We start from the raw sequence: 55,844 nt of genomic DNA, 5'->3' as shown, positions 1-55,844 counted from the left end.
CGTGGTGTCGGAGGGCTCGCTGACGGCAGCCACATCGGGCGTGACCGCATTCATGGCGACGAGCAGGATGCGGGCCACCTCGGCCGCCGGCGGCCGGTCGGCGGGATCGCGGGCCACGCACCAGCGGTAAAGCCGGCGAATCTCGGGCGACACGCCGTCGATCTCCGGCAGCGGGTCCGGCTCGACGTGCGTCTCCCCCCGGAGCATCCCGGCCTGCGCCCCGGCCGGCCACGGCAGCCGGCCGGTGAGCACCCGGTGCAGCAGAAGACCCAGGGCGTACACGTCGCAGGCCGGCAACACCTCGCCGGCCGCCAGTCGCTCCGGGGCGAGGTAGGCGGGCGTGCCCAGCAGCCGTCCCTCGAAGTCGATCTCGGACGCACCGGCGACGGCCGCGATGCCGAAGTCGAGCACCTTCGCGCCGGTCGGGGTGAGCATCACGTTGCTCGGTTTGATGTCGCGATGCACCAACTCCTGAGCGTGCGCGGCCGCCAGCGCGGAGGCCACCTCGGCGCAGACCCGCAGGCCGGCACGCGGCGGCAACGGCCCGGCCGCCAACCGTTGTTCGAGGGTGGCACCGCTCAGCAACTCCATCACCACGAACGGGACCGGCGAACCGTCAACCGGCGACTCGCCGTAGTCGTACACGTTTGTGACGTGCGGGTGCGACAGCCGGGCCGCCGCCTTGGCCTCGGCCCGGATCCGCTGTCGAGCGTTGGCCTCCGAGGCGACGAGCACCTTCACCGCGACGTCCCGTTCGAGCACCTCGTCATACGCCCGGTGCACCGCCGACATGCCGCCACTGCCGAGACGCTCAAGGAGCCGGTAGCGGCCCGCAAGCAACTGATCACGCTGCACAACGGACAGCCTGCCGTACCGGCCGGCAGCAGGCCACCCCGGATCGAGGTGTCGCGATGAGTGGGACCGAGCTACGGCTCAGTCGTCGGTACGCGGCCGCCAGGCGAAGCGGGGCAGCCGGCGCTCGGTGACCGCCGCCACCCCCTCCCTGGCCTCGCCGGTGGTCTGCACCTTCCGATGCCACCAGGCGATCCGGGCCGGTCCGGCCCGGTCGTCGATGATCTCCTTCGCGGCGGCGGTGCTCAGCGCCGACCGTGTGGCGATCGTCGCCGTCAGCTCGTCCACCCGCGCGGCGAGCCGGTCCGACGGCAGCACCTCGTCGACCAGGCCGACCCGCAGCGCCCGCTCGGCGTCGATCAATTCGGCGGTGAACAGCAGATGCTTGGCCGCGGACGGGCCGACCAGCCGGGCCAGGCGGCGGGTCGCCGGTGCCGGATAGACCAGTCCCAGCCGGGCCGGCGGCACCCCGAAACGGGCGTCCTGCGCCGCGATCCGCAGGTCGCAGGCGACCACGAGCTGGGCGCCACCGCCGACGCAGGCACCCCGGATGGCAGCGATGGTCGGCTTGGCGAAGCGGGCCAGCCGCTCCTCGGCGGCCACCGCGATGCTGGCGTCACCGGCGTCCAGCAGCTCGCTCAGATCACCCAGGTCCGCACCAGCGCAGAAGGCGTCGCCCGCGCCGGTGAGCACCAACGCCCGTACGTCGGGGTCGGGCTCCAGCCGGTCGAGCAGTTCGGGGAGCTGACGCCACATGACGGCGGTCATCGCGTTGCGCCGGGCCGGGTTGTGGATCACCATCGTCGCGACCGGTCCGGTCACCTCGACTGTCAACTCGGCATCCGACATACGGCGACCATAACGGCGCGGGCCCAGCGGCCACCCCGAGGGGCGGTCGCTGGGCCCGCGCTCAGGTCAGGAGACGGTCAGCGCGGTGTCGTCGACCACGAAGGACGTCTGCAACGAGGAGTCCTCGGTGCCGGTGAACTTCAGGCTGACGGTCTGGCCGGCGTACGCCGCCAGGGAGAAGGACTTCTGGCTGTAGCCGGTGGCCTTGTTCAGGTTCGAGTAGGTCGCCAGCGTGGCCAGAACGCTTCCGCTCGAGTTCAGCACCTGCACGGTGAGCTTGTCGTACGCGACGCTGGTGGTGGTCTCGGCCGAGTCGATGTGCAGCCAGAAACTGACCGTGTACGACGAGCAGCCCGTCGGGAGGGCCACCGACTGGGCGAGCGTGTCGGTGTGGCTGCTGCCGTAGCCGTTCAGCCACGCCTTGTACGACCCGGTGCGGGCGGCCTGGCCGCTGGAGCTGGTGATGACGCCGGAGCTGGCCGTCCAGCCGGTCGCGCCGGACTCGAAGCCCGGGTTGGCCAGCTTCTGCCCCGACGAGGTGCAGCCGCCCCCGGTGCCGTTCACGGTAAGCGTGTAGGTGGCGCTGCGGGTGACCGACCCCGCGCCGTTCACGGTGACCGAGTAGGTGCCGGGCGGGGTGCTCGCCGAGGTGCTGATGGTGAGGGTGGACGAGCCGCCCGAGGTCACCGAGGCGGGGCTGAACGCGGCGTTCGCCCCGCTGGGCAGGCCGGACGCGGAGAACGTCACGGTCTGCGCCGTACCGCTGGTGGTGGCGGTCGACACGGTGGTGGAGGCCGCGCTGCCCGGGTTCACCGAGCCGGCGGTCGGCGACAGCGACACGGAGAAGTCGTTGCCGGTGGAGCAGGGTGTGTCGTTACCGGCCACGTTCACGGCCGTCCAGGCGGCCTGCACGGCCTTGTACTCGGTGGAGCAGCTGCCGTACAGGTCGGTGGCGGCCCGCAGGCTGTAGGCGCGGGCGGTGTTCGCCGGGTTGCTGGTGTTGACGTACGACGTGTTGGAGGTGAAGTAGACGTCCAGGGCTCGGTACCAGATCTTCTCGGCCTTGGCGCGGCCGATGCCGGTGACCGCCGGAGCGGAACCGCAGACCGGTGAGGTGCCGTACGAGGTGGCGCCGGTGCCCTCGGCGAGGTTGAAGAAGAAGTGGTTGCCGACGCCGGAGGAGTAGTGCACGTCCTTGTTCTTGGTGCTGGTGGACCAGCAACTGTCGGACGAGCCGTCCAGCGACGGGTTGTACATGTAGCGCAGCGGAGTGCCGTTGCCGTTGATGTTGATCTTCTCGCCGACCTGGTAGTCGCCCGGGTCGCTCGGCGCGGCGGCGTAGAACTCCATCATGTTGCCGAAGATGTCACTGGTGGACTCGTTGAGGCCACCGGCCTCACCGGAGTAGACCAGGCCGGACAGCGCCTCGGTGACGCCGTGGCTCATCTCGTGCCCGGCCACGTCCAGCGAGACGAGGGGGCGGGAGTTGCTGGAGCCGTCACCGTAGGTCATCTGGGCGCCGTCCCAGAACGCGTTGACGTAGTTGTTGCCGTAGTGCACGCGGCTGGGTACACCGCTGCCGTTACCGAAGATGCCGTTGCGGCCGTGCACGTTCTTGAAGTAGTCGAAAGTCTTCGCTGCGCCGAAGTGCGCGTCCACCGCTGCCGACTGCCGGTTGGAGTTGGCGCCGGTGCCCCACGCGTTGTCGGCGTCGGTGAAGGTGGTGCAGGTGGAGGTGCCGTTGTTCATGTCGCAGGTGCGGCCGTTGCCGCGCACCGGGTCGATCATCTGGTACGCGCTGCCGGAGAGCGTCGTGTCGATGCTCACCGAGCCGGTGTAGATGCCCTGGCCGCTGCCGGTGACCGACTCGATCTCGTCGAACGACCCGACTGTCGCGCCGGAGGTGGCGTCGGTGATCACGTGCAGCCGCGACGGCGTCTGCCCGTCCGGCTGCCATCCGCTGACCACCGTCTCCCAGGCCAGCCGGCCCTTGCCGGAGCTGGCGTCGACGAACAGTTCCGGAGCGCCCACGGTCTCGGCCTTGCCACTGAACCCGGCGCGGGCCGTCTTCTTCGCCGCGTCCGCGGTGATCCGGGCCGTGGTGGGGAGGGTCAGTGGCGCGGCGAGTGCTACCGAACTGCCGGCGTAGGTGCCGTTCGGCGCGGTGTGGATGACGAAGTCACCGCCGTACACCCGAAGCCCCTGGTAGGTCCTGGTATAGCGGGTGTGGGCCGCGCCGCTGGGGTCTACCTTGGTGCTGCGCACCTGGTAGGACTCGGCGCTCGAACCCTGGACGGCTCCGGGGTTCGTCCGCAGGACGGTGGCCGCTCGGGCCGCGGCGGAGGCGTCCGGCGCGGGAGAGGTGGGCGGAGCCGCGTGCGCCGCGGTGACGACGCAGGTCAGCAGGCCGCTGGTGAGCAGCACTGCGCTGACGGCGGCAAGGGGTCGTTTCACGTGCCCTCCTGGAAGGAGAAGAGTGTGGCGGGGGTAGCCACGCATGTACATATAGCGATGTCTGCACCAGAGGGGAAGACCCGATCGCCTCCCAGACATCGACAATGGCCGTTCGGATGAGGCCCTTGACAAGGGAACCAATGCTTCGAATCACGCGTCTCACGTGGATGAGACGCGCCTCGACAACCGGCGTCACCGCCGCGCTACTGGTCGGCCTGCTGGCCGGCTGCACCAGCACCGACCTGCCCGGCACCGCCGGAGATCCTCCTCCGAACACCCCCGCCCCGACGGCCACCGTCCCGACCGCCGGCACCTCAACGCCCGGCTCCACCCCCACGGCCGCGAGTGCCGCAGCCTCCCAGGTGACGCTGCGGAGTTCGGGCGGCTTCGCGGGCCGTGGCGACGTCGTGACCGTCGAGCCGGACGGTCGGTGGAGCGCTGTGGACCGGGCAGGCAGCCGGCGTACCGGTCGGCTCAGCCCCGCCGATCTGGGCAGCCTGACGGCTCTGGCCGCCGACCCCCGGCTCGCCGCCGAGGCACGGCAGACGAGCAGCCCGACCGGCTGTGCGGACGTGTTCCACTACCGGGTCACCGTCGGCGCGATCGAATCCGGCTACGTCGACTGTCCCACCGAGTCGCCCCCGCCGCCGGCCACGCAGGCCCTGGTCAAGCTGCTGCTGCGGGCAACCGGCGCCTAGACCAGGTAGTCCGGGGGCAGGCCGGTGCCCCGCAACTCCGCCGGGAGGTGGGCGACGTCGTTGACGGCGATCAGGTTCGGCGGGCCGGAGGGGCTGTAGCGGATCACGGTCAAGCCCGCGTTGTGCGAGTTCAAGCCCAGCCACCGCTGCTCCGGCGCGTCGAGGGCGTGCCGCACCAGCCAGCCGATCAGGAAGGTGTGCGTCACGACCAGCTCGCGGACCGGCTCGTCACCGGCTGTCGCCTCGGTGGCCGGACCGGCGAAGCGCCGCACGGCCGCCGCTGTCACCTGCGGCCCGTCGACCCGCTGGGCCGCCGAGAACCGGGCCAGGAATTTCGCGTACGCGGGCGGCAGATCGGTCGGGTCGGTGTCGTGTGGAAGGTGGTCTCCCGCCAGCTCCGTCTCGTACACCGGAACCTCGGGCAGCGACTTGGCGATCAGCTCGGCGGTCTGCGCGGCCCGGCGCAGCGGCCCGTGATGCACGGCGGCGAAACGGCGGCCGCGCAGGCGCTCACCGAGCAGGATGGCCTGCTGCCGGCCGCGCTCGGACAGGCCGGTGTCGGGCTCCTCGGCGGTTGAGCCGTTCAGCTCGCTCAGGTCCTGCTCGGCGTGTCGGGTCAGATACAGCAGTCGGGTCACCATGGCAGACACCTCAACACGCCGGGAGGCATGGTCGCGACCCCCTGCCTCCCGGTCCCGTACACGTCAGCTCAGTCGACCCCGCCGATCAGCGGTGCCCGGTCCCGGCCGACAGCCGCCGCCCGGACCAGGGGAATAGACACAGCCTGGGTCATCGCCCGCCCCCTACGCCCGCGGGAACATCTGGCCGATGCGGATCTTGTTGCCGAACGGGTCCCGGATGCCGAAGTCGATGCCGTACGGGCGCTCGGTCGGCTCGTCGGTGATCTCGACGCCCTTCGCCACCAACTCCTCGTGCGTCTTGTGGGCGTCGTCGGTCGTCATGAAGAGGTAGCCACCCAGGGCGCCCTTGGTGAGCAGCTCACGGACCTGCTCGGCGGTGGCCGGGTCGAGCGCCGGTGCGCCCGGCTTCTCCAGCAGGATCTCCCGCTCCGGGTCGCCGGGCAGGTTGACCGTCAGCCACCGCATGAAGCCGAGATCCTGGTCGGTGTTGACCTCCATGCCGAGCTTGTTCACGTAGAAATCGAGCGCCTCGTCCTGGTCGAGGACGTAGATCTGGGAGCGGCTGATCGCGTTCATCGTCATACCGACAACCGTAGAGGTGGACTGTGACCTGCTGCTTATCCAAAACTGCTGGGTCGGGTCCAGGCCTTGGTGAAGCACGACGGCACGTTCACCGGCGCGACGCGCTGCCGCCGGAAATCCGAGGGCGACTCGCCGACGATCTGGCGGAACGTCCGACTGAACGTACCCAGGCTGCTGAAGCCGACGGCGTAGCAGATGTCCGTCACGTCCCGCCCGGTCTCCACCAGCAGGGTCATCGCCCGCTCCACCCGACGGCGTTGCAGGTAACGGTGCGGGGTCTCCCCGAACGTGGCCCGGAAGGTGCGGATGAAGTGCGCCTCGGAGACGAGCGCGATCCGGGCCAGCGCGGGGATGTCAAGCGGCTCGGCGTACGCCCGGTCCATCGCGTCCCGGGCACGCAGCATCGCCCGGTTCGACTCCTCCACCGCGCGGCTCATCGGCCCCCGTCCCGTTCCGTTTCCGCTGCCAGGGCCCCAGGCTATCCGTCGCGCCGGCGGGCGACACGTCGCTCAGCTTCGGCCGGCTGCGCCACCGGTTCAGTTCCAGGGCTCGGCGTTCGGATCCTCGCCGAGCAGCCGCGCACTCTCCAGGCACAGGTCCTGCCCGAAAAGTTGGTTGCCGCGCGAGTCGGTGCCCCACGCGTCGTCGGCGCCCGCAGCGATGGCACGCCAGGTGTAACCTTCGGCCCGCCAATGCCTTACCTGCCGCGCGATGTCCGTGGTAAGAGTCAGCCCCCATGCATCGAGCACGCGCCGAGACTACGCGGAGTGTGTTGCGTCACCGCCGGCGCGTCCTCTGCCGCTGACCACCTTGCTTGTGGTGCAGGCTCACGCCAACCTCGACGCGAGGTGTCGGGCACTCGGCGGGAAGTCCTCGCGAGTGCCGTTGCTGTCAACGGTCGACTCGTCGCCGAGTCGGTGGAAACGCCTTGTGCAATTGGAGCCCCCGGCCGGGATCGAACCGGCGACATCTCGCTTACAAGGCGAGTGCTCTGGCCAGCTGAGCTACAGGGGCGCGTGCGTCGAGGTCAGCATAGCGAGTGACATCCGGATATCCCTCTCGCGAGGCCCCCCGAGCTTTGGAAACGTCAACAACCCGACGCGTACGGGTTGCTGACGGCGTCGATTGATGGCTGACCGTGCCCGAGTGCCCGGAATGTGTAGGCCGTGGGTCAGGTCAGGCGCTGCCTCGCCTTGGCAGCAGGAGCAAACCCGTTTACGGTTCACTGACACGGACGACAGCCGGGCGCCCTCGCGCCCACGCCGCCGTCCGCTGACCGGCACGGATACGCGCCGGTTGCTCCTTCACTCGGATCGTCCGGCACGTTCCTGCCGGTGAAAGGAAGCGCTTCACCATGGCTACGGTCACCTACTCCAAGGCGTCCCGGGTATACCCGGGCCAGGAGCGTCCCGCCGTCAACGAGCTCAACCTCGAGATCGGCGACGGCGAGTTCCTCGTCCTGGTCGGCCCCTCCGGTTGCGGCAAGTCCACGAGCCTGCGGATGCTCGCCGGCCTGGAGGACGTGGACGCGGGCTCGATCTACATCGACCAGCGCGACGTCACCCACCTCCCCCCGAAGGCCCGCGACATCGCGATGGTCTTCCAGAACTACGCCCTCTACCCGCACATGACGGTGTACGAGAACATGGCGTTCGCCCTCAAGCTGCGTAAGACCTCCAAGTCGGAGATCGACCGGCGGGTCAAGGAAGCGGCCGGGCTGCTCCAGCTGGAGGAGTACCTCAGCCGTAAGCCGAAGGCGCTCTCCGGTGGTCAGCGTCAGCGGGTCGCGATGGGCCGGGCGATCGTCCGCGAGCCGCAGGTCTTCCTCATGGACGAGCCGCTGTCGAACCTCGACGCCAAGCTGCGGGTGCAGACCCGTACCCAGATCGCGTCGCTGCAGGCCAAGCTGGGCGTCACCACCGTCTACGTCACGCACGACCAGGTCGAGGCCATGACCATGGGTCACCGCGTCGCCGTGCTGCTCGATGGTGTCCTCCAGCAGGTCGACACCCCCCGCGCGCTCTACGACACCCCGGCGAACGTGTTCGTCGCCGGCTTCATGGGGTCCCCGGCCATGAACATCAAGACTGTCTCGCTCAACGAGCAGGGCGCCGAGTTCGCCGAGCTGAACATCCCGCTGACCCGGGAGCAGGTCGCGGCGGCCCGCGCCGAGGGTGGCAACGGCAAGGTGACTGTGGGCTTCCGCCCGGAGGACTGCGACCTGGTCAGCCCGACCGAGGGTGGCATGCCGGTCGTGGTCGAGCTGGTCGAGGACCTCGGCTCGGACGCCAACGTCTACGGCCACGCCGCGCTCGGTGGCAGCTCGGAGCGCTTCGTCGTCCGCACCGACCGGCGCAGCATGCCGAACATGGGTGACACCGTCTTCGTCAAGCCGCGTACCGGCCGCAGCCACGTCTTCCACGCCGCCACCGGCAGCCGGATCTGACGTAACGCCACAACGACAGGGGCGGTCCGCTTCGGCGGGCCGCCCCTGTCGTCGTACCGGCGGTGGCTGCTCCCCCCACGGAGCCAGCGCGGATGTGGCTCCCTGGGGTGAGTCGGCAGGGCGGGCCGCGCCCATAGCCTCGCGGCACACCCACCCGAGGAGGCACCGTGGCCGCCACCGCGCACCTGACAAACCGTTCCCGGTCGTACCAGCTGGTGCGGTTGGCCGGCCGCAGCCTCGCGTACTGCGCGACGCTGGTGCCGGTCGCCCTGCTCGCGTTGGCGACCGTGCCGTGGGGTAAGGCCGGTGCCGCCGCCGCGCGGTGGCGGGCTCTGCGTACCGGGCTGCTCGGCGCGCCCCCGACCGCCGCGCCCGACCGGCGACCCGGCCCGGTCGCGGTGCTCGGTCACGGTCTGCTCAGCCTGCTGCTCGGCTTCGTGGCACTGTTGCCGCTCGGCGTCGAACTGCTGATGGTGCTGCGCGGTGTGCTGTACGGCATCGTCGACAGCGGCCCGTACGACAATTCCTGGGGTGGCCCGAGCCGGGCCGGCGCGTGGCTTGCGCACTTCCTCGTCGGCCTGCCGCTGTCTGCCGCCGGGCTGGCCGCGTTGATGGGGATCGCCGCCGTGCACCAGCGGCTGACCCGCCGTCTCGACGGGGAGCGGAGCCCGCTCTGGCTGCTCCCGACCACCCTGCTGATGGCGCTGGCCGGTGCGCTGCTCTTCGTCGCCTGGACCCACCAGATCTGACGACGAGGCCCCCTCCCGCACCGGCGGGAAGGGGCCTCGTGTTACGTCGTTACAGCTCGACCGAGCGCCGGCGGGCGACCTCGGCCAGGGCGACCGCGGCGGCCACACTGGCGTTCAGCGACTCCACCTCGGAGATCATCGGAATGCTGACGGTCAGGTCGCAGGTCTCCCCGACGAGCCGGGACAGGCCACGTCCCTCGGACCCCACCACGACCACGAGGGGACCAACGGCGGCCTCCAGGTCGTACAGGTCGGTGTCACCGTCGGCGTCCAGGCCGACCACCATGAAGCCGGCGTCCCGGCACGCCTTCAGCGACCGGGTCAGGTTGGTCACCTGCGCCACGGGGACCCGCGCGGCCGCGCCGGCACTGGTCCGCCAGGCGGTCGCGGTGATTCCGGCGGCCCGCCGCTCGGGTACGAAGACACCCTGCGCGCCGAACGCGGCAGCCGACCGGATCACGGCACCCAGGTTGCGCGGGTCGGTGACACCGTCCAGCGCGACAAGCAGCGGAGCCTGCTGCTCCAGCGCTGCGGCGACCATGTCCTCGAACGGCTGGTACGCGAAGGGCGGCACCTGCAACCCGACGCCCTGGTGCAGCACACCACCGGTCATCCGGTCCAGCTCGGCCCGGCTGATCTCCAGGTTGGCGATGCCCCGGTCGGCGGCGGTCCGGATGATCTCGTTGATCCGGTCGTCCATGTCGATGCCCTGGGCGGTGTAGAGCGCCGTCGCCGGCACCTGGGCGCGCAGCGCCTCAAGCACCGGGTTGCGCCCGACCAGCAGCTCCGGCGTGTCCTTGCTCGGGTTGGACTTGCGCCCCGGCGCGACCCGCGGACCGGACCGCGTGGTGGGCTTGCCGCCCCGCCCGCCGGCAGCACCCCGGCCGCCGGTGGCAGCACCCCGACCCCCCGGTACGCCCCGACCGCCGCCCCGACCCCAGGTGGTGTCCTTGCTGCCCGGCTGACCGATCTTGGGGGCGCGCCCCTCCTCGGCCGCCGCGCGGCGCTCCTTGTCCTGCTTCCAGGCGGTGCGCTGGGGCAGCTTCTCGGTGCCCGAGTAGCCCTTGTGCCACGGCCGCTCGTCGGCGGGCAGGGTGCGCCCCCGCCCGGCCAGCGAGTCCTTGTTCTTGCCGCCGGTGCCCTTGGGGGCGCCTGCCTTCGACGTCAGTCGCCGGCCACGGCGCTGCGAGTTGCCGGCCATCAGTCCTGCTCTCCAATAGTCCAACGGGGGCCCTGGGGGGTGTCCTCGACCACCACACCGGCCAGCTTGAGCTGGTCCCGTACCGCGTCGGCGGCGGCCCAGTCCTTGCGGCCCCGGGCCTGCGCGCGCTGCTCCAGGGCCAACGCGATCAGGGAGTCCACCACGGCACGTAGATCGTCCGTGCGGCCACCGCCGGTCCAGGCCGGGCTGAGGGGGTCGACCCCGAGGATATCCAGCATCGCCCGCACCGCGGCCAGGGTGGTGCGGACGGTCACATCGTCGCCGACGCTCAGCGCGGTGTTGCCGTCCCGAATGTGCTGTTGCAACACGGCCAGCGCTGCGGACGTGTTGAGATCGTCGTTCATCGCCGCGACGAAGCCGTCGGGCAGCTCACCGGGCTGCTCGATGCCGACCCGCTCGGCCGCCCGCTGCACGAAACCCTCGATCCGGCGGTACGCGGTAGCGGCGTCGCGGAGCGAGTCCTCCGAGTAGTCGATCACCGAGCGGTAGTGCGCGGCGGCGTAGTAGTACCGCAACTCGACCGGCCGCACCCCGAGTGAGGCCACGTACGCCAGGTCGAGCGCGTTGCCGGCGGACTTGCCCATCTTGGCCCCGCCGATGCTCAGCAGCCCGTGGTGCACCCAGTAGCGGGCGAACGGCAGACCGGCGGCCCTGGACTGGGCGATCTCGTTCTCGTGGTGCGGGAACGTCAGATCGAGCCCACCGCCGTGGATGTCGAACTCGGGGCCGAGATAGCGCCAGCACATCGCCGAGCACTCGATGTGCCAACCCGGGCGGCCGAGCCCCCACGGCGACGGCCAGTAGGCGTCCGCCGGCTCGTCCGGTTTGGCGCCCTTCCAGAGCGCGAAGTCGCGCGGGTCCCGCTTGCCGCGGTCGGGGGCGTCCCCGGCCGACTGCATCGCGGCCGGCGACTGACCCGACAGCGCCCCGTACGTCGGCCACGACGCCACGTCGAAGTAGACATCGCCGGAACCGTCGGTGGCCGGGTACGCGTGCCCGTCGGCGATCAACTTGGTGATCAGCTCGTGCATCTCCGGGATGTGCCCGGTGGCCCGCGGCTCATAGGTGGGCGGCAGCACGTTCAACGCCCGGTACGACTCGGCGAGGAGCACCTCGTTGGCGTACGCGATCGACCAGAACGGCCGACCCTGCTCGCCCGCCTTGACCAGGAGCTTGTCGTCGATGTCGGTCAGATTGCGAATGAAGGTGACCTGGTAGCCGGCGGCCAACAGCCAGCGACGCAGCACGTCATAGTTGACGCCGGAGCGAAGGTGACCGATGTGCGGCGGGGCCTGGAGGGTGAGACCACACAGGTAGACCCCCACCTTGCCGGCTTCCCGCGGGACGAAGTCCCGCACCGATCGGGTGGCGGTGTCGTACAGGCGTAGCGTCACCGTACCAGGGTAGCTGTCCGTGCCTGTCCGGATCTGCCGGTGCCGGGTCGTACGCTGCCAGGCGTGGACGCGACAGCACGTTCCGGTGACACTCCGGCCCACCCCGACGCCCCCATCGTCCCCGCGCCGGGACCTACCGACGCCGCCGGACCGGCGGGCGCGGTCGGGCAGGCTGACGCGGCCGGGCTTGTCGATGCCGTCGCGGGACGTGTCGGGGAGATGTCGCAGACCCTCGACCGGGGGTTGCGGCTGCTGCACCTGGTTGCCGACGCCTCGGGCGGCCTGACCGTCACCGAGGCCGCCAACCGGCTCGGCATCGGCCGGGCCGCCGTCTACCGGCTGGTCGGTCCGCTCACCGGGCACGGCATGCTCCGCCGCGACGGCGACGGCCGGCTCCGCCTCGGTGCCGGACTGCTGCACCTGGCCCGACGCGCCCAGCCGCTGCTCGCCGAGGGTGCCCTGCCCGCGCTACGCCGTCTCGCCGAGCAGGCCGGCGCCACCGCACATCTGACCGTCGTCGAGGCTGGCGAGGGCGTCGCCCTGGCCGTGGTCGAGCCAACCTGGACGTCGTTCCACGTCGCCTACCGGGCCGGGGCACGACACCCGCTGGACCGGGGTGCGGCGGGCCGAGCCATCCTGGCCGGCCGGGCCGGGGTGGCGGCACCAGTGAGCAGCAGCGGGGAGCTGCAGGCCGGCGCGTACGGGGTGGCCGCGCCGGTGCTCGGTGTGCCCGGCCTGGAGGCCAGCGTCGGCGTGGTCGCACTCGCCCCGCTGGACGTCGACACGATCGGCACCCAGGTGCAGGCCGCCGCCACAGCCATCGCCACCGCCCTCAGTTGACCCAGGGACCAGCCCTCCTGCCCCGCTCGCCCGCCTTGATCAACTCGGGTTCACTGATATCGCGGCATCGCAGCGCCGATGATGGCCCGACTTTCAAAAACGCGAGTGGATCGCCGTCCAGGCGCGTCCGCTGACCGGCCTCGGACGGCGGCGATGGGGGGACGGGCCATACCACGATCCACGTGCCGAATCCCGGTCGTCCACAGGGTCGTACGGGCGTGCCGGGTCGAGTTGTCCACAGGGGTTTCGGCGGTTGGTCGGCGGTCGGCAGGCTGCTTCGCATGCCGCCATGTCCGCACCGCCCTGATGCCCTGACCTGGCAGATCTTCCGCGGCTCCGACGCTGTCCGGGAAGGCCTGCTCACCGAGCACCAACTGCGCAGCGCAGCCTGGGTGCGGCTGCGCCACGACATCTACGCCGACGCACGGCTCGACCGGGACCACGCTCTGGCCTGCCGCGCAGCGCTCCTCCGACTTCCGCCCGACGTGACGGTCGGAGGTCCGTCAGCCGCGTACCTGCTCGGTGTCGAACACGCCGCCACCTTCACCGACGACGTGCACGTCCTCGTGCCCCGGTCGCTTCGAATCGGCCCGCAACGCGGCCTGCGGGTGCACGTCAACGCCATCACTCCGCTGCTCGGCACCGCACCGCCGGAACAAGCCGGAGCCTCGCCGGCCTCCCGCCGTCCACCCACCCCACGGGGTACGACAGGCCCGGGGCGTCCACCTGCCGCAGGCCGACCACCGAACGGCATGATGACCAGGCCCGGCGGCCTGGCGTCGAGCCGATCGGGCGACCTGACAACCGGTTCAGGCGGCACGATGACCAGATCTGGTGACATGACGACCCTCGTCCCAGGGCTCAGCTGTGACTCTGGTGGCGCGATCCCCCGTTCGACCCCCGAGCGGGCGGCCTGGGAAACGGCCGTCTGGGTCGACCCGCTCCGCGCTGTCGCCATCGTCGACTCGCTGCTCGGTCAGGGGTTGACCGATCGCAACACGCTGGCTGCCATTGCCGATCGTAATGCCGACCGACCGGGTGGGCAGCGAGCGAAATGGCTCTTCGACCTGACCGACGGCGCAGCCCAGTCCCCGCCTGAATCACATCTGCGCCTGCGTCTCGTACTCGGCGGGCTCCCGCGCCCCATCGCCCAACATCCGGTACGCCTGCCCAACGGCGTGGTCCTGCACCCCGACCTGGCGTGGCCGCGATACCGGGTGGCGGTCGAGTACGACGGACAGTGGCACTCCGACGCAGATCAGCTGCACCGCGACCGCCGCAGGCTGAACCTGCTGGTCGGCGCGGGCTGGTTGGTGCTGCACGTGACGAGTCGACGGCTGCACGGCGAGTTTCCGGCAGTGCTCCACGAGGTACGTGCCGCGCTGGCCGGCCGAGGTTGGCGACGGTGACCACCGAGCCCGCACCGCACCGGACCGGGCCCGAGCACACGCGGCCCAAGCCCACACCGCACCGGACCTGGCCGGGATGCGGGCAGGGCCCGGTCGACAGGTGTCGACCGGGCCCTGACGGTGGTGCGTTACGGGCGGGCGTTCGGCTTGAGCGGGGTGTTCACCGCCGCGTAGGCGTCGACGATCCCGTAGCCGTAGAAGCCGTTGAAGTTGACCCCACCGGCGCAGTACGCGTCGTAGGTCTCGTCGCGGCCCTCGTTGCGGTACTGCTGCAACCGCGGCTCCGGGCAGGCGTGCTCGGCGGCCGTGCGGTACAGGTGCTGCTCGACCAGGTCCGGCGACATGCCGAAGCCGGACCGGCCCTGGGCCTTGCCGTACCGGCTGACGATCAGCGCGGCGACACCGGCGGCGTGCGGGGACGCCATCGAGGTGCCCTGGAGGTAGGTGTAGTAGCCGCACTCGCCGTTGGCCTTGCACTGCTTGAAGACCGACTCCTCGAAACCGGCGACGATGTTGCCGTCGGCGTCGACCGAGCCCTCCTCCTGAAGCATGTGCTTCGGGTACGTGGAGAGGATCATGTTGGCGTCGGTCCGGAACGTGTCGGTGCCGAAGCCGTCGCGGAACCAGCCGCCGGGGGCGGCCACCGAGATCTGCTCGGTGCCGTAGTTGGAGAAGTCCGACTTCTTGCCGGACGGCCCGACCGACGACACCGCTATGACGTTCGGGCCTTCGGTGGGCAGGTTCCAGCAGCTCTCGTTGTCGATCGGCCGGGGGTACGGGTCGGCGCCGTAGTCCGGGCTGGTGACGTCGGTGCGGGGTGCGCCCAGGTCGTCGTTCTCGTTGCCGAGCGCGGCGACGAGGGTGACGCCCTTGTTGTGGGCGAAGGTCAACGCCCGCTTCATCGCCGTGATGATGGCGCGCTGCTCCGCCTGGTCCTCGGGCGAGTCGGCGGGGTTGGCGGTGCAGTTGTAGAGCCACGGGTCGACGTAGAACGACATGTTGACCACGTCGATCCCGGACCGGCCGGCGTGCAGCAGGGCGTTGACCACCGGCTCGAGGAAGAAGTAGCCGGAGTCCTGGCCACCCTTGAGTTCGACGAGCGAGACGTTCGGGGCGACACCGGAGAGGCCGAACCCGTTGGCTGCGGCTCCGATGGTGCCGGCCACGTGGGTTCCGTGTCCGCCGTCGTCGGTGCCCACCGGGTCGAGGCAGCTGGGCACCTCGCAGGGGCCGTCCACGTCGATCAGGTCGGGTGCGAAGTTACGCGACAGCGCCCAGTTGAAGTTCGGCGCGATGTCCGGGTTGCTGGCGTCGACGCCGGTGTCGAGCACGCCGACGGTCACCCGACGGTCGCCGGGCTCGATCTTGCGGGCCTTGTCGGCCCGGAGCATCTCCAGACCCCAGAGCTTGTCGTCGAGCGGGTCGAGCTTGGCGCCCTTGCGAGCGGCCGCACCAGCAGCGCCCTTGGCTGCCGTCAGGTGCTCCTGCTCGACCCGGTCCAGCTTGGGCTTGCGGCCGATGGCCTTCTGTTCGGCGGCGCCGATCAGCGTCGGAGCGGCTGTCGCCTTGGCCGCGAAGTCGGCCCGGTCGCTGGTGACCTGGTACATGCCGACCTCGTCGGACCGGGACACGACAGTGCCGCCGGCCGCCCGGATCGCGGCTACCGCCGTGTCGGCGGCGACACCGTCCTCGGCGACGACGGTGAAGGTGCGGGAGGTGCTCGGTGCGGCGCTGGCCGGCACACCCAGCCCCGCAGCCGTCAATGCCAACACTGCCGCGCCAGCGACAGCACCGGCGGTGAAGCGCTTGCTCACCACATCGGATCCTCTCGTTGAGGGACGTGGCAGCCATCACACAACACCCGGCAGCTTTACGCCAGCTGAACGCCCGTTATGGCGGCGAATCTCTGCTTCATCCGCCCGAATCCGCGCGCGGCAGAAGATCTGCCAGCACCGATGGCAGATCCGCCACGGTGGACACCTCGGCGTCGGGTACGACTCCGCGTGGGCGGGGCAGGCCGGCCCGGTTCAGCCACACCGATCGCAGACCGGCTCGCCGGGGTGCCACCACGTCGTGCTCCCAGGAGTCACCGACGTACACGATCTGCCCGGGCGGCACCCCCGCCGCCGCGACCACCGCGGCGAAGAACTCCGGGTCGGGCTTCTTGGGCAGGCCGTTCTCGTGCGCGTACACCTCGAAGGCGAACTCGCCGGGAAGCCCGCACCGTTCGGCCCGGCTGTTGCCGTTGGTGGCGAAGCCCAGCGTGTAGCTGTCGCGAAGCACGGCGAGCGTCGGCGGCACGTCCGGAAACGGCCGGGTGAGGGCGAACCGGCGGGCGAAGAAGAGGGCCGCGAACTCGTCCAGGTGGTCGCCCAACCCGGCGCGGGCCAGCGACCGGGCCAGTGCGGCGCGCCGGATCTCCGTCACCGGGGCGGCCGCCAGCTCACCGAAGACCGCACCCCAGTCCGATTCCAGTTCGGCGAGGGTCACCTCGGCCGCCGCCGGGGTGCGTCGGCGCATCTCGTCGAGTACGGCCATCAGCCCGCCGGTCACCGCCGGGCGCAGGTCCAGCAGGGTTTCGTCGGCGTCGAACACCACGGCGGTCAGCACGACGCCAACTGTCTCACCGGCAACCGGCAGCACCACATCGGGCGCGATCATCCCGCACGCCTAGCGAGCGTCGAGCGTGAGCTCGGGCTCGGGTGCGGCGGTCGCGGGCGCCGACGGGGTCCCGCGCAGTTCGTCGAGTCGGACCATCATGACCCCGGCGACGATCAACGTGCCGCCGAAGAGCTGCCAACCCGTGGGCAACTCGTTCAGGAAGAGCCAGGCGATCAGCACCGCGAAGAGCACCTCGGTCAGCCCGACGAACGACGACAGCCGGGGGCCGAGGATCCGGGTGGCGGCGATGCCGGCCAGGTACGCGATGACGGCGGCCACCAGCGAGAGCCCGGCGATCGGCAGCAGCCAACTGGTGGGCTGTCCGGCGAAGGTGACCTTGCCGAAGGTGGCGTGCAGCGGCAACAGACCGGTGAGTCCAACGAGGAGCAGCACGATGGCACCGACGGCCATTCCGCCGCTGGCCATGGCGACCGAGGGCAGCCGAGGGTCGACCCGGCCGGCGAGCACGAAGTACCCGGCCAGCCCGAATGCCGCGCCCAGACCCCAGAGCACACCCACCGGATGGAAGTCGGCGGTGCCGGCGAGGTCGAGCACGAACACCAGCCCGGCCAGGGCGGCTACCGACCCGGCCACGGTGAGCCGTTGGGGCCGCTGGCCGTGCCGCAGCCACATCCACCCGACGACCAGGATGATGCCCAGGTATTCGAGCAGCAGCGCGACACCGACCGGCAGGTAGCGCACGGCGTTGAAGAAGCAGACCTGGGCCAGCGCCACCCCGAGCAGCCCGAACAGCCCGATGGCGGTGGCGTTGCTCCGCAGCACGGTCCACCTGCCCCGCAGCGACAGCAGGGCGGGGATCGCCAGCACCAGCGCGGCGATGCCGACCCGGGCGATCACTGCCGACTCGGCGGACCAGCCGGCCTCGATCAGTGATCGCGCGAAGGTGCCGGAGGTCGCGAAGGTGACGGCGGAGAGCAACGCCAGCGCGGCGCCGGCGGCAGGTCGTGAGTGCATTGCGCTCCTCGGGTCGGCACCATGTCATGAGCAAACTATTCTGATGCTGATGACGCTACGCGGAAGCCATGACAGGAATCAAGATGCTGTTTGCTCATGACACCGAGTGTTCCCTGGTCGCTGCCGCCGCAGTTGTCAACACGGCAGGCCGGGACGGCGAACTGCTGCCGGACGTTGCCGCGCTTGACGCGTTCTTCGTCCGCCACTCCTACAGCGGGCGGCACGACCGCACCGACGCGGAGCTCCGCGCCGTCCAGCGGCTACGGCCCGGGCTGCGCCGCATCTGGCACGCCGAGCCACCCGAGGTCGTCGCCATCGTGAACGGCCTGCTGCAGGAACACCGGGCGCTGCCGCAGCTCATCGAGCACGACGACGAGCCGTACCACCTGCACGCCGTGCCCCGCGACGCGCCGCTGGCCACCCGGATAGCGGTGGAGGCGGCGATGGCGGTCGCGGACCTGGTCCGGATGGGTGAGCTGCGCCGACTGCGGATCTGCGAGTACCCGGACTGCGACAACGTCGTCGTCGACCTGTCCCGCAACCGGTCGCGGCGGTTCTGCGAGGCCGGCTGCGGCAACCGCGCCGCGGTGACCGCCTACCGCGCCCGCCGGGCCGCCGGCCGCTCCTGAGCAGCGGCCACCCGATCCTCGGCCCGCAACTCGTACTCCACCTCGCCATGCTCGGTGCCCGGAATCGGGTCGTCCCACTGCAGGTGGACGGTCCGCACATGACGCAGACCCGCCTTGACCATCACCCGCCGCGAGCGTTCGTTGACCGCCATCGTCTCGGCCCAGACCCGCCGCACCCCGACGGTGTCGAAGGCGTACCGGACCAACGCCAACGACCCCTCGGTGGCCAGCCCTCGCCCCCAGGTCGAACGCCGCAGCCGATAGCCCAACTCAGCCTCGGTGCCGTCCGCCGACGGGTCGAGCGCGAACCAACCCAGGAAGTCACCGCTCTCCCGGTCGAGCGCCGCCCACCGACCCAGCCCGGGATGCCGCTGGTACTGGCCGAGGAGCCTCGGCAACTGCTCGTCGCGGACCGTGGCGCGCGGGGTGGCGACGCCACCGGTCAGGAACCGCATCACCTCGGGATCGCTGTCCAGCTCGACAAGCGCATCCACGTCAGCCATGGTCAGCCGGCGCAACCGCAGCCGCTCGGTCGACGGCACGTCAGTCATGACGGGATCATCCCGCCGCCCCACCCCCCTGTCGAACCGTTTACCGGCGCCATCCGCCCCCAAGGTCCGCAACGTCGGTGAAGCCGCCGGCAGGAACCCGCGACCACCGTCGCGGGCGAGCCGGTCGCCGCAGCGCGGGGTCGCCACCACGAAGAGCCGCCGGGAGTACGCGTCGACAACTCACACGGGGACACTTCAAGTCCATGCCGTCACTCCCCCGCCCACGCCTCCACACCGACGGACCGCGCAAGGTCGTGCTCGATCTCGGATGTAGTGGTGTCCCTGCGTGCGGAAGCCACTACTTCGGGGATGGAGCACGACCTTGGTGCGGTCCGCCCGGTGCGGTCCGCCCGGGGGTCAGCTGAGCGGCCCCAGGTCAGGGGTGGGTCATCCGGAGCAGATCCAGCGTCTCGTCGAGTTGGGTCTCGGTGAGCTTGCCGGAGTCGACGTGACCTCGGGAGATCACCACCTCGCGGATGGAGGTCTGCTTGGCCAGCGCCTCCTTGGCGATCGAGGCGGCCTCGTCGTACCCCAGGTAGCGGTTGAGCGGGGTGACGATCGACGGTGAACCTTCGGCGTACGCCAGGCAGACCTCGGCGTCCGCGACCAGGCCGACCACCAGCCGGTCGGCGAACAACCGGCTCGCCGCGGAGAGCAGCCGGATCGACTCCAGCAGGTTGCGGCCCATCACGGGGAGCATCACGTTCAGCTCGAAGTCGCCCTGGGAGCCGGCGAAGCCGACAGTCGCGTCGTTGCCGATCACCTGTGCGCAGACCTGCCGCATCGCCTCGGCAACCACCGGGTTGACCTTGCCAGGCATGATCGACGATCCGGGCTGGAGGTCGGGGATGCGGAGTTCACGGAGGCCGGCACGCGGACCGGACCCCATCCACCGGACATCGTTAGCGATCTTGTAGAGGCCGACCGCGATGGTACGCAGCTGCCCCGACGTCTCCACCAGGGCGTCCCGGGCGCCCTGCGCCTCGAAGTGGTTGCGCGCCTCGGACAACGGCAGCCCGGTCGACTCGCGTAGCTTGCCGATCACGGCGGCGGCGAACCCGAGCGGGGTGTTGATCCCGGTGCCGACGGCGGTGCCACCAAGTGGCAGCTCAGCCAGGCGGGGCAACGCGCCTTCCAGCCGGTCCATGCCGTAGCGAACCTGGGCGGCGTACCCACCGAACTCCTGGCCCAGGGTGACCGGGGTGGCGTCCATCAGGTGGGTGCGTCCGGCCTTGACCACCGTCTCGAACTCCGCCGCCTTGGCCTCCAACGCCGCCGCCAGGTGGCCCAGCGACGGCAGCAGGTCCTCCACGATGAACTGCGTGGCGGCCAGGTGGATCGAGGACGGGAAGACATCGTTGCTGGACTGGGAGGCGTTGACGTGGTCGTTCGGGTGCACCGGTGCGCCCAGCTCCCGGCCTGCCAGGGTGGCGATCACCTCGTTGGCGTTCATGTTCGACGAGGTGCCCGAGCCGGTCTGGAACACGTCCACCGGGAACTGGTCGTCGTAGCCGCCGTCGGCCACGTGCGCCGCGGCGGCGGCGATGGCGGCGGCCACGTTCGCGTCGATCACGCCCAGCTCGCCGTTGACCTCGGCCGCCGCGCCCTTGATCTGGGCGAGCGCCTTGATCTGGGCCGGTTCGATGCCCCGGCCGGAGATCGGGAAATTCTGCACCGCGCGCTGGGTCTGTGCCCGCCACAGCGCCTCGGCGGGCACCTCCACCTCGCCCATCGAGTCGCGTTCGATCCGGTAACCGGTCGCCTCTGGAGTCGTCACACGTACCATCCTGCCGCGCCCGCCGCCGACTCGCAGATGATCCGTCAGTCCAACTTGGCGAGCAGGCAGGCCACCTCGTGCTGGTCCGGCGACTCGATTTGCCGGAACAGGAACAGCGCCCGGGTCAGGTGTACGCGCGCCGCCGCCGGGTCGGTCGGAAGCAGGCACCGGGCGATGCCCTCCAGCGCGCGGCCCTGCTCGTAGCGGGAATTCAAGCTGGCGGCATCGGCGAGCACCCGACGATGCAGGTCGAGCGCGCTGGCCACATCGCCCTGGTCCAGGATGGCTCGGGCCAACAGGTTGCGCGAGCCGCACTGGGCGATGCGGTCACCCGCCTCGGTCATCGCGACGAGCGCCGCACGGTGCAGGTCGGCGGCCTGTTCCGGGCGCCCAGCCTCCCGTTCCATCATCCCGATCTCGTTCAACACCTCCCCCTCACCGTAGCGGTTGCCCATCTTGCGCTTGGCACGCAGAGCCACCCGCAGCAACCGGCTGGCCGGTCCCACGTCACCCATCCGATGCCGGATCATCCCGAGATGCCCGAGGGCGTTGCCGATCCGGCGCGGGTCGCCGACCTCGCGGGCGGCGCTCAGATGCAGTCGGGCGACGCGCAGCGCCTCGTCGTGCCGTCCCCACAGCAGCAGGGTCATCGAAAAGTTGTTGAGTTCGTTGGTCAGTGCCTCCTTGTCGCGCATCCTCGTGGCCACTGCGCGAGCCTCGTCGAAGCACTCCCGGGCGCGGCGAAACTGGAAGGCGGCGGCGTACGAACTGCCCAGGTTGCTGAGCGAGTTGCGGAACCCGCTGCGCAGACCCAGCGCACGGAAGATGTCGACTGACCTTTCCATGACCCGGATCGACTCGGAAAAATCACCCAGCCGGTAGTGGGCCGAGGCCAGATAGTTGAGCATCGTTGCCACTGCCCGGTCGTCGCCCAACGCCTCGGCGGCACGCAGGCCGATGGTGTGTGTCTCGATCAGCTCGTCCAGCCGACCGCCCTCGAACTGGGCGTGCCAGCAGGCCCTCGCCATCTGCCAGCAGTACTGAGGGAAATCCTCGGTCTCGGCCAGCCGGACCAGTGCGGTCCACAAGCCCAGGTTCTCGTCGAGCCAGGCCTGGCCCTGCTCGGCGACGAGCGCGACCAGGTCGGGGCGGAGCGGCCCCGCCACCACGATCAGCGAGTGCAGCGAGGAAAGCTCCGTCTTGCGCGCGAGAGCCGCGGCGACGTGCAGGTGGTGGTCGAGCAGACGCTCGACGCCGTCCCGCCGCTCGACTTCTCGGCCCGGCTCGGACACCAGGGTCCGCGCGTACTCCCGGACCAGATCGTGCAACCGGTACCGACCCGGCTCGGCCTCCTCGACCAGATTCGCGTCGACCAACTCGTCAAGCAGATCCTGGACGTCGGGCAGGGGCAGCTCGGCGAGGACGGCGGCGACCGAGTTGTCGAACCGTACCCCCGGATGCAGGCCGAGCAGCCGGAACGCACGCTGCGCCGCCGGCGACACCTGGGCGTACGACAGGGAGAAGGCCCGGCCGACGGACCGGTCGCCCGCTTCGAACTCGGCCAACGGATCGGGTCGGCTCGTCAGCCGCTCGGCAAGGTCGGCGATGCGCCAGCGGGGCCGGTGCGCCAGCCGGGCACCGGCCAGCCGGATGGCGAGTGGCAGGTGGCCGCAGCGGCGGACGACCTCGGTGGCAGCGTTCTGCTCGGCAGCCACCCGGTCGATGCCGACCACGTGGCCGAGCAGCTCGATCGCCTCGTCCGTGTCGAGCACGGGCAGTGACGTCGGTCGCCCCTCGTCCACTCCGACCAGCCGGCGACGGCTGGTGATCAGAACCAGGCAACGTGAGCCGTTGGGCAGCAAGGGTGTCACCTGGTCGGCGGTGGACGCGTTGTCAAGCACCAGCAGGGCCCGCCGGCCGGCCAGCTCGGTGCGCCACTGCGCCAACCGGTCGTCCTGGTTCGTCGGCACCCGGTCGGCCGGCACGCCGAGTTGCCGCAGCAGCGTGGCCACCGCCGCGGCCGGTGTCAGCGGGGTGCGTTCACTGTGCCCGTGCAGGTCGATGTAGAGCTGGGCGTCCGGGTAGTCGTCGGCCAGGGCGGTGGCGACGTGCACCGCGAGGGTGGTCTTACCGCTGCCTGCCATTCCGTCGATGAGTTGGATTCGCGCGCCGGCCTCCACGTCCTTCAGCAGGCGCGCCAGCGTCTGCTGCCGACCGGTGAAGTCGCCGATCGCCCGGGGCAGTGAGCGGACCGGCTGGATCGGTGACGACGCCCGACCGGCCAGGACGAGATCGCCAGCGAGTACGCGCTGATGCAGCTTCTGGAGTTCGGTGCCCGGCTCGATGCCCAGCTCGTCGGCGTAGATCCGCCGACCCTCCCGGTAGACCGCGAGCGCGTCGGCCTGTCGACCGACCGAGGAGAGGGCGAGCATCAGTTGGCCGCGTAGGCGCTCTCGCAGCGGATGCTGGTCGATGCTCTCGGCGAGTTCGTCGATCAACTCGGCGCCCCGGCCGAGACGCAGCTCGACGTCGACGCACTCCTCCAACGCGGTCAGACGCTGTTCGTCCAGGGCCTGGGCGCGGCGACGGATGCTTTGGCTCGGGATACCGCCGAGCGCCGGCCCTCGCCAGAGCGCCAGGGCGACGCGGTATGCCGTCCGCGCGTCGTCCAGCCGACCGGCCTCCACTGCGACACGGGCCGTCTCCACACCCCGCGCGAAGACCTCGACGTCCAGGTCGTCGGGCGCGGTGCGGACGCCGTACCCCGCCGGGTCGGTGACGATGACCTCCGGTGCCAGCCCGAGTTCGGCGAACCGGCGGCGTAACCGCGACACGCAGGTCTGCAGCTGGGCCCGGGCGGTGGCCGGGGGGTGTTCCTCCCACACGGCGTCGACAAGCTCCTCCACCGGCACGAGCCGCCCGGCCCGTAACAGCAGCATGGCGAGCACGATCCGGTCTCTACCAGCGGTGACGGTGGCCTCGCCACCGCCGACCCGCAGAGGTCCCAGGATCCCGAACCGCATCTGCTCCCCCGCCTCGATGGCCCGACGTTCAGCAGCGTAGTCCGACGGTGACAGATCAGCTCAGTCAGGCGATAGCGATGTGAGAGTGGATCGGCAGCGGTCCATCGGACACTCACTCCGAGTTGTCGGTGACGACATCCGACGGGGGCGGTGCGCACGCCCCAACCGCCCCCGGCCAGGCGTGCGCACCGATGTCGGTTCAGCACGGACGACAGAGGGGCGTCGAGCGAATTCGTTCGACGCCCCTCCCCATCTGGACCGGGTCAGCGGCGGCCGACGGTGAGCACCGGCTTGGTGACCTCGGCGAAGAAGTCATTGCCCTTGTCGTCGACCACGATGAAGGCGGGAAAGTCCTCAACCTCGATCTTCCACACCGCCTCCATGCCCAGCTCCGCGTATTCGAGCACCTCGACGTGCTTGATGCAGTCCTGGGCGAGGCGGGCCGCCGGGCCGCCGATCGAGCCGAGGTAGAAGCCGCCGTGCTGCTGGCAGGAGCGGGTCACCTGGCCGGAGCGGTTGCCCTTGGCCAGCATCACCTGGGAGCCACCGGCGGCCTGGAACTTCTCCACGTACGCGTCCATCCGGCCGGCGGTGGTCGGGCCGAACGAGCCGGAGGCGTAGCCCTCGGGGGTCTTCGCCGGGCCGGCGTAGTAGACCGCGTGGTCGCGCAGGTACTGCGGCATCGGCTCACCGGCGTCCAGCCGCTCGGCGATCTTCGCGTGCGCGATGTCCCGGGCCACCACGAGCGGCCCGGAGAGCGAGAGGCGCGTCTTCACCGGGTACTTGGACAGCTCCGCGCGGATCTCGTCCATCGGCCGGTTCAGGTCGACGCGGACGACCAGCTCGGCGTCGAGCGAGTCGTCGGTGACGTCGGGCAGGAACCGCGCCGGGTCGGTTTCGAGGCGCTCCAGCCACACACCCGACGGGGTGATCTTGGCGACGGCCTGGCGGTCCGCCGAACACGAGACGGCGATCGCCACCGGGCAGGACGCGCCGTGCCGGGGCAGCCGGACCACCCGTACGTCGTGGCAGAAGTACCGGCCACCGAACTGGGCGCCGATGCCGAAGTTGCGGGTCAGCTCCAGCACCTCGGCCTCCAGCTCCAGGTCGCGGAAGCCGTGCGCGCTCATCGAACCCGAGGTGGGCAGCGCGTCGAGATACTTCGCGCTGGCGTACTTCGCGGTCTTCAGCGCGTACTCGGCGGAGGTGCCGCCGATGACGATGGCCAGGTGGTACGGCGGGCAGGCGGCGGTGCCGATCAGCCGCAGCTTCTCCTCCAGGAACTGCATCATCCGCGTCGGGTTGAGCAGCGCCTTGGTCTCCTGGTAGAGGTACGACTTGTTGGCCGAGCCACCACCCTTGGCCATGAACAGGAACTTGTACGCGTCGGGGTGCCCGTCCGGGTCCTCGGCGTACAGCTCCACCTGGGCCGGCAGGTTGCTGCCGGTGTTCCGCTCGTCCCACATGGTCAGCGGGGCGAGTTGGGAGTACCGCAGGTTGAGCTTCGTGTACGCCTGGTACACGCCCCGGGAGATGGCCTCGGCGTCCGCGCCGTCGGTGAGCACGTGCCGGCCACGCTTGCCCATCACGATCGCGGTGCCGGTGTCCTGGCACATCGGCAGCACCCCACCGGCGGCGATGTTGGCGTTGCGCAGCAGGTCCAACGCGACGAACCTGTCGTTCGGCGAGGCGGCCGGGTCGTCGATGATCGCCCGGAGTTGGGCCAGGTGCGCGGGGCGCAGGAAGTGCGCGATGTCGTGCATCGCCTCGGCGGTCAGCGCGGTGAGCGCGGCCGGCTCCACGGTGAGGAACCGGCGGCCTCCCGGGCCGTGTACGACGTCGACGCCCTCGTCGGTGACCAGGCGATAGTCCGTCTGGTCGGGGCCGGTCGGCAGCAGGGGGGCGTACGAGAATGCGGCGGCACTGCTCATGAGCGGCAAGCCTAGGGCAGACCGGTCGATCACTCCCACCCGCCGGGCGGGTCCTGGGACGCCGCTCTCATCCCGCGCCCCCGCCGCCCGCCCAGCCACCGGGTTACCAGGCTCTCAGCCGTCCTTGCCGCCGTCCGGTTCGGCGCAGAGTTCACCCTTCGGCCCGCAGTCGCGGTTGTCCGGCCCACCGGGGCCGGTGCCGCCCGGACCGGTGGTCCCTCCGTCGCCGGGCGGGCGGGCCGGTGTGCCTGCGCCACCGCCGAAGCGGACATAGCCGATCTCGCGCCCCTCACCAATGATCATGCCCTGTGACCCGACCGCGAGGGCGTTGGCCGAGGTCCGCAGCACTGTCAACTCCCGGCCGGTGCGCGGGTCCAGCGCAGCCAGGCGGGACGGCTTCTCGTCCGCGACCACCGCCGCGTACGGGGTCAGCGCGGCGGTGGCCTTGCCGCTGGCGGGTCGCGTCCACAGCACCCGGTCGGTGCCGAGTTGCCGGGCGACCACCGAACGTTTGTCGGCGGCGCGGAACACCGCGTAGCGGTCGTCCACAGCGATCAGCTTGGTGCCGGATTCGCCGACCCAGAGCAGCCGGCCGTCGTACCCGTCGACGACCGCCTCGCGGCCGTCCGGGCCGACACCGATCAGCACGTTCCGCGCACCCTGCGGGTCTTCGCGCTGTACGCAGCCGGCACTGTCGGCGGTCCGCAGGTTGACCCCGGCCCGCTGCCAGGCCTCCTGCCCGGTCGCCGGGTCGCGGGCGGAGATGGCGAAGTAGCAGGTGCCGTCCTGGGATCGGGCGGCGATCCGCAGCATCCGGCCGCCCACCACGGACAGCCGCTCGTCCCGTCCGGGTTCGACGTTCTGCAACACCCGACCGGTGGCGGTGTCGACGACGTGCACCCGCCCGTCCACCGGGAAGCCGAGCAGCGGTGGCGCGGGTTCCGCCCCGGCCACCCCGTCGTCGATCCGGGTGGCGGTGAGCCGGCGGGTGCCGCGCAGGCCCGGGTTGTCGGCGAGCAGGCCGCTGTGCACCCCGGGCAGGAAGGCCGTCCAGAGTGGCGCGGTACCGCGCGGGTCCCAGGCGCTCAGGGTGCAGTCGGTGGCGTCCGTGCAGCGGGCGTCGAGGAGCAGGTTGCGGTATGTCCAGACGGCCACCGCGTCGTCGTCGCGTCGCCGGGTCGCCCCGGTGGCCGGGTCGAGCAGCTCGTACCCCTTGACCAGGAGCTTGCCCACGGCGACGACCGGGTCCCGGTCGCCGCCCGCGACCGCCGACCAGTCCGCCTTGCGCTCCCAGAGCTGGGTGCCGGTGGCCAGGCTGCGGGCTTCCACCCGGGTGCGTTGCTCGACCACCACGGCGTCGCCGGCGATGGTCACGCTGCGCGGAGTGCCGCCGATCCGTTGCTGCCAGACCACGTCCGGCTCGGAGATGGGTTCGCTGCGGTCCACCCAGTCCCAGAGGCCGGGGAACGGGTTCCACACGCCGGTCGCGGCGAGGGCGATGACCACGGCGAGGCCGGCCAGCAGCCCGCCGCGCACCCTCCCCTTCGCCACCCGCACACCGTAGCCACGATCAGGGATCTTCTGTACGCCCGCGCCGCCGTGTCGCCGCGCTTTCTGGGGCCGAAGGTGTTAACGGAGGCCATTGCTCTGCCGGAGGCGTCAGGAAGGGGCCCGTCCTTCGGCGCGAACGGCGCTGCGCACCAGCGGCAGCGTGCGGTAGGGAATCTGTTCGGCCAACGCGATGATCGTCGACGCCCGGGTGATGCCGGCGGAGGAGACGATCTGGTCGATGACCCGTTGCAGGTCGGTGTTGGAGCGGGCCACGATCCGGCAGAGCAGGTCGCTGGAGCCGGTGATGGTGTGCGCCTCCAGCACCTCGGGAATGGCGGCGAGGTGCGCGGTGACCGGGTCGTGACCGTGCCGCTGGCTGATCTCCAGGGTGACGAAGCTGGTCACCCCGAAGCCGATCGCGGCCGGTGCGATCTCCGGGCCGAAGCCACCGATGACGCCCCTGTCGACAAGCTTGTCCAGCCGGGCCTGCACGGTGCCCCTAGCCACCCCGAGCCGCCGTGAACACTCCAACACCCCGATCCGGGGCTCCTCGGCGAGCAGTTCGATCAAGCGCACGTCAAGCGCGTCCAGCTGTACATTCTGCTCACCATTCATGGACCCGGACCATACCGAATGCGCAACCTGACCAGCAATTATGTCGACAGTTGCCCAGCCGGTGCCGCGACAGCGATCCTCGCCACAAGAACCGACAAGGGCGGCCCACGAGGCCGGCCGGTACGCGAGGGAGCCCACCATGACCCAGGCGATCGACCGACCCCAGTCGACCGAGGACGTCGACGTCGACCGGCTCGTCGGCGCTGTCGACCACGACATCAGCCACGACCCGTTCCCGGTCCGGGGTCTCGACCACGTGCACTTCCTGGTCGGCAACGCCAAGCAGGCCGCGCACTACTACTCCACCGCGTTCGGCATGACCTGCGTGGCGTACCGGGGCCCGGAGCAGGGTTACCGGGACCACGCCCAGTACGTGCTGACCAGCGGTTCGGCCCGGTTCGTGCTGACCGGCGCGGTGCGCCCGGACGCTGACGGCGCCGAGCACGTGGCGAAGCACAGCGACGGGATCAGCGACATCGCGCTCGAGGTGCCGGACGTCGACGCCGCGTACGCGCACGCCGTCGCCCAAGGCGCCACCGGCGTCGTCGAGCCGCACGAGGTGAGCGACGAGCACGGCACCGTCCGGATGGCCGCCATCGCCGCGTACGGCGACACCCGGCACACCCTTGTCGACAGGTCCCGCTACACCGGCCCGTTCCTGCCCGGCTTCACCGCACGCGGCCCGATCGTGGACCGGCAGCCGATGATCGACGCCGGCATCCAGCCGAAGCGGTTCTTCCAGGCCGTCGACCACGTGGTCGGCAACGTGGAGTTGGGCCGGATGGACGAGTGGGTGGAGTTCTACAAGCGGGTGATGGGCTTCTCCAACATGGCGGAGTTCATCGGCGACGACATCGCCACCGACTACTCGGCGCTGATGAGCAAGGTCGTCGCGAACGGCACCCGCAAGGTGAAGTTCCCGCTCAACGAGCCGGCCATCGCCCGCAAGAAGTCGCAGATCGACGAGTACCTGGAGTTCTACCAGGGCCCCGGGGCGCAGCACATCGCCGTCGCCACGAACGACATCGTGGCCAGCGTCGACGCGATGCGGGCCGCCGGCGTGGAGTTCCTGGACACCCCGGACTCGTACTACGAGGACCCGGAGCTGCGCGCCCGGATCGGCAACGTGCGGGTGCCGATCGAGGAGCTGAAGGCCCGCAAGATCCTTGTCGACCGGGACGAGGACGGCTACCTGCTGCAGATCTTCACCAAGCCGGTGCAGGACCGCCCGACCGTCTTCTTCGAGCTGATCGAGCGGCACGGCTCGCTGGGCTTCGGCAAGGGCAACTTCAAGGCGCTCTTCCAGGCCATCGAGCGGGAGCAGGAAGCCCGCGGCAACCTGTAACACTTGCGAGCGTGACGCAGCCTCCGTCGTACCCGACGCCGCCGGCCGGTGGGCCCCCGCCCGCCGCCGGCGGCGTCGCGCCGCCGCCCGGACCACACCTTTACGGGTACGCGGCACCGCCGCAGTACGCCCCACCCGGGTACGCCCCGCCACCGTGGCACGCCGGACCACCCGGCCCGCCGCCCCCGGCGCTGAGTCCGGGCGGCCAGCCGCTTGCGAGTTTCGCCGACCGGCTGCTCGCCTGGCTGATCGACATGGCGCTGGCCAGCGCCGTGTCGCTTGTGTTGTTCGTGCCGTTCTTCGTCATCTTCTGGTGGCGGATGGTCGGCGAGATGACCCGGACCTACCCGGACGGCTCGCTGATGGAGCCCGACATGGGCACCCTCTTCGTCGAGTTCATCCTGCCGCTCGTGCTGCTACAGCTCGGGTCACTCGTCGTGATGCTCGGGTTCTACTGGCTCTACCACGTCGAGTACCTCAAGCGCGGCGGCCAGACGGTCGGCAAGAAGGTGCTGAAACTGCAGGTGGTGCCGATCGACCCGCGCCGCACGCTGGACCGGCAGATGGCCGGCCGGCGCTGGCTCGTGCAGTTCCTGGGCGGTTCGTTGGTCCCGGCGGGTGTCTACGTCGACGGATTGTGGCAGCTCTGGGACAAGCCGTGGCAGCAGTGCCTCCACGACAAGTTCGCCGAGACCGTCGTCGTTAAGGTGTCCTGGTGAGCGAGCGCAGCGAGCGAACCAGCAGGCTCAGAAGCGTGGCGCCTCGCGCCGTCGCGCAGCGAAGCGGAGCGGCGGCGTGAGCGAGCGCAGCGAGCGAACCAGCAGGCTCAGAAGCGTGGCGCCTCGCGCCGTCGCGCAGCGAAGCGGAGCGGCGGCGTGAGCGTTCAACCCGGTTGGTACGTGGATCCGGCCGACACCGACACCCGGCGTTACTGGGACGGCGAGGGTTGGCTCGGCGCGCCCATCCCCGTCGATGCCATCCCGCCGGACGGCCCACCGCCGGTCGAGCCGCCGCCCGCGCCGGTCACCCCGGCCGCGCCCACCGGCACCGTCGCTCCGACAACAGTCGTCCCCAACGGGCCGCCGCACCAGGGCCCACCACCGGGGTACGGCCCACAGCCGGGCCACGGCCCGGGCTGGGGTCCGGCTGCGGGCCCGCCTGGTTGGGGTCCGCAGGGCAGTCCGCCGGGCTGGGTGCCCACGGCTGGCCAACCTGGCTGGGTGCCCCCGCCCGGTCAGCCCGGCTGGCCGATGCGAGCACCCGAGCCACGACCGCACGGCCTGGTGTTGGCCGGCTACGGCCGCCGGCTGGTTGCTCGACTCATCGATTTCGGCATCGTCTTCGCACTGAACATCGTGGCCAACGGCTGGTTCGTCTGGCGCTGGGCACAGGAGTGGGCCCCGTACTGGCAGGAAATCCTCCGGCGGGCGCGGCGGGGCGAAACCTCGGCCGAGGGCCTGCCGTTGCCAAGCGAGCGGGCCGACGCGCTCCTGCTGGTGATCCTGTTGGTCGCCACAGCGCTCTGGTTGGCGTACGAGGTGCCGGCCATGGCCGCCAACGGGCAGACCGTCGGCAAGCGGCTGATGCGGATCCGGGCGGTGCCGATCGCCGCCGACCAGCCGCTGGGCATGGCTCGGTCGCTGAGCCGGTGGAGCACGCTGGGTCTGCCGACTCTGCTGTGGTACTGCGCCGGGATCGGTCTGGTGCTGCAACTTGTCGACGCCCTCTCCCCGCTCTTCGACCACCCGCTGCGGCAGGCGCTGCACGACAAGCGTGCGCAGACGGTCGTCGTCGAAGTTCCGCACCAGCTCGCTTCCACCCCCTCGAACGACCGTAACCAGCCCCCGGGAGACACCCCATGACCGAATCCGGACGTCACCAGCCGGCGCTGCGGCTGACCCGCGCCGACCTGGACGCGCTGCCCAGCTACGTGCCGGGGCGCAGTCCCGCCGACCTGGCTCGGGAGCTGGGTCTGCCGGAGGCCATCAAGTTGGCAAGCAACGAGGTGCCGTTCGGGCCGCTGCCGGGCGTGGTGGAGGCGGTCACCGAGGCGATCACCACCTCGCACCGTTACCCGGACATGGGCGTGGTCGCGCTGCGTGACGCACTTGCCGAGCGGTACGGGGTGGACGCCGAGCGGATCGCCACGGGTTGCGGTTCGGTGGCGCTCGCCGAGCACCTGGTGCGGGCCACCTGCCTGCCCGGTGACGAGGTGCTCTACTCGTGGCGGTCCTTCGAGGCGTACCCGATCATCGTGGCGACAAGCGGCGCGACAAGCGTGCGGGTGCCCAACGACGCCGGGCACGGGCACGACCTGGCGGCGATGGCAGCGGCGGTGACCGACCGGACCCGGGTGATCTTCGTCTGCAACCCGAACAATCCCACGGGTACGGCGGTGCGCCGGGCCGAGTTGGATCGGTTCCTCGACGCGGTGCCGGACGACGTGCTTGTGGTGATCGACGAGGCGTACCGGGAGTTCGTCACCGACCCGGAGGTGCCGGACGGTCTCGACTACCTGGACCGGCCGAACGTGGCGGTGCTGCGCACGCTCTCCAAGGCGTGGGGTCTGGCCGGTCTGCGGATGGGCTGGCTGGTCGCCCAGCCGGTGGTGGCCGCGGCCATCCGCAAGGTGGCGACCCCGTTCTCCAGCAGCACCGCTGCCCAGGCCGGGGCGCTCGCCGCGCTCACCCAGGTGACCGAGATGGAGCGCCGTTGCGCCCTGGTCGTCGCTGAGCGGGACCGGGTCGGCGAGGCGCTGCGCAAGTGGGTGCCCGAGGTGCCGGCGAGCCAGGCCAACTTCGTCTGGTTGCCGCTGGGTGAGCGGTCGGTGGCGTTCGGCAGGGCGTGCGAGGCACGCGGTGTGATCGTGCGACCGTTCGCCGGGGACGGCGTCCGGGTCACCATCGGCACCTCGGCCGAGAACGACGCGTTCCTGGCCGTTGCGGAGTCGGCGCTGAATTGACCCAGATGGGGCTATAAGCTCTGTTTGTCCGCTTCTGCGTAGTTCGCTGCCCTATCTTCCGAAGTAGCCGGTTGCCACGAGAAATCACACCGGCTCACTTCGAGAAGACGGGGTAACAAACAGTGCGTACTGCCAAGATCTGCCTTACCGGCGCAGCCGCCGCGGCGATGGTGGGTTTCCTCGCCACACCGGCCATCGCCGCGCCAACCGACACCACCACCGCGACATTCGAGGTGCTTGCCGGCACCCTCGACATCGACGCGCCGGCCACCGCCGACCTTGGCACCGGCGCGCCCGGTGGCACCATCACCGGCCAGCTCGGCGCGGTCACGGTCACCGATTCCCGGGGTGCGGCGGACGCCTCCTGGGCGGCCACGGTGACCGCCTCGGTCTTCCAGACCGGCGGTGGCAGCCCGCCCGAGACGGTCCTCCCGTCCGAGATCGACTACTGGTCCGGTCCGGCGACGGCGACCACTGGCGACGGCACCTTCACGCCGGGTCAGCTCACCTCCGGTGACGCCGCGCCGCTGGACAGCGTCACCCCGCTCACGGCGTTCACCCACTCGGGCGGCACGGGCGGCAACACGGCGACCTGGAACCCCACCCTGATCGTCCACGTGCCGCTGGACAGCATCGCGGGCGTCTACACCGGGACGGTGACGCATTCGGTGGCCTAGCCGCCGGGGCCGGTCGACCGTCGCGGTCGCGCTGGCGCTGCTCTGCCTCGCCGGTCCGGGTCTGTCGACCCGGGCCGGCGCGGCCGAGCCGGACGCCGACGATCGCCTCGGAATCCGGCTGCTGGAGGCGCCGAACAATCGCCGCGACGACCCCCGGGCGTTGCGCTACATCGTTGATCACCTGCCGCCGGGCACCACCGTCAAACGGCAACTGCTGATCAACAATCGCACCGACCAGGCCCGCCGCATCGACGTGTATCCGGCGGCGGCGACGCTTGAAGATTCGAAGTTCAAGTTCGGTGAGGGTCGCGCGGCAAACGAACTGACCTCCTGGATCACCCTCGACAGCCCCGTCGTGGAGGTGGAACCGGGAGGCGAGGCTCGGGTCCGGGCGACCATCACGGTGCCGCCGGCTGCCTCGCGTGGCGAGCGGTACGGGGTGATCTGGGCGTCCGCCACCTCCGCGCCGCGCTCCGACGGGGAGGTCATCCAGATCCACCGGGTCGGCGTCCGGGTCTACCTCGACATCGGGCCCGGTGGCGAACCGATCTCCGACTTCTCCATCGGTGAACTCCGCCCGGCCCGCGGCCCGACCGGCGAGCCCTCGGTGACCGCCCAGGTCACCAATACCGGCGAGCGCGCCATCGACCTCACCGGCTCGGTCACCCTCACCGACGGACCAGCCGGCAGCCGAGCCGGCCCGTTCCAGGTCGGGCAGGGCGTCACGCTACCGCCGGGTGGCTCCGGGCAGGTCATCGCCCGGCTACCCGTCGAGTTGCCGAACGGACCCTGGAAGATCGAGGTGAACCTGGAGAGCGGGCTGGTGAAGCGCAGCGTCAGCGCGCAGATCCAGTTTCCCGACCCCGGCCAGGTCGGCAAGCGGGGCAGTGTCATCTCCCGGATGACGTCCGGCTGGACGGTGGCGGCGGCCATCGGGGGTCTGCTGCTCCTCTCCGGCCTCGCGGTGCTGACCCGTCGTTACCGTCAGTCCCCTCGACCCCCCACCGGCAGGCCGCGGGAGCGGGTCCCGGCCGGACGCTGACGGCACATCGGCAGCCGCTCCGTCAGACCCGACTACGGCGGGTGGCGAACCCACCGACTATCAGCAGGGTCACGCCCAGTCCGATGAGCAGCAGCGTCGACCCGCCGGACCCGGTGACCGGCAGTCCACCACCGTGGCTGGGCGTGGGCTGAGGCGGCGCTGGCGTGGGTTGCGTGGGAGTGGGCGTGGGTGGGGGCTGGGTAGGCGTGGGGGTCGGAGACGCCGGCAGGATCTCGAAGGTGACGCCGGTGTCGGCCGACGGCGCGACCCGGACGGCGCCGAACGCATGCGCCGCCGCCGGATCGGCGTTGAGCACCTGCGGAACCGCAAGTGCGAGGCTCGCCGCAGCGGCCAGTGCGCCGCCCACGAGGTAGTTGGCTGCTGCCCTGCCCATGCGCCGGACCCCTTCCCGAGGAAACCTGAACCGTGAAAAACATACCTTTTCGCAACAAAGGGTATGGACGGTTCGGTTCTGCGGGTGTCGGAGACGCCACGATCAGGTGGCGGCCAGAATCACCGCCTCCGCCGTCAGGTAGTAGCGCCTGTCGTCGCCGGCGGGGTCGACCGGACTGCGGAGTCGTTCCACAGCGACGTAGCCGCTCCCGGCCCCCACCGCCCCGGGCGACCAACCCGTCCCGTCCCGGCCGACGTTCAGCGAGAAGCGGGACAGCTGCGTACCGGTCACCGGGTCCAGCGTCACCAGGTCGTTGGCCTCGGTGAGCAGATGCACCCGGCCGGGCTGGGTGGCCAGCACCCGGGCCGCACCGATATCCGCGCGCCGCCACAGCTCAGCGCCGGTACGCACCGACCGACCCACCGCCACCCCGTCGAGCACCACCACGGCCTGCTCACCCACCACAGTGGCACCGGCCGGGTCGAGCGCGGGGGCGGCGACCGGCTCGCCTCCGCCCACCAACCACCCCCGGCCGGCCGCGTCGCCAGGTCCCGCCGTGCGCAGGGCCGGGCAGTCCGACCGGCCGGTACGACAACCGAGCGGAGTCACCACCAACTCGTCCGACCCGCCCGGCGGTCGCCACCGTTCGCGCACCGCGCCGGTCGCCGCGTCCCGGAACTCGACAGTCGCCGGCCCGGCACACCGGTCCAGGCCGATCAGCTGTCCATCGGCGGTGGTGCCGACGTCGCTACGACACCCGCCGGGCAGCTCGACCCGCCACAACTGCCGACCGCCGCTCACCTCGACCCCGCGCGCCTCGGCGGCTCCGCTCACCACCACCACGGTGCGGCCGTCCGCGAGGTTGCTCAGGTGCAACCCGCGCGGATCCCAGACGATGGCCGCGCCGGTACGCCGCGCCACCGCCTCCTGCTCGGTGGGCTCCGGGCCGTCGGCCCGCCAGAGCACCCGACCGGTCGGGGCGTCGAGCGCGACAAGTCGCCCGTCGGACCAACGACTGACAACGGTGCGGCCGCTGGCCACCACTCCGGTCAACTCCGCCGGCCAGCGCCGGTACGACCAGTACGGGGTGGTCCGGTGCCGCCCGTCGACCGGCCGATCGGCGTAGACCTGGCGGTGCGCCGCGTACACCCGCAGTCGCCCGTCCACGATCAGCGGGGCGGCCGGCAGGCGACCGACCACACCGTCGGCCGGTTGGGCCGCTTGCGGATACTCGGCTCGGGCCACGGTGCTCACCTCGGCCGGCGCGAGCACCCGGTGCACGATGACCGCGACAGCCGCGGTCGCGAGCAGCGCCGCGACAGCCATCGCGAGCCGTCGTCGGCCCGTCGGGATCCCCATGCCGCACCTCCGCCCGGCACCCTACCCAGCGGAACCGGCCGGACCCCGCGCAGGTCGCGGCGACCAACCGGAGCGGCGGCGTTGATCGGCCGGCGCTCAGGCGGCTTCGACGGAGCCGGCACCGGCCGCCACGGCCAGGTCAGCGAGGTCGCGCCCGAGCGCCACCTCGACCGCCCGCGCGGCGAGGCCGCCGAGCAGCAGCGCCACCACCCGACCGTACGGGGCGGTCGGCACGGCCTCGTGGGTGACGGTGACCGCCGTGCAGCCCCGACGGCGCCGCTGGACCTGTCGCAGAGTCCAGGTGATCCGGTAGTCCACGCCGGCACCCGAGGAACAGAGCACCAACCGGTGCGGGGCGACCGCCTCCACCACCAGGAACTCTTCGAAGAGGGTGCCGCCGCCGGGCTGGGCGCGCTCCTCGCGCCAGGCGGTGCCCGGCCCGAAGGGACCCGGGGTGAGCACCGCGATCGGGCCGGCGGCGGTCAGTCGGGCCGACCGGCCGGGCAGGTCGGTCAGCAGACCCCAGACATCGACAGCGTGCGCCTCGATGAACCTGGTAACCGCCACCGTCGACATGCCCGCCTCCCGTGTCCCCGACGGTACGCGGAGTGAGGGCCGGACGGGGCCTCCGGGACGGAATTTCCACCACCCGGAGGCCACTCTGTCCGATTGGACGGCTGCTCGGCACCGGGCGTCGCCGACCGGTGCCGATGCTCCGGTCAGTGTTCGAAGCGACCGGCCCGGATCGCGCCGATGAAGGCTGTCCACCCCGGCGGGCTGACCGCGAGTGTGGGGCCGGACTGGTCCTTGGAGTCGCGGACCGCGACCAGACCATGGACATCTACCAGGTTGTCCGCCACTTCCACGCAGAGCCCCTGGTCGTTGGAACGGCTACTGGTACGCCATACCGCGCCGGCAAGATCGTGCATCGTCGTTACCTCCGTGTGCGATGGGCGCCCCACCGCTGGCAGCCGGGTTGACCCCGGCTCGGATCGCGCGGCGGGGCAACGGGATCCGGACGATCAACGGGTCAACCACTGCCGGTTATCGCACGGGCTGTGCGATAACCGGTCCCGTGCACGAGACGGATGGAATGCGACAGCTCAGTTGGCCGGACGAATGGTGCCGCTCACCTCGCCCAGGGCGATGGTGGTGCCGTCCGGGCCCGGAGCGGTGGCGGTGATGGTCACCGTGTCGCCGTCGGCGAGGAAGGTGCGGCTCTCGTCGCCCACCGTGACCGGCTCGGCCCCACCCCAGCTCAGCTCCAGGAACGAGCCGACCTGCGCCCGCTCCGGGCCGGAGACGGTGCCGGAGGCGTACAGGTCCCCGGTGCGCAGTGCCGCGCCGTTGACGGTGAGGTGGGCCAACTGCTGTGCCGGCGTCCAGTACATGGTGGCGAACGGCGGCTCGCTGACCAGCTTGCCGTTCCACAGCACGGCCAACTGGAGGTCCAGACCCAGGTGCGGCACGTCGCGGAGGTATTCGACAACCGGTGGGTCCTGCTCGGGGGCCGGTACGAAGGCGTCGCCGAGCGCGTCGAGCGGCGTCACCCAGGCCGAGACCGAGGTGGCGAACGACTTGCCGAGGAACGGGCCGAGCGGCTGGTATTCCCAGGCCTGGATGTCCCGGGCCGACCAGTCGTTGACGAGCACCACCCCGAAGACGTGGTCGGCGAAGTCGTCGACCGACACCCGATCGCCCAACCGGCTGGGTACGCCCACCACGAAGCCGACCTCGGCCTCGATGTCGAGGCGTACCGACGGACCGGTGACCGGGCCCTCGGCGGAGGCACGCTGGCCGGTCGGCCGGGTCACCGGCGTGCCGGAGACCACCACAGTGCCGGCCCGCCCGTGGTAGCCGATCGGCAGGTGCTTCCAGTTCGGCAGCAGCGCCGGCTGGCCGGGGCGGAAGATCTGCCCGACGTTCGACGCGTGGTGCTCGGATGAGTAGAAGTCGACGTAGTCGGCCACCTCGATCGGGAGCACCAGCTCCACGTCGTCGAGCGGCACCAGCATCGGCTCCACGTCGGCCCGGTGCGTCGGGTCGGTGAGCAGTTCGGTGATCCGCTGCCGCACCGCGAGCCACTGCGGGCGGCCCAGCGCCATGAACTCGTTGAGGGTGGGTCGGCACAACGCTCCGGCGGCAAGCACCAGCTCCGCGGTCTCGGCCGCGGCCAGGTCGAACACCCACGACCCGATCCGTACGCCGATCCGCGGCCCATCCCCGTCGCGCCGGAAGACCCCGTACGGCAGGTTCGTCACCCCGTACGGCGAGCCGTCAACGCCGGTCACCCAGGTCATGCGTCGTAGCCCCCGTTCACCAGCCCCAGCCGGATCAGATCGGTAAGTGGTTCGAGGATGCTGCACGAGCCGAAGCCGACCCAGAGTGGCCGGGGTTCGTGCAGCCGTGCCGTCGCGCGCTCCAACAGGGGGCGCGGGTCGAGCGCGCTCAGTAACTCGGCGACCCGGCCCATGCTCTCGCCGTCGGCGGCTGCGAGCGTCGCGGCCAGCACGTTGGCGTACCCGTGGTGGGTGATGCCGGTTTCCGGGTCGAGGTGCCGGACCGCCTGGTGCAGCCCGGCGGTGAGCTTGAACGGCAGGCCCCGGTCCCGGCAGGCGCAGATCACGGCGGCCAGCTCGGCCGGGGTGGGGAAGAGTTCGGCGGCCAGTCCGCCGGTGCGGAACTTCGCGGCGACCGGCACCCCGTCGGCCCGGGCGGCGACGAGCGCGTCGAGGGCGCCCATCAGCCCGAAGGTCAGTGGAAGCTCGGCGTACACGGCCGCGACGCCGGTCATGGCGTCGGTAAGTCGCAGCAGCTCGGCGATGCCGGGCAGGGGGTCCTCGCCCCGCTTGGCGACCGCCACCTCTACCTGCCGTGCGGTCACGCCGTCGGGTGCCAGGAACGACAGCGCGAACGGCAGGCGGGCGATGCCGGTGTCACCGATCACCCCGATCACCAGGCCCTCACCCGGGTCGACGAGACCACTCAGCTCCCCGGCCGCGACTGTGGAGGCGGGCACGAGCAGCGGGCCGACCAGGTCGGCGTACCAGGCGGTGCGGTGCCGGCGGTGGGCGGTCAGGGCGTCGGGCAGCGCGGCGCTGCCCGGAGGGAAGACGGCGGCGTCGTCCACCAGGCCGTGGAGGAGCGCGGGCACCTGCGTTGACACGGAACAAGAATGTACGGGACGCTACAAGGAACGGACAACAGCGTCCGATTATCGGACGCCTTCGGCCGGTGAACGGGACATATCGGGAGGCGAGATGCCGTACTACCGCAGCGTCGGCGAGGTGCCGCGCAAGCGCCACACCCAGTTCCGCCAGCCCGACGGCAGCCTCTACGCCGAGGAGCTGATGGGCCAGGAGGGCTTCTCCTCCGACTCGTCACTGCTCTACCACCGGCACGCGCCCACCGCGATCCTGGCCGCCGACGAGTTCACCCCACCCGCGTTCACCCGGGCCCCGAACCTGCCGCTCAAGCCCCGCCACCTGCGCACCCACAAGCTGGACACCGGCAGCGCCGACCCGATCCTCGGCCGGCAGTACCTGCTCGCCAACGACGACGTCCGGATCGGGTACGTGCTCGCCGACCGGCCCTCACCGCTGTTCCGCGACGCCACCGGCGACCACTGCCTCTACGTCGAGTCGGGCACCCTGCGGGTCGAATCCCCGTTCGGGGTGCTGGACGCGGTCGCCGGCGACTACGTCGTCATCCCCACCTCGACCATCCACCGGCTGGTGCCCACCGGCGACCAACCCGTCCGCCTGCTCACCGTCGAGGCCGCCGGCCACATCGGCCCACCCAAGCGTTACCTCTCCGTCCGCGGCCAGTTCCTTGAGCACTCGCCATACTGCGAACGCGACGTCCGCGGCCCGGACGCCCCGCTGCTCGTCGACGGCGAAGAGGCAGAGGTGCTGGTCCGCCACCGGCGTGGTTGGACCCGCTACGTCTACGCCAACCACCCGTTCGACGTGGTCGGCTGGGACGGCCACCTCTACCCGTGGGCGTTCTCCATCCACGACTTCGAGCCGATCACCGGCCGCATCCACCAGCCACCGCCGGTGCACCAGACCTTCCAGGGCCCCAACTTCGTCATCTGCTCGTTCGTGCCCCGCAAGGTCGACTACCACCCGCAGTCGATTCCGGTGCCGTACAACCACCACAACGTCGACTCCGACGAGATGCTCTTCTACACCGGCGGCAACTACGAGGCCCGCCGCGGCTCCGGCATCGAGCAGGGCTCGATCTCCCTGCACCCGTCCGGCTTCACCCACGGCCCCCAGCCGGGCGCCGCCGAGCGGTCCATCGGGGCCGACTACTTCGACGAGCTGGCCGTCATGGTCGACACCTTCCGCCCCCTGGATCTCTGCGACGCCGCCAGCGGCTGCGAGGACGAGGGATACGCCTGGACGTGGGCGCGTTCTGTGTAGTCGGCCTTTGGGGTTTCGCCGGAGCCCACCCGCTCTGGGCGGTCAGGCTTGATCCCGACGCGGGCGGGCTCCGGCGAAACCCCTGATCTGGTCGAGCTGCACGACGCTTGTTGATCTTTGGTGGTGCTGCCGGGGGTTAGCGGATCGCTGTTCTGGTGAAGACTGCGAACTCGGCTACCGCCGTGGTGGCGATGGCCAGCACCAGGGGCCAGGGGGAGCCGACCACCGCGTACACCAGCAGCAGCAGCGGCGCGGCGGCCACCGCGTAGACGGCCAGGGCGATCGCCCGGTCCGTGTGCAGCAGGGCCGGCAGGACGGTCCGGGTCAGCCCCGGCAACCGGGCCGCGAGCTGCCAGACGACGATCCCCCCGGTGAGCGCGGCGAGCACCGCCAACACCCGGGAGAACCCGTCGTTCGCCGAGGCCGCGACGGCCACCAGCACCGCCGCCGCCAGCGACCAACCCGCGCCGTAGAGCACCAGGCGGTGCAGGCCGTGCGCGAGCGTGCGCGGCGAGTCGATGCGGCTCGGGGAGATCGCGACGGTCTCGGCGACGTGCGCCAATGCCTGCGACCAGCGGCGCTGCTCCAACCGCAGGACACCCACATCCTGGCTGGCCTCGGCGACGCGCGGGTCGAGCCGCAACGCCTCCCGGTAGGCCCGCTCGGCAAGGTCGAACAGGTTCAGCCGGGCGGCGACCAGGCTGAGCACCAGGTGCGCCTGCGGCTGTTCCGGTGCCAGTTCGACGCCACGCCAGGCCGCGTTCAGCGCTGGCTGGCCGTTACGGGCGTCGGCCAGCAGCGCCGCCGCATTCCACTGGGCGTACGCGTCCGCCGGGCCGAGGGCGAGGATCCGGTCGGCGGTGGCCGCCGACTCGGAATATCGCTCCAGGTCGGCCAGCGCCATGCCCCTGGCGACCAGCGGCGGGAGGGCCTCGGGTACGGCCGCCACGGCCGTGTCCGCGACGGCGAGCGCCTCGGCGGGGCGGCCGGCCGCCAGGTGCACCCGGGCCAGCGCGGTGAGGGCGTCCACGTCGTCCGGTCGTAGGGCCAACCCGTAGGTCAATTCCCCGGCCGCCTCGTCGTGGCGCCCGAGTTCGGCAAGGAGCTGGGCCCGCTGGAGGTAGCCGTCGGCGGCGGAACGGTCGGGGGCTGGGTCGCTTGACATCGCGGCGAGCTTAGGTGGCCGGAGCGTCGTACACCAGGGCCACCGCGACGCCGGCGAGCCCCTCCTCGCGCCCGGCGAAGCCGAGCCCGTCGGTGGTCGCGGCGGAGACGGTGACCGGGGCACCGACGGCAGCGGAGAGCACCTCCTGGGCCTCTGCCCGGCGGCGGCCGATCTTCGGGCGGTTGCCGATGACCTGAACCGACACGTTGCCGATCTCCAGGCCACTCGCGCGCACCCGGCGGGCCGTCTCGGTGAGCAGCGCCACTCCGGAGGCACCGGCCCACTCCGGCTGGTCCACCCCGAAGGCGGAGCCGAGGTCACCGAGGCCGGCGGCGGAGAGCAGTGCGTTGCAGGCGGCGTGCGCGACCACGTCAGCGTCCGAGTGCCCGGCGAGGCCATCCTGGTCGGGCCAGAGCAGGCCCGCGACCCAGCAGGGTCGGCCCGGCTCGAACGCGTGGACGTCGGTGCCGATGGCCACCCGGGGAACGATCATGATCAGAGGGTACGCGTCAACTGGAGCCGGCAAGCAGGTGCTCGGCCAGCGCCAGGTCGAACGGCCGGGTGATTTTCACTGCGTACTCCGATCCCGGCACGCAACTCACAGCGACGCCCTGCTTCTCGACAAGCCCGGCGTCGTCGGTGAGGGGGTCGCCGGCCGCGGCGTGCGCGGCGATGAGCACGGCCCGGCGGAAACCCTGCGGGGTCTGCACCGCGCGCAGTGCGGAGCGGTCGACGGTGCCGAGCACCACCTCGTCGGCATCCACCTCCTTGATGGTGTCGACGACCGGCAGCACCGGGATCACCGCGTCGCGCCCGTCACGAACTGCCGCAGCGACGGATTCGACGAGCTCAGGTGGGGTGAGCGCGCGGGCGGCGTCGTGCACCAGGACGATCGTCGGGCCGGCGGGCACCGCGGCCAGCGCGGCGGCCACCGATGCCTGCCGCTCCGCGCCGCCGGCCACCACGATCACCGGTGCGACCGGGGCCAGCAGCTCGCGGACGGCAGGCACGTCGGCGACCGGCGCGGCCACCACGATCGTGTGCACCGACGGCGCGGCGGCCAGTCGACGCACGGCATGCACGAGCAGTGGTTCGCCGGCGAGCAGGCGCAACGCCTTGGGTCGGCCGGGGCCGAGCCGTACGCCGGCACCCGCCGCAGGCACGAGGACCGCGACGTCACCGCGCGGATTGAGCTGCGCGGTCACGTCGCGGTCCTCGGTGGTTTCTTCGCTACTTGGTAAGACGACGATGCTCTACGGACTAGGCCTCGGTGAGGACCTTGTCGAGCAGCGTCTCCGCCTCATCCTTGGTGCTCTTCTCGGCCAGCGCGACCTCACCGACGAGAATGTCGCGGGCCTTGGCCAGCATCCGCTTCTCGCCCGCAGAGAGGCCCCGCTCCCGCTCCCGGCGCCACAGGTCACGAACGACCTCGGCGACCTTCAGCGGATTGCCGGACGCCAGCTTTTCCAAGTTGGCCTTGTAACGCCGCGACCAGTTGGTCGGCTCCTCGGTGTGCGGAGCCCGCAGGACGTCGAAGACCTTACCGAGGCCCTCTTCGCCGACCACCTCACGTACGCCCACGATCTCGGCGTTCTCGGCCGGCACCCGGACCGTCAGGTCACCCTGCGCGACCCTCAGGACGAGGTATTGCTTAGGCTCGCCCTTGATGACCCGAGTCTCGATTGCCTCGATGAGTGCGGCCCCGTGGTGGGGGTAAACAACGGTCTCGCCGACACTGAAAACCATAGGTTCGAAACCCCTTTCGCTGTGTCTAGGGTAACACGCTCAGGCACCGATGTCTCACCGATGTCCTGACCGTTGGCGCAGCTCAGGGGCCCTGTGAGAGGTCTTTCTTCAGCTTGACAGGCGGTCAAACCGATGGTTCGAACACGCTCCGTAACGTGCGGATGACTGCCCGGCACGGGTGAACAGAACGTCGAGATCAAGGGCTATGCGCTCCTCCCATGGTATCCCGGCCGGCGGTAGTGCGCCCAGGTGTAGCGGGAGGTGCCCCCGGTGCGGGACCCTGGAGACCGAGCCACACACCGCTCTCGAGCCCCGTCCAGGAGGTCCGATGGGCAAGCCGGATGCCGAAGGTCACGGGCCAGCCGACGGCCTGCCCGGCCTACCGCCCGAGTGGGGTCGCATCGTGGTCCCGGACGACGCCTCGGCGCTGGCCGACGAGGCCGCCCAGCTTCGTCGCGAACTGCGCCGCGCCACCGGCGACCACACTCGCCAGCTGACCCTGCCACTGCTGGTGCTGGTGGTCGCGTTACTCACCACGATGGCTGGCCTGGTCGCCGTCGCCTGGCCCCGCACCAGCCGGGGCACCGACCGTCCGACCCCGGCCCCGTACACGCCGCACGCGACCGTCGCCGGCCGGGCACTGCCCGCGCTGGACCTGGTCGACGCCGGCCAGGCGCCGGTGCCGCTGCGCGGCCTACTGCCCGCCATGATCATCTTGGTGGATGGCTGCCCCTGCCCCGAGCGGATCGCCGAGGCCACCACGGCGGCACCCCCGGGGGTCACGGTGATCACCGTCGCCGGAGGGCGGGCGATCGCGACAGCGCCACCGGGCGGCAGGGGTGTCCGGGCACTTGCCGACCCTGCCGGCGGACTGCGGTCGTTCCTCGGCCAACCGGTCCGTTCCGACACCCTGACCGCACTCCTTGTCGACCGCGCCGGCACCGTGACCCGGGTGCTGCCCGACCTGGGGACTGTCGACTCCTACCGGAACGACCTGATCGCCCTCGCCGGCTGACCGCCGCACGCGGGCACGGCCGGCCCTATCGGGGCAGGGCGACGAGTTGCGCCTCGACGTCGATCTCCCGCAACCCGACAGTCGACAACGTCACCCGGAACGGATTGCCGTGCGAGAGCACCTGGGCGCTGGTGGTCGTGCCGTCGCAGTCGATCTCGGACGGCCCGGCCAGCTCGGCATCGAAGAGGGTCACCGTCAGCGTGCCCGGCCTGGTGCACCGGTACTGCAACAAATGACGGGCGTCGCCACCCCCCGCCTGCCGGACGACGCGCTGCCCCGGCACGAGCACCGACTGCTCCCGCCAGATGGTGTCGCTGAACGGGGGCAGCTCACCCTGGAAGAAGAGCCAACTCGGATCACCCTCGATGTCGGTGATCATGCCGGTCGCCGGGTCGACCATCGCCCGCGGGGCGTCCAGCGCCCCGACGGTCCGGCCCGTCTCGGCATCGACCCGCGCCGTCACCTCGGCACTCCGGACCAGGGCGCGGTCCAGCTCGGTGCTGACGCTCGGTCGCACAGCAGGTGCGGTCGCCGCACCGGTCGGCCGGGCCGCCGGGGAGGGCGCGGCAGAGCGCCACCACCAGCCACCGGCGACCAGGACCGCCACCGCCGCGCCGAACAGCACCGCCGAGCGCAGTCGCTCGTCCGCCGTCGCATCCATCCACCAAGCGTACCGATCCCACAGGCGAATGGTTACGTCTGTCGATCGAGCAGGGCGGCGTAGAGGGTGAGGCCGGGGCCGAACGCCAGCATGACGATGCGGCGAGCCGCCGGCGTCGAGCGGCCCAACCGGTCCAGGATCAGCAACACTGTCGGCGACGAGCAGTTGCCATGCTCGTCGAGCGTCGCCCGGGACGCCGCCAGCCCCTGCGGGGGCAGGGCCAGCTCGCGCTCCACCACGTTGAGGATCCGCGGCCCGCCCGGATGCACCGCCCAACCGTCCACCTCGGAACTCGTGACGCCGTGCCGGGCCAACAGCTCGTCGACCAACCCGCGCACGTACCTCGACAGCACCTGCGGCACCTTCGGCGACAGGCCCATCCGGAAACCGGCATCGGTGACGTCCCAGGTCATGTGGTCGGCCGTCGAGGTGTCGGTGACCGAGGTGACCTCGCGTAACGCGTACCCCGGGCCGCCCGGCACGACCACGGCGGCGACCGCGGCGTCCGAGAAGAGAGCGTGCGAGACGATCTGCTGGGTGTCCACCCGGGCGCTCGACGGCTGGATGTGCAGGCTGGTCAGCTCCGCGCAGAGCAGCAGCGCCGGCCGCCCCCGCGCGGTGACGAAGTCACTCGCCGCGCCGAGCCCCGGCAGCGCCGCGTAACAGCCCATGTGACCGATGAACATCCGCTGGGTGTCCGCCGCCATGCCCAGGTCCCGGGCGAGCAGGATGTCCAGCCCCGGAGTGGCGTAGCCGGTGCAGGAGCAGACGATGAACAACCCGATGTCGCCGGCGCCCAACCCGGCGGCGGTCAACGCCCGGCCCACCGCCTCCTTGCCCAGCGGCAGCGCCTCCACCTGGTAGCGGCGCATCCGGCGCTCGGTCGGCCAGTCCGAGACATCCTCAAGCAGCGGATTGACAGCGGCCTGCCGCCGGGTCACCCCGGAGTTCGCGAAAATTCGTTGAGCCAACGACCGGGTGGTGCCGGAGAAGTGCCGGGAGAAGAAGCCCTCCCACAACTCGTCCTGCGAAGCGGACGGCGGCTGCGCAGTCCCGAGCCCCGCGATCACTGGTACGGACACGATCCCCACCTCTCGTCAGATGCTGTCCTCCCCCTGGCCGTCCCACCAGCCACCTCGGCTGGCCGATCTTTCCTACGAGCCCCGGACTGCCGGCTCACCAACGCGGTGCCGATCCGTCACGATCCGGGTCGCCGCCCAGCGCGGCGATGCCGAGCCAGTCGGCGCAGACGTCCGACGTGGCCGGGTGCAGCGAACCGCAGCGGGCATCCCGGTAGAGCCGCTCCAACGGGTGCCCACGACGGGTAGCCGAGGTGCCCGCCGCCTCCAGCACCGACGCCGCCACCTCGGCGGCCGTGCTGCCGGCAAGCAGCTTCGCCCGCCACACCCAGCGGTTCGTCTCCGCGTCGCCCGGCGCCTCGTCCACCCGACGGGCCGCCTCGGCGACGACCAACTGCGCGGCGGCCGTCGCCGCGTCCGCCCGACCCAGTCGGGCCCGCACCGCCGGCAGGCCGGTCAACCGGCGCTTGTTGAGATGCTCGGCGGCCGCGTCGATCGCCGCCCGTGCCACCCCCACGTAGACGGCCGCATAGCTGGCCACCAGCCAGTGCGGCATCAACTGGGCGACCACCAACGCCAGACCCTCGACCCCGCCGAGCAGCCGGTCCGTGGGCACCGTGACGTCCAGGTGCAAGTCGTGCGAGGAGGTGGCGCGCATGCCGAGCGAATCCCAGGTCGGCTCCACGGTCAGGCCGTCACCGGCCGGCACCAGGAACTGCGAGACCACCGACTGGTCGGCCACGCTGCGGGCCGCCACCAGATAACCGTCGGCGTGCCCGGCACCGGAACAGAAGGTCTTGCTGCCCTTGAGATGCCAGCCCTCGTCGGTGGCCTCGTAGACAGTGCTCAGCTGGGACAACCGGGCGCCGGCCGCCCGCTCGCTCATCGCGACCGCGTACCAGGAGCCCGCCGCGGCGGCGGTGAGCAGGCGGTCCCGGGCGGTCAGCGCCTCGTCCGGGACGCCCAACGCCTCGGCCAACTCCTCGGTGACAGCGCCCAGCGCCCCGGTCACGGAGGCGTGCATGTTGAACACGAGTGCGGTCGCCCCGTTGCCCCGGGCAAGCTCGGTGGCCACCGCGGCGTACTCGGCGAAGGTCGCCCCCATGCCGCCGAGCGCGCGGGGGACGAGCAACCCGAACAGGCCGGCCTCCCGCAGATCAGCGAAGTCGTCCACCGGAAAGGAACCGTCCCGGTCGTGCTCTGCGGCCCGCGCGGCGAACCGCGGCGCCAACCGGCGGGCAGCCTCAAGCGCGTGCACCGTCATGTCGCCTCCATCCTCACCAGTGCCGTACCCCGCCACGGGCCGGACTATCCGTTTCGGACCCCCCACCCCTGGTAGAGCACCGCGGTGGAGCGGGTCGGCACGATGCGCGGATCGCGGCCGGCCGACGTCGTGCCCGCCCGGCCCGCGCGGGCTCGCCGCAACAACCAGCGGACCAGGCCGCCCACCTGCGGACGGACGCCGCGCACCCGCAGGTCGACGCCGTGCCGGGCGCACTCGGCAACCAACGCCCGGGCGTCCACGAACAACTGTGGATCGTGGATGCCGCGCGGCACCGTCGGCAGCCGCTCGGCGATCCGGACCGCGACGAGCCGGGCCAGTGCGGTGTCGTTGAGGGTGTCGAGCACCAACAGGCCGCCCGGACGCAGCAGCCGGCACGCCTCGGCGACCACAAGCGGCCAGGCCGGCACATGCTCCAGCAACTCACCGGCGGAGACCACGTCGGCGCAACCGTCCGGAAGTGGGACGGCTGTCGCGTCACCCTGGACCGCGCGCACGCCGTGCTCGGCGGCCTGCAGCAGTGCCGAGCGGGTCAGGTCCACCCCGACGTGGCGGTAGCCCTTGCCCGCCAGGTGCGGCGCGAGCAGGCCGGCACCGCACCCCAGGTCGACGAGCACCTCGTCGGGGCGGGTCGCCGGTGGCACCAGCGCCGCGCGGGCCGCAGCCAGCCAGTGCAGCATCGCGAACGCGCCATCCGGCCGCCACCACTCACCGGCCAGGTCGTCGTACTGGCGCGGGTCGTTCCGCGGCAGCACCCGGGGGCCGGTGGACGCCGCCGACGCGGCCACGTCTCGCATGGCACGAGAGTGGCACGACTGCTCGGTAACGACCAGACTTCCGTTATGTCGCCGAGGGTGTTAGGGCTGGTCAGGGCGAGCCACCCGGAACCGGCCGCGGCGGTGACCGCGGTCGCCGGCCTGCTGGCGTGGGGGGTGGGCCACCAGCCGTCCGGAATCGCCTCGGTGGTGCTCGCGGTGCTGGCCAGCCAGCTCGCCGTGGGCTGGACCAACGACGCACTTGACGCCGAGCGGGACGCCACGGTGGGGCGTACCGACAAACCGGTCGCCGCCGGCGCGGTCGGCCGGCGCACCACGGCCTGGGCCGCGGCGGCGGCCGCGGTGGCCTGTCCGTTGCTGGCACTCACCACGAACCCGACGGCGGCGTTCTGGTTGACCCTCGCCCTGGTCTCGGCGCTGCTCTACGACTGGCCGCTCAAGGCCACCGCCTTCTCGGTGCTGCCGTACGCCGTCTCCTTCGGCGCGCTGCCCGCCTTCGTGGTGCTCGCGTTGCCCGGTCAGCCGACCCCACCCGCCTGGCTGCTGGTGGCGGCGGCCTGCCTGGGGGCGGGCGCGCACTTCGCCAACGTGCTGCCCGACCTAGCCGACGACGCCCGGACCGGTGTGCGCGGCCTGCCACATCGGCTGGGGTCCGCCGGGAGCCGGGCGGCGGCGGCCGGTCTGCTCCTCGCGGCGACCGCGACCCTGGTCCTCGGACCACCCGGGCCGCCGTCGGCCATCGGGCTGGCCGCGGTCGGCACGGCCGCCGTGGTGCCGGCACTGAGCTGGTACGCCGGACGCTCGGCGGTCCGGGCCGGCCGGCGGCCGGTGGCGGCCTTCCGGGCGGTCATGCTGGTGGCCCTGATCGACGTGGTCCTGCTGGTGGCGAGCGGTCGGGTGGTGTGAGCGGCACCCGGCCAGGTGGCATTGCCGGGTCCGCGTGCGGGCCTCGATCAGCCCCAACTACCCTGGAGCGCGGTCTGCGCGGGTATGGCCACCGTGCCCGGCCCTGCGGCCCGGGTGGGGATTGTGACGAGGAGGACCGACGTGACGCGCTCGATCAGGGGATCCCGGCGGGCGGCCCTGTTGCTGTCCGGGATTGCGGCAACCGGCCTGCTGGCATCGGGATGCGGCACCGGTCAGATCGCCGAGACCGCGTTGAAAGAGCCGTCGGTCCAGGGCGTCAGCCTCACCACCAGCAACGGTTCCTTCTCGGTGCGGGGCCTGTTCGTGGACTACCCGGGCACCGAGGGCTACCGGGCCGGCCAGGACGCTCCGCTGAACGTCGTGATCTACAACGACTCCAAGCAGACGGTCACCGTCACCGTCACCACCGAGAGCGCTCGCGAGGTGCGGATCAGCGGCGGCTCGGCCAGCCCGGCGCCGTCCGCCTCGGAGTCCGCCTCGGCCAGCGCGTCGCCGTCCGGCAGCGCGTCGCCGTCCGGCTCGCAGAGCCCGTCGACCCCCACGTCCCGCTCGGCCAGCCCGTCGGCGACCCCGTCCGAGACCGGGTCGTCCTCGGCCACGCCGTCCGCCCCGGAGTCGGCGCGGGCGTCGGGCTCGGCCAGCCCGGCCGCGCCCGGGCAGTTGGCCCGGATCGAGCTGGCTCCGCTCAGCTACATCCAGCTCAACTCCGAGGCCACCTCGCAGCTGCGGCTGATCGGCCTGACCGAGGCGCTGCGCTCCGGCCAGAACGTCTCGGTGACCTTCGACTTCGGCAACGGCAACACGGTGACCGGCCAGGCGCCGATCGCGGTGCCGCTGACCCCCGCCGCGCCGCCCTCGCCGATCATCGAGCGTGAGGGCGGTTACGAGGGCGACGAGGGCGGCACGACCCACGAGTGACCCGACCCCCGTATCGACAGACGCCCCGGCGTGGTGACCACCACGCCGGGGTGTTTTCGTCGTACGAGAGGGCTAGCGTCCTGATGTGACCACCTCCCGATCGACCCCTTCGCGTGGCGGCACTGCCGGTGCCGCCCGTGGCCGGTCCGCCGCCCGCGAGCCGCGCCCGGCCTACGAGTGCGACGCGTGCGGGCACCAGCCGCCCAAGTGGGTGGGGCGCTGCCCGGAGTGCGGCGAGTGGGGCGCGGTGGTGGAGAGCACGCTGACCGGCCCGACCGTTTCCGGTCGGGTGGTGAGTTCCCGGATGCCGGCCGAGCCGGCCCGGCCGATCGCCACCATCAGCGCCGCCCCGGCCCGCGCACGTCCCACCGGGGTGAGTGAGCTCGACCGGGTGCTCGGCGGTGGCCTGGTGCCCGGTGCCGTGGTGCTGCTCGCCGGCGAGCCCGGTGTGGGCAAGTCGACACTGCTGCTGGACGTGGCCCAGCAGTGGGCGGTCGGCTCCGGCAGCCCCTCGCTCGTGGTGAGCGGGGAAGAGTCGGTAAGCCAGGTGCGGCTGCGCGCCGAACGGATGGGCACCCTGCACGACCAGCTCTACCTCGCGGCGGAGAGCGACCTGGCGTCGGTGCTCGGTCACCTCGACGCGGTCAAGCCGGGCCTGCTGGTGCTCGACTCGGTGCAGACCATCTCGACCACCGGCACCGAGGGGGTGCCCGGTGGGGTGACCCAGGTGCGCGCGGTCACCGCCGCGCTGGTCTCGGTCGCCAAGGAGCGGGGCATCGCCACCGTGCTGGTCGGGCACGTCACCAAGGACGGCCAGGTGGCCGGGCCTCGGGTGCTGGAGCACCTGGTCGACGTGGTGCTGCACTTCGAGGGCGACAAGCACTCCTCACTGCGCCTGGTGCGCGGCGTGAAGAACAGGTTCGGCGCGGCCGACGAGGTGGGCTGCTTCGAGATGCACGAGGGCGGCATCAGCAGCCTGGCCGACCCGTCCGGGCTGTTCCTGACCAGGTACGCAGAACCGGTCCCGGGCACCTGCGTCACGGTGGCGATGGAGGGGCGGCGGGCCCTGGTCACCGAGGTGCAGGCGCTGATCGGCGCGACGGTGGCCGGCTCGCCCCGACGCACCGTCTCCGGTCTGGACTCGGCGCGACTGGCGATGGTGCTCGCGGTGCTGCAACGGCGCACCGAGCGGCTGACCCTGCACGACCGGGAGGTCTTCGCCGCCACCGTCGGCGGCATCCGGGTGGTGGAGCCGGCCGCGGACCTCGCTGTCGCGTTGGCGGTGGCCTCCGGCGGGCTCAACCTGGCCATCGCGCCGCACCTGGTGGCGATCGGCGAGGTGGGTCTGACCGGCGAGGTGCGTCGGGTCGGGGCGGTGCCCCGCCGGCTGGCCGAGGCGGCCCGGCTGGGGTTCAAGGTGGCCCTGGTGCCGCCCGGTTGCGGCCCGGCCAGCACCGGTGCCGGTCCCCAGCAGATGCGGGTGACCGAGGTCACGGACGTCCGTTCGGCGCTGCACCATGCGGCCCGCGCGTCCGCCGAGTGACCCGGCGTGCCGACGGGGGCGGCAAAACCGGACAGCAGGTCGCAAGCGGGAAACGGGTTGGAAGGGCCGCATCGTGACACATCACAGTAACCACGACAGCACCCACCGCACGGCAGTCCGTAGACTGTCTCCGTGCCGATCGACCGCGATACCACCAAGCCAGCCGGTGCGCCGCCCCAGGCCCGCACCGGTGCCGTGGGCTCGCCCGCCCGCCCGATCAGCGTGAGCGTGACGGCGGGAGCCGCCGGGAGCGCCGGGGACCCACTGCGTGCCAACCTCGCCCTGATGGCCCCCGGCACCGCCCTGCGCGACGGGTTGGAGCGCATCCTGCGCGGCCGCACGGGCGCGCTCATCGTGCTCGGCTACGACAAGGTCGTCGAGGGCCTGTGCACCGGCGGTTTCCCGCTTGACGTGGAGTTCTCCGCGACGCGGGTGCGCGAGCTGTGCAAGATGGACGGCGCTGTCGTGCTCTCCAGCGACGGCACCAGGATCGTCCGGGCGGCCGTGCACCTGATGCCCGACCCGTCCATCCCGACCGAAGAGTCCGGCACCCGGCACCGCACCGCCGAGCGGGTGGCCCGGCAGACCGGTTACCCGGTCATCTCGGTGAGCCAGTCCATGCGGATCATCAGCCTCTACGTCAACGGCCAACGGCACGTGCTCGACGACTCGGCGGCGATCCTCTCGCGCGCCAACCAGGCGCTCGCCACCCTGGAGCGCTACAAGCTCCGGCTCGACGAGGTCTCCGGCACGCTCTCCGCACTGGAGATCGAGGATCTCGTCACCGTGCGGGACGCGGTGGCAGTGGTGCAGCGCCTGGAGATGGTTCGCCGGATCGCCGACGAGATCGCCGGTTACGTTGTCGAGCTGGGCACCGACGGTCGTCTGCTGGCCCTCCAACTCGACGAACTGATGGCCGGCGTGGACGCCGACCGGACGCTTGTCATCCGGGACTACCTCCCGGTCGGTCGCAAGTCGCGGACCCTGGACGAGGCACTTGTCGAGCTGGACCTGCTCGGAGCCACCGAGTTGATCGATCTGGTGTCGGTGGCAAAGGCGATCGGCTACCCGGCCGCGTCCGACGCGTTGGACGCCGCGGTCAGCCCACGCGGCTTCCGGCTGCTGGCCAAGGTGCCGCGACTGCCGGTGGCGGTGGTCGACCGCCTGGTGGTGCACTTCGGCAGCCTGCAACGGCTGCTCGGCGCGACAGTCGAGGATCTACAGGCCGTCGAAGGGGTCGGTGACGCCCGGGCGCGTGGTGTCCGTGAGGGGCTGTCCCGGCTCGCCGAGGCGTCGATCCTGGAACGGTACGTCTGATCCGGCTCAGCCGGTGACGGTGAGCTTCACCGGCGCACTGAGCTTGGTGCCGACCCGGGCGAACACCTCGTACGTGCCCAGCGGCGGGAACGGCCCGGCGGCCAGCCCGCTGCCGTCGCACCGGCTGGTGTCCCGCCCGTTCCACGCCACCTCGTAGGAGCGCTCGAAGTTCGGGGTGAAGGACTGCACGTCCGAGCCCTGGACCTTGCCGCAGGTGTCCGAGGACCAGACCTTCTCGGCGCCGGACTTGATGAAGATCTCCTGCAGGTCGGCGCCGACGTTGCGGCTGCACGTCCGGTCCGACGTGTTCTTGATCTTGAGTTCCAGGTCGACCATCGCCCCGCGCTGGACCGAGGTCGGACGCGCCACCGAGACCACGCGGATCTCCGCGTCGGTGCAGGTGCCGTCGTCCACCGAACCGCCCACCGCGCCCGGCGGAGGCTCGTTGCTGGTGATCGCGGGGCTCGGGTTCGCCGCACCCTGGTTCGTCCCGCCCGGATCCGCGGACGCGGACGGCGGTGGAGTCCCGGTCTGTGGTGTCAAAACCGGGTCGGCCGGACCTGTCGCCCCGGTGGGCGTGGCCGTCGGTGACCCGGCCGCCTTCGGGTCGTCGCCGGTGCGACCCGAGCCGGTGCAGGAGTAGAGCAGGACAATCAGGAAGAGAAGCCCCGCTCCAAGTACGACGACGCGACGCCGCCAGTACACGGCGGGTGGCAGGGGGCCGACCGTCAGACGCATGATGCCCCCCACCGTAGCCGCGCCGCACCCGCCAGCGCGGCGCGACGCGCCGGAGCCCCGCCGGGACGCCACCGCGACAGTCCACTCAGGACGGACAGGACGGCCGGCCGGCACCCGCTCAGAGGTAGACCTTGCGCTGATAGACAGCGTGCGCACCGGCCACCCGATCCAGAAAGAGCAGCCCCGCGCAGTGGTCGATCTCGTGCTGCAACGCCCGCGCCTCGAAGCCGTCGGTCACCAACCGGACCGGACCGCCGGTGCCCGGCAGGTCACCCTCGACCACCAGCCGGCTGGCCCGCTTCACATCACCGGTCAGGTCCGGCACCGACATGCAGCCCTCCCGGCCCGATTTCCACCGGGTCGCCTCCACCACCCGGGCATTGCACAACACGAAGGTCCCGTGCACCGTCACCGCCTTCGGGTGCCCGGTCACGTCCACGGCGAAGACCCGAGCACCCACCCCGACCTGCGGGGCGGCCAACCCCACACAGCCCGGCGAAACCCGCATCGTGGCGACCAGGTCGGCCGCGAGCTGAACCGTCTCGTCCGACGTCGGATCGACCTCGTCGGCGGCCCGACTCAACACCTGATGCGGGGCGGACAACACCGCCCGCACCGCACCCGCCACGACTAGCGCCTCCGGTGTCCAGCCGCCCAGACCCGCGTACGTCTCGGCTTCCGGCACGCGCTCCGCGCCGCTCACAGCAGATCCGGGTCCGCCGGCCGGAGCGTGACCTCCACGCCCAGGTCGGCAGCCGTCCGGTGCAGCCGGTCCACAAGTGCGTCGGCCACGCCGGCCGGCAACTCGACCTCGGCCAGCACCACGTAGAGCGAACCCGCCAACCGGGTGCTCAGGTCTGTGACATTTCCGCCGGCGTCGACAAGCACCCGGGTCATCGCCGCGACGATGCCCATCCGGTCCGAACCGTGCACCGCAAGCACGTACGGCTCACCCGCCGCGGGAACCTCACCGTCCGGAGTGACCGCGCGTACCGTCGCCAGTAGTTGACCCTCGGCGGCCAGCGGCGCCAGCGCGGCCTCAACCTCGGCGGCGGCCGGGCCGGTGCAGATCAGGGTCATCGCGAAATGCCCCCGCAGCCGGGTCATCGTGCTGTCGGTGAGGTTCGCGCCCAGTCGGGCCAGCACCTCGGCGACGTCGGCCACGATGCCTGGCCGGTCCCGACCGATGACGGTGATCGCGAGCTCGTTCATCCGCGCATTCTCTCCGATCCGGAGGACGCCGTCGGGACACCCCGCCCGAGCCGCCCACCCAGCGGGACCAACGCGCGTGACATCATCGACGACGCCATGACTCAACCCGATTTCGCCACCCAGGTCAGCCGATGGTTCCAACAACACGCCCGTGACCTCCCGTGGCGTGCACCGGGCACCAGCCCGTGGGCCGTCCTGGTAAGCGAGGTCATGCTCCAACAGACACCGGTTGTCCGGGTGCTGCCGGCCTGGCAGGCGTGGCTGGCCCGCTGGCCGGATCCGGCAGCGTTGGCGGAGGACACCCCCGCCGAGGCGATCCGGATGTGGGGACGCCTCGGCTACCCCCGTCGGGCGGTCCGGCTGCGGGAATGCGCGGTGGCGATCGTCGACCGGCACGGCGGTCAGGTGCCGGACCGCCTGGAGCAGCTGCTGGCCCTACCGGGAGTCGGCACGTACACGGCGCGGGCGGTGGCCGCATTCGCGTACGGGCAGCGACACCCGGTGGTCGACACCAACGTGCGTCGGGTGGTCTGCCGGGCGGTGGCCGGCGAACCGGACGCCGGACCGGTCACCCGGCCGGCCGACCTGGTCGCCACCGAAGAGCTGCTCCCGACGGAACCGGCCGCGGCAGCGCTGGCCAGCGCCGCGTTCATGGAACTGGGCGCGGTCGTCTGCACCGCCCGGTCTCCACGCTGCACGGCCTGCCCGGTCGAGTCGACCTGCGCGTGGCGGGCCTCCGGCCAGCAGGCTCCAACGGGACCGACGCGCCGACCCCAGCGGTACGCGGGCACCGACCGACAGGTACGTGGCCTCCTGCTCGGGGTGCTCCGGGAGGCCACCGGCCCGGTGCCGCACGCACGGCTGGACCAGGTCTGGACCGATGACGTCCAGCGCGCCCGAGCCCTGGCCGGCCTGGTGCAGGACGGGCTTGTCGAGCCGGCCGGCATCGATTCCTTCCGCCTCGCCGGCGACGGCCCGTCCATCCCCACCGCCGACCTGAGCACCTGAACCAACCCACCCCCTGCCCTGCCCTGCCCTGCCCTGCCCTGCCCTGCCCTGCCCAGCCCAGCCCAGCCCTGCCCAGCCCAGCCCAGCCCAGCCCTGCGCCGCCCAGCCCTGCCCTGCCCAGCCCTGCGCCGCCCGCAGGCCGCCCCGGGCCCCCCGCAGGCCGATCCGGCCCGCGCCGGGCAATCCAAGATCGCGCTCGATCCTGGAAGTAGTGGTCTCGCGCGCGCTGGAGGCCACTACTTCCAGGATGTTGCGTGATCTTGCGGTCGCAAGCCTTCGCCGGCGGGCGCGGCAGGCCGCGCGGCATGCCAACTCATGCGCGACGACGCTCGGGTTGGGGCGGTCGTCGGCGAAGAACGCGGGCCCGTAGACCGGGCGGGACTGGGTTTCCAGCGCGTACCC

The 55,844-nt window shown here is 71.6% G+C and carries 54 protein-coding genes and 1 tRNA gene (1 of these 55 running past the window's edge); 19 read left to right on the top strand and 36 right to left on the bottom strand.

What is annotated here, in order from left to right; genetic code table 11:
- The 3 genes from AB0B85_RS18325 to AB0B85_RS18315 all read right to left on the bottom strand — a co-directional run.
- Window positions 1-855, bottom strand: the 5' portion of a protein-coding gene (locus tag AB0B85_RS18325) for a serine/threonine-protein kinase (RefSeq protein WP_357408680.1). Its footprint begins 648 nt before the window's first position; only the first 855 of its 1,503 coding nucleotides appear in the window; it begins with the start codon at window positions 853-855; the stop codon falls past the left edge of the window.
- Window positions 856-933: 78 nt separating this feature from the next.
- Window positions 934-1,701, bottom strand: coding sequence for an enoyl-CoA hydratase/isomerase family protein (locus AB0B85_RS18320; RefSeq protein ID WP_357408678.1), 768 nt, complete (start codon window positions 1,699-1,701; stop codon window positions 934-936).
- Window positions 1,702-1,767: 66 nt separating this feature from the next.
- Window positions 1,768-4,155, bottom strand: coding sequence for a M4 family metallopeptidase (locus AB0B85_RS18315; protein ID WP_357408676.1), 2,388 nt, complete (start codon window positions 4,153-4,155; stop codon window positions 1,768-1,770).
- A 167-nt stretch (window positions 4,156-4,322) separates the two neighbouring features.
- On the opposite strand from AB0B85_RS18315, the gene AB0B85_RS18310 reads away from it, so the two are divergent.
- Entirely contained in the window at window positions 4,323-4,853 is a 531-nt protein-coding gene (locus AB0B85_RS18310) for a hypothetical protein (protein ID WP_357408674.1), read from the top strand.
- Here AB0B85_RS18310 and AB0B85_RS18305 read toward each other — a convergent pair.
- The 5 genes from AB0B85_RS18305 to AB0B85_RS18285 all read right to left on the bottom strand — a co-directional run bounded on the left by AB0B85_RS18305 (window position 4,850) and on the right by AB0B85_RS18285 (window position 7,090).
- The gene (locus AB0B85_RS18305) at window positions 4,850-5,494 is read right to left on the bottom strand and encodes a histidine phosphatase family protein (RefSeq protein ID WP_357408672.1); all 645 of its coding nucleotides are present in this window, start codon (window positions 5,492-5,494) and stop codon (window positions 4,850-4,852) included. The genes AB0B85_RS18310 and AB0B85_RS18305 overlap by 4 nt on opposite strands.
- Window positions 5,495-5,656: 162 nt before the next feature.
- Window positions 5,657-6,076, bottom strand: coding sequence for a VOC family protein (locus tag AB0B85_RS18300; protein WP_357408670.1), 420 nt, complete (start codon window positions 6,074-6,076; stop codon window positions 5,657-5,659).
- A gap of 35 nt (window positions 6,077-6,111) precedes the next feature.
- On the bottom strand, window positions 6,112-6,513 hold the full coding sequence (locus AB0B85_RS18295) for an AraC family transcriptional regulator (RefSeq protein ID WP_357408668.1): 402 nt from the start codon (window positions 6,511-6,513) through the stop codon (window positions 6,112-6,114).
- Window positions 6,514-6,612: 99 nt separating this feature from the next.
- Window positions 6,613-6,825 carry a hypothetical protein gene (locus AB0B85_RS18290; protein WP_357408666.1) on the bottom strand — a complete coding sequence of 71 codons (213 nt, stop codon included), beginning with the start codon at window positions 6,823-6,825 and terminating at the stop codon, window positions 6,613-6,615.
- Between the two features lie 188 nt (window positions 6,826-7,013).
- Window positions 7,014-7,090: transfer RNA gene (locus tag AB0B85_RS18285), tRNA-Thr, on the bottom strand.
- 340 nt (window positions 7,091-7,430) lie between these two features.
- On the opposite strand from AB0B85_RS18285, the gene ugpC reads away from it, so the two are divergent.
- On the top strand, window positions 7,431-8,522 hold the full coding sequence (ugpC, locus tag AB0B85_RS18280; RefSeq protein ID WP_357408664.1) for a sn-glycerol-3-phosphate ABC transporter ATP-binding protein UgpC: 1,092 nt from the start codon (window positions 7,431-7,433) through the stop codon (window positions 8,520-8,522).
- A 167-nt stretch (window positions 8,523-8,689) separates the two neighbouring features.
- The gene (locus AB0B85_RS18275) at window positions 8,690-9,271 is read left to right on the top strand and encodes a hypothetical protein (protein ID WP_357408662.1); all 582 of its coding nucleotides are present in this window, start codon (window positions 8,690-8,692) and stop codon (window positions 9,269-9,271) included.
- A gap of 49 nt (window positions 9,272-9,320) precedes the next feature.
- Here the strand turns inward: AB0B85_RS18275 and rlmB are convergent, their stop codons facing one another.
- Together rlmB and cysS are read right to left on the bottom strand one after the other, a co-directional pair.
- Window positions 9,321-10,472: a 23S rRNA (guanosine(2251)-2'-O)-methyltransferase RlmB gene (gene rlmB, locus AB0B85_RS18270; protein ID WP_357408661.1), complete on the bottom strand. Its 1,152-nt coding sequence runs from the start codon at window positions 10,470-10,472 to the stop codon at window positions 9,321-9,323.
- A complete protein-coding gene (cysS, locus tag AB0B85_RS18265; RefSeq protein WP_357408658.1) occupies window positions 10,472-11,887 on the bottom strand; it encodes a cysteine--tRNA ligase in 1,416 nt (471 codons plus the stop codon). Before cysS ends, rlmB begins: the two co-directional genes overlap by 1 nt.
- Before the next feature lie 219 nt (window positions 11,888-12,106).
- Here cysS and AB0B85_RS18260 point away from each other — a divergent pair, with 219 nt between their 5' ends.
- Window positions 12,107-12,727, top strand: coding sequence for a helix-turn-helix domain-containing protein (locus AB0B85_RS18260; RefSeq protein WP_357408804.1), 621 nt, complete (start codon window positions 12,107-12,109; stop codon window positions 12,725-12,727).
- 281 nt (window positions 12,728-13,008) lie between these two features.
- Window positions 13,009-14,136, top strand: a complete 1,128-nt coding sequence (locus AB0B85_RS18255; protein WP_357408657.1) for a hypothetical protein — start codon at window positions 13,009-13,011, stop codon at window positions 14,134-14,136.
- A 128-nt stretch (window positions 14,137-14,264) separates the two neighbouring features.
- On the opposite strand, the gene AB0B85_RS18250 is transcribed toward AB0B85_RS18255, so the two are convergent.
- The 3 genes from AB0B85_RS18250 to AB0B85_RS18240 all read right to left on the bottom strand — a co-directional run bounded on the left by AB0B85_RS18250 (window position 14,265) and on the right by AB0B85_RS18240 (window position 17,772).
- Window positions 14,265-15,950, bottom strand: coding sequence for a S8 family serine peptidase (locus tag AB0B85_RS18250; RefSeq protein WP_357408655.1), 1,686 nt, complete (start codon window positions 15,948-15,950; stop codon window positions 14,265-14,267).
- A gap of 97 nt (window positions 15,951-16,047) precedes the next feature.
- On the bottom strand, window positions 16,048-16,746 hold the full coding sequence (locus tag AB0B85_RS18245; RefSeq protein WP_357408802.1) for an HAD family hydrolase: 699 nt from the start codon (window positions 16,744-16,746) through the stop codon (window positions 16,048-16,050).
- Between the two features lie 60 nt (window positions 16,747-16,806).
- Window positions 16,807-17,772 carry a DMT family transporter gene (locus AB0B85_RS18240; RefSeq protein ID WP_357408653.1) on the bottom strand — a complete coding sequence of 322 codons (966 nt, stop codon included), beginning with the start codon at window positions 17,770-17,772 and terminating at the stop codon, window positions 16,807-16,809.
- A gap of 83 nt (window positions 17,773-17,855) precedes the next feature.
- Here AB0B85_RS18240 and AB0B85_RS18235 point away from each other — a divergent pair, with 83 nt between their 5' ends.
- Entirely contained in the window at window positions 17,856-18,401 is a 546-nt protein-coding gene (locus AB0B85_RS18235) for a CGNR zinc finger domain-containing protein (protein WP_357408651.1), read from the top strand.
- On the opposite strand, the gene AB0B85_RS18230 is transcribed toward AB0B85_RS18235, so the two are convergent.
- The 6 genes from AB0B85_RS18230 to AB0B85_RS18205 all read right to left on the bottom strand — a co-directional run bounded on the left by AB0B85_RS18230 (window position 18,368) and on the right by AB0B85_RS18205 (window position 27,849).
- Window positions 18,368-18,952: a GNAT family N-acetyltransferase gene (locus AB0B85_RS18230; RefSeq protein WP_357408648.1), complete on the bottom strand. Its 585-nt coding sequence runs from the start codon at window positions 18,950-18,952 to the stop codon at window positions 18,368-18,370. The two genes, AB0B85_RS18235 and AB0B85_RS18230, sit on opposite strands and share 34 nt — an antisense overlap.
- A 376-nt stretch (window positions 18,953-19,328) precedes the next feature.
- Window positions 19,329-20,738, bottom strand: a complete 1,410-nt coding sequence (locus tag AB0B85_RS18225; protein ID WP_357408646.1) for a class II fumarate hydratase — start codon at window positions 20,736-20,738, stop codon at window positions 19,329-19,331.
- 35 nt (window positions 20,739-20,773) lie between these two features.
- Complete coding sequence (locus AB0B85_RS18220) at window positions 20,774-23,752, bottom strand: BTAD domain-containing putative transcriptional regulator (RefSeq protein WP_357408644.1); 2,979 nt, start codon at window positions 23,750-23,752, stop codon at window positions 20,774-20,776.
- Window positions 23,753-24,015: 263 nt separating this feature from the next.
- Window positions 24,016-25,683 carry a fumarate hydratase gene (locus AB0B85_RS18215; RefSeq protein WP_238648277.1) on the bottom strand — a complete coding sequence of 556 codons (1,668 nt, stop codon included), beginning with the start codon at window positions 25,681-25,683 and terminating at the stop codon, window positions 24,016-24,018.
- 114 nt (window positions 25,684-25,797) lie between these two features.
- Window positions 25,798-27,207 (bottom strand): PQQ-binding-like beta-propeller repeat protein, encoded by a 1,410-nt coding sequence (locus AB0B85_RS18210; RefSeq protein WP_357408800.1) that lies wholly within the window; start codon window positions 27,205-27,207, stop codon window positions 25,798-25,800.
- 135 nt (window positions 27,208-27,342) lie between these two features.
- Window positions 27,343-27,849: an Lrp/AsnC family transcriptional regulator gene (locus AB0B85_RS18205; RefSeq protein WP_357408641.1), complete on the bottom strand. Its 507-nt coding sequence runs from the start codon at window positions 27,847-27,849 to the stop codon at window positions 27,343-27,345.
- A 139-nt stretch (window positions 27,850-27,988) separates the two neighbouring features.
- Here AB0B85_RS18205 and hppD point away from each other — a divergent pair, with 139 nt between their 5' ends.
- From hppD to AB0B85_RS18175, 6 genes are all read left to right on the top strand, one after another.
- A complete protein-coding gene (hppD, locus tag AB0B85_RS18200; RefSeq protein WP_357408639.1) occupies window positions 27,989-29,194 on the top strand; it encodes a 4-hydroxyphenylpyruvate dioxygenase in 1,206 nt (401 codons plus the stop codon).
- A gap of 11 nt (window positions 29,195-29,205) precedes the next feature.
- Window positions 29,206-29,913, top strand: coding sequence for an RDD family protein (locus AB0B85_RS18195; protein WP_357408637.1), 708 nt, complete (start codon window positions 29,206-29,208; stop codon window positions 29,911-29,913).
- A 156-nt stretch (window positions 29,914-30,069) separates the two neighbouring features.
- Window positions 30,070-31,056, top strand: coding sequence for an RDD family protein (locus AB0B85_RS18190; protein ID WP_357408635.1), 987 nt, complete (start codon window positions 30,070-30,072; stop codon window positions 31,054-31,056).
- Window positions 31,053-32,156 (top strand): histidinol-phosphate transaminase, encoded by a 1,104-nt coding sequence (hisC, locus tag AB0B85_RS18185; RefSeq protein ID WP_357408633.1) that lies wholly within the window; start codon window positions 31,053-31,055, stop codon window positions 32,154-32,156. The genes AB0B85_RS18190 and hisC overlap by 4 nt, the downstream gene beginning before the upstream one ends.
- 122 nt (window positions 32,157-32,278) lie before the next feature.
- Window positions 32,279-32,833 carry a hypothetical protein gene (locus AB0B85_RS18180; protein ID WP_357408631.1) on the top strand — a complete coding sequence of 185 codons (555 nt, stop codon included), beginning with the start codon at window positions 32,279-32,281 and terminating at the stop codon, window positions 32,831-32,833.
- Between the two features lie 160 nt (window positions 32,834-32,993).
- Window positions 32,994-33,875 carry a hypothetical protein gene (locus AB0B85_RS18175; RefSeq protein ID WP_357408629.1) on the top strand — a complete coding sequence of 294 codons (882 nt, stop codon included), beginning with the start codon at window positions 32,994-32,996 and terminating at the stop codon, window positions 33,873-33,875.
- A gap of 22 nt (window positions 33,876-33,897) precedes the next feature.
- On the opposite strand, the gene AB0B85_RS18170 is transcribed toward AB0B85_RS18175, so the two are convergent.
- The 6 genes from AB0B85_RS18170 to AB0B85_RS18145 all read right to left on the bottom strand — a co-directional run bounded on the left by AB0B85_RS18170 (window position 33,898) and on the right by AB0B85_RS18145 (window position 38,794).
- The gene (locus tag AB0B85_RS18170; protein WP_357408627.1) at window positions 33,898-34,269 is read right to left on the bottom strand and encodes an LPXTG cell wall anchor domain-containing protein; all 372 of its coding nucleotides are present in this window, start codon (window positions 34,267-34,269) and stop codon (window positions 33,898-33,900) included.
- Window positions 34,270-34,371: 102 nt separating this feature from the next.
- Window positions 34,372-35,628 carry a PQQ-binding-like beta-propeller repeat protein gene (locus tag AB0B85_RS18165; RefSeq protein ID WP_357408624.1) on the bottom strand — a complete coding sequence of 419 codons (1,257 nt, stop codon included), beginning with the start codon at window positions 35,626-35,628 and terminating at the stop codon, window positions 34,372-34,374.
- Window positions 35,629-35,724: 96 nt separating this feature from the next.
- Window positions 35,725-36,204, bottom strand: coding sequence for an SRPBCC family protein (locus AB0B85_RS18160; protein WP_357408622.1), 480 nt, complete (start codon window positions 36,202-36,204; stop codon window positions 35,725-35,727).
- Between the two features lie 143 nt (window positions 36,205-36,347).
- Window positions 36,348-36,557 (bottom strand): DUF397 domain-containing protein, encoded by a 210-nt coding sequence (locus AB0B85_RS18155; RefSeq protein ID WP_357408620.1) that lies wholly within the window; start codon window positions 36,555-36,557, stop codon window positions 36,348-36,350.
- Between the two features lie 174 nt (window positions 36,558-36,731).
- Window positions 36,732-37,928 (bottom strand): fumarylacetoacetase, encoded by a 1,197-nt coding sequence (fahA, locus tag AB0B85_RS18150; RefSeq protein ID WP_357408618.1) that lies wholly within the window; start codon window positions 37,926-37,928, stop codon window positions 36,732-36,734.
- The gene (locus AB0B85_RS18145) at window positions 37,925-38,794 is read right to left on the bottom strand and encodes a hypothetical protein (RefSeq protein ID WP_357408616.1); all 870 of its coding nucleotides are present in this window, start codon (window positions 38,792-38,794) and stop codon (window positions 37,925-37,927) included. Before AB0B85_RS18145 ends, fahA begins: the two co-directional genes overlap by 4 nt.
- A 94-nt stretch (window positions 38,795-38,888) precedes the next feature.
- Here AB0B85_RS18145 and AB0B85_RS18140 point away from each other — a divergent pair, with 94 nt between their 5' ends.
- Complete coding sequence (locus AB0B85_RS18140; RefSeq protein ID WP_357408614.1) at window positions 38,889-40,055, top strand: cupin domain-containing protein; 1,167 nt, start codon at window positions 38,889-38,891, stop codon at window positions 40,053-40,055.
- Window positions 40,056-40,191: 136 nt separating this feature from the next.
- On the opposite strand, the gene AB0B85_RS18135 is transcribed toward AB0B85_RS18140, so the two are convergent.
- The 4 genes from AB0B85_RS18135 to AB0B85_RS18120 are packed head-to-tail and all read right to left on the bottom strand — an operon-like array spanning window position 40,192 to window position 42,966.
- Window positions 40,192-41,220 carry a tetratricopeptide repeat protein gene (locus AB0B85_RS18135; protein ID WP_357408612.1) on the bottom strand — a complete coding sequence of 343 codons (1,029 nt, stop codon included), beginning with the start codon at window positions 41,218-41,220 and terminating at the stop codon, window positions 40,192-40,194.
- 10 nt (window positions 41,221-41,230) lie between these two features.
- Window positions 41,231-41,716, bottom strand: a complete 486-nt coding sequence (gene ispF, locus AB0B85_RS18130) for a 2-C-methyl-D-erythritol 2,4-cyclodiphosphate synthase (RefSeq protein ID WP_357408798.1) — start codon at window positions 41,714-41,716, stop codon at window positions 41,231-41,233.
- Window positions 41,717-41,729: 13 nt separating this feature from the next.
- Window positions 41,730-42,425: a 2-C-methyl-D-erythritol 4-phosphate cytidylyltransferase gene (ispD, locus tag AB0B85_RS18125; RefSeq protein WP_357408610.1), complete on the bottom strand. Its 696-nt coding sequence runs from the start codon at window positions 42,423-42,425 to the stop codon at window positions 41,730-41,732.
- A 55-nt stretch (window positions 42,426-42,480) separates the two neighbouring features.
- Window positions 42,481-42,966 carry a CarD family transcriptional regulator gene (locus tag AB0B85_RS18120; protein ID WP_007073334.1) on the bottom strand — a complete coding sequence of 162 codons (486 nt, stop codon included), beginning with the start codon at window positions 42,964-42,966 and terminating at the stop codon, window positions 42,481-42,483.
- A 328-nt stretch (window positions 42,967-43,294) separates the two neighbouring features.
- Here AB0B85_RS18120 and AB0B85_RS18115 point away from each other — a divergent pair, with 328 nt between their 5' ends.
- The gene (locus tag AB0B85_RS18115) at window positions 43,295-43,981 is read left to right on the top strand and encodes a hypothetical protein (RefSeq protein ID WP_357408608.1); all 687 of its coding nucleotides are present in this window, start codon (window positions 43,295-43,297) and stop codon (window positions 43,979-43,981) included.
- A gap of 25 nt (window positions 43,982-44,006) precedes the next feature.
- Here the strand turns inward: AB0B85_RS18115 and AB0B85_RS18110 are convergent, their stop codons facing one another.
- The 4 genes from AB0B85_RS18110 to AB0B85_RS18095 all read right to left on the bottom strand — a co-directional run bounded on the left by AB0B85_RS18110 (window position 44,007) and on the right by AB0B85_RS18095 (window position 47,800).
- Window positions 44,007-44,642 carry a hypothetical protein gene (locus tag AB0B85_RS18110; RefSeq protein ID WP_357408606.1) on the bottom strand — a complete coding sequence of 212 codons (636 nt, stop codon included), beginning with the start codon at window positions 44,640-44,642 and terminating at the stop codon, window positions 44,007-44,009.
- A 32-nt stretch (window positions 44,643-44,674) separates the two neighbouring features.
- On the bottom strand, window positions 44,675-45,724 hold the full coding sequence (locus AB0B85_RS18105; RefSeq protein ID WP_357408604.1) for a type III polyketide synthase: 1,050 nt from the start codon (window positions 45,722-45,724) through the stop codon (window positions 44,675-44,677).
- Between the two features lie 94 nt (window positions 45,725-45,818).
- The gene (locus AB0B85_RS18100) at window positions 45,819-46,985 is read right to left on the bottom strand and encodes an acyl-CoA dehydrogenase family protein (RefSeq protein WP_357408602.1); all 1,167 of its coding nucleotides are present in this window, start codon (window positions 46,983-46,985) and stop codon (window positions 45,819-45,821) included.
- Window positions 46,986-47,029: 44 nt separating this feature from the next.
- Entirely contained in the window at window positions 47,030-47,800 is a 771-nt protein-coding gene (locus AB0B85_RS18095; RefSeq protein ID WP_357408600.1) for a methyltransferase domain-containing protein, read from the bottom strand.
- Between the two features lie 45 nt (window positions 47,801-47,845).
- Between AB0B85_RS18095 and AB0B85_RS18090 the strand changes: the two genes are divergently transcribed.
- From AB0B85_RS18090 to disA, 4 genes are all read left to right on the top strand, one after another.
- Window positions 47,846-48,685, top strand: coding sequence for a UbiA family prenyltransferase (locus tag AB0B85_RS18090; protein ID WP_357408598.1), 840 nt, complete (start codon window positions 47,846-47,848; stop codon window positions 48,683-48,685).
- A gap of 141 nt (window positions 48,686-48,826) precedes the next feature.
- Complete coding sequence (locus AB0B85_RS18085; protein ID WP_357408596.1) at window positions 48,827-49,624, top strand: hypothetical protein; 798 nt, start codon at window positions 48,827-48,829, stop codon at window positions 49,622-49,624.
- Between the two features lie 85 nt (window positions 49,625-49,709).
- Entirely contained in the window at window positions 49,710-51,167 is a 1,458-nt protein-coding gene (gene radA, locus AB0B85_RS18080) for a DNA repair protein RadA (protein WP_357408595.1), read from the top strand.
- 132 nt (window positions 51,168-51,299) lie between these two features.
- On the top strand, window positions 51,300-52,484 hold the full coding sequence (gene disA / locus AB0B85_RS18075) for a DNA integrity scanning diadenylate cyclase DisA (protein WP_145778622.1): 1,185 nt from the start codon (window positions 51,300-51,302) through the stop codon (window positions 52,482-52,484).
- A 6-nt stretch (window positions 52,485-52,490) separates the two neighbouring features.
- On the opposite strand, the gene AB0B85_RS18070 is transcribed toward disA, so the two are convergent.
- The 3 genes from AB0B85_RS18070 to AB0B85_RS18060 all read right to left on the bottom strand — a co-directional run bounded on the left by AB0B85_RS18070 (window position 52,491) and on the right by AB0B85_RS18060 (window position 54,434).
- Complete coding sequence (locus AB0B85_RS18070) at window positions 52,491-53,222, bottom strand: hypothetical protein (protein ID WP_357408592.1); 732 nt, start codon at window positions 53,220-53,222, stop codon at window positions 52,491-52,493.
- A gap of 118 nt (window positions 53,223-53,340) precedes the next feature.
- On the bottom strand, window positions 53,341-53,907 hold the full coding sequence (locus AB0B85_RS18065) for a peptide deformylase (RefSeq protein WP_357408796.1): 567 nt from the start codon (window positions 53,905-53,907) through the stop codon (window positions 53,341-53,343).
- A gap of 14 nt (window positions 53,908-53,921) precedes the next feature.
- Window positions 53,922-54,434: an ACT domain-containing protein gene (locus AB0B85_RS18060; protein WP_357408590.1), complete on the bottom strand. Its 513-nt coding sequence runs from the start codon at window positions 54,432-54,434 to the stop codon at window positions 53,922-53,924.
- A gap of 96 nt (window positions 54,435-54,530) precedes the next feature.
- Here AB0B85_RS18060 and AB0B85_RS18055 point away from each other — a divergent pair, with 96 nt between their 5' ends.
- Window positions 54,531-55,442 carry an A/G-specific adenine glycosylase gene (locus tag AB0B85_RS18055; protein WP_357408588.1) on the top strand — a complete coding sequence of 304 codons (912 nt, stop codon included), beginning with the start codon at window positions 54,531-54,533 and terminating at the stop codon, window positions 55,440-55,442.
- The last annotated feature ends 402 nt before the right edge of the window (window positions 55,443-55,844 follow it).

The organism is Micromonospora sp. NPDC049044 (genome assembly GCF_040649215.1).
Lineage (GTDB): Bacteria > Actinomycetota > Actinomycetes > Mycobacteriales > Micromonosporaceae > Micromonospora.
This window is presented reverse-complemented; position numbering and strand designations above follow the sequence as displayed.

Bases quoted from the DNA above. Each gene is read 5' to 3' on its own strand.
- hisC (WP_357408633.1), top strand. From the start codon at position 31,053: ATGACCGAATCCGGACGTCACCAGCCGGCGCTGCGGCTGACCCGCGCC.
- AB0B85_RS18260 (WP_357408804.1), top strand. From the start codon at position 12,107: ATGTCGCAGACCCTCGACCGGGGGTTGCGGCTGCTGCACCTGGTTGCC.
- hppD (WP_357408639.1), top strand. From the start codon at position 27,989: ATGACCCAGGCGATCGACCGACCCCAGTCGACCGAGGACGTCGACGTC.
- AB0B85_RS18060 (WP_357408590.1), bottom strand. From the start codon at position 54,434: ATGAACGAGCTCGCGATCACCGTCATCGGTCGGGACCGGCCAGGCATC.
- AB0B85_RS18100 (WP_357408602.1), bottom strand. From the start codon at position 46,985: ATGACGGTGCACGCGCTTGAGGCTGCCCGCCGGTTGGCGCCGCGGTTC.
- AB0B85_RS18255 (WP_357408657.1), top strand. From the start codon at position 13,009: ATGCCGCCATGTCCGCACCGCCCTGATGCCCTGACCTGGCAGATCTTC.
- AB0B85_RS18120 (WP_007073334.1), bottom strand. From the start codon at position 42,966: ATGGTTTTCAGTGTCGGCGAGACCGTTGTTTACCCCCACCACGGGGCC.
- AB0B85_RS18235 (WP_357408651.1), top strand. From the start codon at position 17,856: ATGCTGTTTGCTCATGACACCGAGTGTTCCCTGGTCGCTGCCGCCGCA.
- AB0B85_RS18090 (WP_357408598.1), top strand. From the start codon at position 47,846: ATGTCGCCGAGGGTGTTAGGGCTGGTCAGGGCGAGCCACCCGGAACCG.
- AB0B85_RS18295 (WP_357408668.1), bottom strand. From the start codon at position 6,513: ATGAGCCGCGCGGTGGAGGAGTCGAACCGGGCGATGCTGCGTGCCCGG.
- AB0B85_RS18300 (WP_357408670.1), bottom strand. From the start codon at position 6,076: ATGACGATGAACGCGATCAGCCGCTCCCAGATCTACGTCCTCGACCAG.
- rlmB (WP_357408661.1), bottom strand. From the start codon at position 10,472: ATGGCCGGCAACTCGCAGCGCCGTGGCCGGCGACTGACGTCGAAGGCA.
- AB0B85_RS18135 (WP_357408612.1), bottom strand. From the start codon at position 41,220: ATGTCAAGCGACCCAGCCCCCGACCGTTCCGCCGCCGACGGCTACCTC.
- AB0B85_RS18115 (WP_357408608.1), top strand. From the start codon at position 43,295: ATGGGCAAGCCGGATGCCGAAGGTCACGGGCCAGCCGACGGCCTGCCC.
- AB0B85_RS18170 (WP_357408627.1), bottom strand. From the start codon at position 34,269: ATGGGCAGGGCAGCAGCCAACTACCTCGTGGGCGGCGCACTGGCCGCT.
- AB0B85_RS18220 (WP_357408644.1), bottom strand. From the start codon at position 23,752: ATGCGGTTCGGGATCCTGGGACCTCTGCGGGTCGGCGGTGGCGAGGCC.
- AB0B85_RS18205 (WP_357408641.1), bottom strand. From the start codon at position 27,849: ATGAATGGTGAGCAGAATGTACAGCTGGACGCGCTTGACGTGCGCTTG.
- AB0B85_RS18310 (WP_357408674.1), top strand. From the start codon at position 4,323: ATGAGACGCGCCTCGACAACCGGCGTCACCGCCGCGCTACTGGTCGGC.
- AB0B85_RS18230 (WP_357408648.1), bottom strand. From the start codon at position 18,952: ATGACTGACGTGCCGTCGACCGAGCGGCTGCGGTTGCGCCGGCTGACC.
- AB0B85_RS18055 (WP_357408588.1), top strand. From the start codon at position 54,531: ATGACTCAACCCGATTTCGCCACCCAGGTCAGCCGATGGTTCCAACAA.
- AB0B85_RS18095 (WP_357408600.1), bottom strand. From the start codon at position 47,800: ATGCGAGACGTGGCCGCGTCGGCGGCGTCCACCGGCCCCCGGGTGCTG.
- AB0B85_RS18155 (WP_357408620.1), bottom strand. From the start codon at position 36,557: ATGCACGATCTTGCCGGCGCGGTATGGCGTACCAGTAGCCGTTCCAAC.
- AB0B85_RS18070 (WP_357408592.1), bottom strand. From the start codon at position 53,222: ATGCGTCTGACGGTCGGCCCCCTGCCACCCGCCGTGTACTGGCGGCGT.
- AB0B85_RS18320 (WP_357408678.1), bottom strand. From the start codon at position 1,701: ATGTCGGATGCCGAGTTGACAGTCGAGGTGACCGGACCGGTCGCGACG.
- AB0B85_RS18240 (WP_357408653.1), bottom strand. From the start codon at position 17,772: ATGCACTCACGACCTGCCGCCGGCGCCGCGCTGGCGTTGCTCTCCGCC.
- AB0B85_RS18305 (WP_357408672.1), bottom strand. From the start codon at position 5,494: ATGGTGACCCGACTGCTGTATCTGACCCGACACGCCGAGCAGGACCTG.
- ugpC (WP_357408664.1), top strand. From the start codon at position 7,431: ATGGCTACGGTCACCTACTCCAAGGCGTCCCGGGTATACCCGGGCCAG.
- AB0B85_RS18160 (WP_357408622.1), bottom strand. From the start codon at position 36,204: ATGTCGACGGTGGCGGTTACCAGGTTCATCGAGGCGCACGCTGTCGAT.
- AB0B85_RS18165 (WP_357408624.1), bottom strand. From the start codon at position 35,628: ATGGGGATCCCGACGGGCCGACGACGGCTCGCGATGGCTGTCGCGGCG.
- AB0B85_RS18225 (WP_357408646.1), bottom strand. From the start codon at position 20,738: ATGGTACGTGTGACGACTCCAGAGGCGACCGGTTACCGGATCGAACGC.
- AB0B85_RS18110 (WP_357408606.1), bottom strand. From the start codon at position 44,642: ATGGATGCGACGGCGGACGAGCGACTGCGCTCGGCGGTGCTGTTCGGC.
- fahA (WP_357408618.1), bottom strand. From the start codon at position 37,928: ATGACCTGGGTGACCGGCGTTGACGGCTCGCCGTACGGGGTGACGAAC.
- AB0B85_RS18140 (WP_357408614.1), top strand. From the start codon at position 38,889: ATGCCGTACTACCGCAGCGTCGGCGAGGTGCCGCGCAAGCGCCACACC.
- AB0B85_RS18215 (WP_238648277.1), bottom strand. From the start codon at position 25,683: ATGAGCAGTGCCGCCGCATTCTCGTACGCCCCCCTGCTGCCGACCGGC.